The organism is Rhodococcus globerulus, from assembly GCF_019334125.1.
In the GTDB taxonomy this organism is placed as follows: Bacteria; Actinomycetota; Actinomycetes; order Mycobacteriales; family Mycobacteriaceae; genus Rhodococcus_F; species Rhodococcus_F globerula.
On record NZ_CP079698.1, the window covers coordinates 2,799,208 to 2,856,878 of the forward strand.

The 57,671-nt window shown below is 60.1% G+C and carries 54 protein-coding genes (2 of these 54 only partly in view); 30 read left to right on the plus strand and 24 right to left on the minus strand.

Annotated features, from left to right (window positions below):
- Positions 1-263 carry the beginning of a pentapeptide repeat-containing protein gene (locus KYT97_RS12665; RefSeq protein ID WP_219112430.1) on the minus strand. Its footprint begins 502 nt before the window's first position, so only the first 263 of its 765 coding nucleotides appear in the window; its start codon is at positions 261-263; its stop codon lies beyond the left edge, outside the window.
- A 375-nt stretch (positions 264-638) separates the two neighbouring features.
- On the opposite strand from KYT97_RS12665, the gene KYT97_RS12670 reads away from it, so the two are divergent.
- The 4 genes from KYT97_RS12670 to KYT97_RS12685 all read left to right on the plus strand — a co-directional run bounded on the left by KYT97_RS12670 (position 639) and on the right by KYT97_RS12685 (position 5,253).
- Complete coding sequence (locus tag KYT97_RS12670; protein WP_172936526.1) at positions 639-2,111, plus strand: MFS transporter; 1,473 nt, start codon at positions 639-641, stop codon at positions 2,109-2,111.
- Positions 2,112-2,245: 134 nt separating this feature from the next.
- A complete protein-coding gene (locus KYT97_RS12675) occupies positions 2,246-2,878 on the plus strand; it encodes a TetR/AcrR family transcriptional regulator (RefSeq protein ID WP_051730258.1) in 633 nt (210 codons plus the stop codon).
- A gap of 179 nt (positions 2,879-3,057) precedes the next feature.
- Positions 3,058-3,600, plus strand: coding sequence for an HtaA domain-containing protein (locus KYT97_RS12680; protein ID WP_280639085.1), 543 nt, complete (start codon positions 3,058-3,060; stop codon positions 3,598-3,600).
- An 813-nt stretch (positions 3,601-4,413) separates the two neighbouring features.
- Complete coding sequence (locus KYT97_RS12685) at positions 4,414-5,253, plus strand: MaoC/PaaZ C-terminal domain-containing protein (protein ID WP_095886949.1); 840 nt, start codon at positions 4,414-4,416, stop codon at positions 5,251-5,253.
- A 202-nt stretch (positions 5,254-5,455) separates the two neighbouring features.
- Here KYT97_RS12685 and KYT97_RS12690 read toward each other — a convergent pair whose 3' ends face one another.
- On the minus strand, positions 5,456-5,659 hold the full coding sequence (locus tag KYT97_RS12690) for a hypothetical protein (protein WP_045064406.1): 204 nt from the start codon (positions 5,657-5,659) through the stop codon (positions 5,456-5,458).
- A 39-nt stretch (positions 5,660-5,698) separates the two neighbouring features.
- Between KYT97_RS12690 and KYT97_RS12695 the strand changes: the two genes are divergently transcribed.
- Positions 5,699-6,988: an MFS transporter gene (locus KYT97_RS12695; RefSeq protein WP_095886950.1), complete on the plus strand. Its 1,290-nt coding sequence runs from the start codon at positions 5,699-5,701 to the stop codon at positions 6,986-6,988.
- A gap of 290 nt (positions 6,989-7,278) precedes the next feature.
- Here KYT97_RS12695 and KYT97_RS12700 read toward each other — a convergent pair whose 3' ends face one another.
- From KYT97_RS12700 to KYT97_RS12710, 3 genes are all read right to left on the minus strand, one after another.
- Complete coding sequence (locus KYT97_RS12700; RefSeq protein ID WP_219112434.1) at positions 7,279-8,907, minus strand: MFS transporter; 1,629 nt, start codon at positions 8,905-8,907, stop codon at positions 7,279-7,281.
- Between the two features lie 98 nt (positions 8,908-9,005).
- Positions 9,006-9,995 carry a linear amide C-N hydrolase gene (locus KYT97_RS12705; protein ID WP_172936527.1) on the minus strand — a complete coding sequence of 330 codons (990 nt, stop codon included), beginning with the start codon at positions 9,993-9,995 and terminating at the stop codon, positions 9,006-9,008.
- Positions 9,996-10,120: 125 nt separating this feature from the next.
- The gene (locus KYT97_RS12710; RefSeq protein WP_230589995.1) at positions 10,121-10,288 is read right to left on the minus strand and encodes a LapA family protein; all 168 of its coding nucleotides are present in this window, start codon (positions 10,286-10,288) and stop codon (positions 10,121-10,123) included.
- A gap of 875 nt (positions 10,289-11,163) precedes the next feature.
- Here KYT97_RS12710 and KYT97_RS12715 point away from each other — a divergent pair.
- Positions 11,164-12,153 carry a linear amide C-N hydrolase gene (locus tag KYT97_RS12715; RefSeq protein ID WP_141484993.1) on the plus strand — a complete coding sequence of 330 codons (990 nt, stop codon included), beginning with the start codon at positions 11,164-11,166 and terminating at the stop codon, positions 12,151-12,153.
- A 165-nt stretch (positions 12,154-12,318) separates the two neighbouring features.
- On the opposite strand, the gene KYT97_RS12720 is transcribed toward KYT97_RS12715, so the two are convergent.
- Positions 12,319-12,960, minus strand: a complete 642-nt coding sequence (locus KYT97_RS12720; RefSeq protein ID WP_219112436.1) for a hypothetical protein — start codon at positions 12,958-12,960, stop codon at positions 12,319-12,321.
- A gap of 177 nt (positions 12,961-13,137) precedes the next feature.
- On the opposite strand from KYT97_RS12720, the gene KYT97_RS12725 reads away from it, so the two are divergent.
- From KYT97_RS12725 to gad, 4 genes are all read left to right on the plus strand, one after another.
- Positions 13,138-14,418, plus strand: a complete 1,281-nt coding sequence (locus KYT97_RS12725) for a metal-dependent hydrolase family protein (protein ID WP_219112438.1) — start codon at positions 13,138-13,140, stop codon at positions 14,416-14,418.
- Between the two features lie 100 nt (positions 14,419-14,518).
- Complete coding sequence (locus KYT97_RS12730) at positions 14,519-15,256, plus strand: hypothetical protein (RefSeq protein ID WP_239654612.1); 738 nt, start codon at positions 14,519-14,521, stop codon at positions 15,254-15,256.
- Positions 15,257-15,259: 3 nt separating this feature from the next.
- Positions 15,260-17,245: a YhgE/Pip domain-containing protein gene (locus KYT97_RS12735; RefSeq protein WP_095886953.1), complete on the plus strand. Its 1,986-nt coding sequence runs from the start codon at positions 15,260-15,262 to the stop codon at positions 17,243-17,245.
- Positions 17,246-17,329: 84 nt separating this feature from the next.
- Positions 17,330-18,709, plus strand: a complete 1,380-nt coding sequence (gene gad, locus KYT97_RS12740) for a glutamate decarboxylase (RefSeq protein ID WP_033231603.1) — start codon at positions 17,330-17,332, stop codon at positions 18,707-18,709.
- Positions 18,710-18,773: 64 nt separating this feature from the next.
- Here gad and KYT97_RS12745 read toward each other — a convergent pair whose 3' ends face one another.
- A complete protein-coding gene (locus KYT97_RS12745; protein WP_219112440.1) occupies positions 18,774-19,772 on the minus strand; it encodes a DoxX family protein in 999 nt (332 codons plus the stop codon).
- 442 nt (positions 19,773-20,214) lie between these two features.
- On the opposite strand from KYT97_RS12745, the gene KYT97_RS12750 reads away from it, so the two are divergent.
- The 4 genes from KYT97_RS12750 (at position 20,215) to KYT97_RS12765 (ending at position 23,758) form a co-directional block, all read left to right on the plus strand.
- Entirely contained in the window at positions 20,215-20,706 is a 492-nt protein-coding gene (locus tag KYT97_RS12750; protein WP_045064420.1) for an SRPBCC family protein, read from the plus strand.
- Positions 20,707-20,927: 221 nt separating this feature from the next.
- Positions 20,928-21,287 carry an STAS domain-containing protein gene (locus tag KYT97_RS12755; RefSeq protein WP_033231605.1) on the plus strand — a complete coding sequence of 120 codons (360 nt, stop codon included), beginning with the start codon at positions 20,928-20,930 and terminating at the stop codon, positions 21,285-21,287.
- On the plus strand, positions 21,284-22,774 hold the full coding sequence (locus KYT97_RS12760) for an alpha,alpha-trehalose-phosphate synthase (UDP-forming) (RefSeq protein ID WP_219112442.1): 1,491 nt from the start codon (positions 21,284-21,286) through the stop codon (positions 22,772-22,774). Before KYT97_RS12755 ends, KYT97_RS12760 begins: the two co-directional genes overlap by 4 nt.
- Before the next feature lie 87 nt (positions 22,775-22,861).
- Complete coding sequence (locus tag KYT97_RS12765) at positions 22,862-23,758, plus strand: glucose 1-dehydrogenase (protein WP_045064425.1); 897 nt, start codon at positions 22,862-22,864, stop codon at positions 23,756-23,758.
- Between the two features lie 507 nt (positions 23,759-24,265).
- On the opposite strand, the gene KYT97_RS12770 is transcribed toward KYT97_RS12765, so the two are convergent.
- On the minus strand, positions 24,266-25,264 hold the full coding sequence (locus tag KYT97_RS12770; RefSeq protein WP_219112444.1) for a GlxA family transcriptional regulator: 999 nt from the start codon (positions 25,262-25,264) through the stop codon (positions 24,266-24,268).
- A gap of 145 nt (positions 25,265-25,409) precedes the next feature.
- On the opposite strand from KYT97_RS12770, the gene KYT97_RS12775 reads away from it, so the two are divergent.
- Complete coding sequence (locus KYT97_RS12775) at positions 25,410-26,045, plus strand: isochorismatase family protein (RefSeq protein ID WP_219112446.1); 636 nt, start codon at positions 25,410-25,412, stop codon at positions 26,043-26,045.
- A gap of 147 nt (positions 26,046-26,192) precedes the next feature.
- Here the strand turns inward: KYT97_RS12775 and KYT97_RS12780 are convergent, their stop codons facing one another.
- The gene (locus tag KYT97_RS12780; protein ID WP_219112448.1) at positions 26,193-27,413 is read right to left on the minus strand and encodes a DUF6461 domain-containing protein; all 1,221 of its coding nucleotides are present in this window, start codon (positions 27,411-27,413) and stop codon (positions 26,193-26,195) included.
- 96 nt (positions 27,414-27,509) lie between these two features.
- Between KYT97_RS12780 and KYT97_RS12785 the strand changes: the two genes are divergently transcribed.
- On the plus strand, positions 27,510-28,013 hold the full coding sequence (locus KYT97_RS12785) for a hypothetical protein (protein WP_219112450.1): 504 nt from the start codon (positions 27,510-27,512) through the stop codon (positions 28,011-28,013).
- Between the two features lie 124 nt (positions 28,014-28,137).
- On the opposite strand, the gene KYT97_RS12790 is transcribed toward KYT97_RS12785, so the two are convergent.
- Together KYT97_RS12790 and KYT97_RS12795 are read right to left on the minus strand one after the other, a co-directional pair.
- Complete coding sequence (locus KYT97_RS12790) at positions 28,138-29,004, minus strand: peptidoglycan DD-metalloendopeptidase family protein (protein WP_245006100.1); 867 nt, start codon at positions 29,002-29,004, stop codon at positions 28,138-28,140.
- 1,474 nt (positions 29,005-30,478) lie between these two features.
- A complete protein-coding gene (locus tag KYT97_RS12795; protein WP_410055746.1) occupies positions 30,479-30,910 on the minus strand; it encodes a MerR family transcriptional regulator in 432 nt (143 codons plus the stop codon).
- A gap of 264 nt (positions 30,911-31,174) precedes the next feature.
- Here KYT97_RS12795 and KYT97_RS12800 point away from each other — a divergent pair, with 264 nt between their 5' ends.
- On the plus strand, positions 31,175-31,405 hold the full coding sequence (locus KYT97_RS12800) for a hypothetical protein (RefSeq protein ID WP_219112452.1): 231 nt from the start codon (positions 31,175-31,177) through the stop codon (positions 31,403-31,405).
- 433 nt (positions 31,406-31,838) lie between these two features.
- Here the strand turns inward: KYT97_RS12800 and KYT97_RS12805 are convergent, their stop codons facing one another.
- On the minus strand, positions 31,839-32,033 hold the full coding sequence (locus tag KYT97_RS12805; RefSeq protein ID WP_141485563.1) for a CsbD family protein: 195 nt from the start codon (positions 32,031-32,033) through the stop codon (positions 31,839-31,841).
- 364 nt (positions 32,034-32,397) lie between these two features.
- Here KYT97_RS12805 and KYT97_RS12810 point away from each other — a divergent pair, with 364 nt between their 5' ends.
- Positions 32,398-32,604 carry a hypothetical protein gene (locus tag KYT97_RS12810; protein ID WP_219112454.1) on the plus strand — a complete coding sequence of 69 codons (207 nt, stop codon included), beginning with the start codon at positions 32,398-32,400 and terminating at the stop codon, positions 32,602-32,604.
- Between the two features lie 279 nt (positions 32,605-32,883).
- On the opposite strand, the gene KYT97_RS12815 is transcribed toward KYT97_RS12810, so the two are convergent.
- The 4 genes from KYT97_RS12815 to KYT97_RS12830 all read right to left on the minus strand — a co-directional run bounded on the left by KYT97_RS12815 (position 32,884) and on the right by KYT97_RS12830 (position 37,333).
- Positions 32,884-33,066, minus strand: a complete 183-nt coding sequence (locus KYT97_RS12815; protein ID WP_141485000.1) for a hypothetical protein — start codon at positions 33,064-33,066, stop codon at positions 32,884-32,886.
- 211 nt (positions 33,067-33,277) lie between these two features.
- A complete protein-coding gene (locus tag KYT97_RS12820) occupies positions 33,278-33,730 on the minus strand; it encodes an SPW repeat protein (protein WP_172936529.1) in 453 nt (150 codons plus the stop codon).
- 325 nt (positions 33,731-34,055) lie between these two features.
- On the minus strand, positions 34,056-35,753 hold the full coding sequence (locus tag KYT97_RS12825; protein WP_033231617.1) for a 3-ketosteroid-delta-1-dehydrogenase: 1,698 nt from the start codon (positions 35,751-35,753) through the stop codon (positions 34,056-34,058).
- Positions 35,754-35,896: 143 nt separating this feature from the next.
- Positions 35,897-37,333, minus strand: coding sequence for an MFS transporter (locus KYT97_RS12830; protein WP_106939699.1), 1,437 nt, complete (start codon positions 37,331-37,333; stop codon positions 35,897-35,899).
- Positions 37,334-37,596: 263 nt separating this feature from the next.
- Between KYT97_RS12830 and KYT97_RS12835 the strand changes: the two genes are divergently transcribed.
- Positions 37,597-37,851 (plus strand): hypothetical protein, encoded by a 255-nt coding sequence (locus KYT97_RS12835; protein ID WP_106939700.1) that lies wholly within the window; start codon positions 37,597-37,599, stop codon positions 37,849-37,851.
- A gap of 62 nt (positions 37,852-37,913) precedes the next feature.
- Here the strand turns inward: KYT97_RS12835 and KYT97_RS12840 are convergent, their stop codons facing one another.
- Positions 37,914-39,872 carry an ABC1 kinase family protein gene (locus KYT97_RS12840; protein WP_245006101.1) on the minus strand — a complete coding sequence of 653 codons (1,959 nt, stop codon included), beginning with the start codon at positions 39,870-39,872 and terminating at the stop codon, positions 37,914-37,916.
- 167 nt (positions 39,873-40,039) lie between these two features.
- Here KYT97_RS12840 and KYT97_RS12845 point away from each other — a divergent pair, with 167 nt between their 5' ends.
- Complete coding sequence (locus tag KYT97_RS12845) at positions 40,040-40,498, plus strand: hypothetical protein (protein ID WP_052683332.1); 459 nt, start codon at positions 40,040-40,042, stop codon at positions 40,496-40,498.
- Positions 40,499-40,530: 32 nt separating this feature from the next.
- Here KYT97_RS12845 and KYT97_RS12850 read toward each other — a convergent pair whose 3' ends face one another.
- Positions 40,531-41,439 carry a hypothetical protein gene (locus KYT97_RS12850; RefSeq protein ID WP_141485002.1) on the minus strand — a complete coding sequence of 303 codons (909 nt, stop codon included), beginning with the start codon at positions 41,437-41,439 and terminating at the stop codon, positions 40,531-40,533.
- Between the two features lie 354 nt (positions 41,440-41,793).
- Here KYT97_RS12850 and KYT97_RS12855 point away from each other — a divergent pair, with 354 nt between their 5' ends.
- The 6 genes from KYT97_RS12855 (at position 41,794) to KYT97_RS12880 (ending at position 49,092) form a co-directional block, all read left to right on the plus strand.
- The gene (locus KYT97_RS12855; RefSeq protein ID WP_239654614.1) at positions 41,794-42,354 is read left to right on the plus strand and encodes a hypothetical protein; all 561 of its coding nucleotides are present in this window, start codon (positions 41,794-41,796) and stop codon (positions 42,352-42,354) included.
- Positions 42,351-43,547 (plus strand): PrsW family intramembrane metalloprotease, encoded by a 1,197-nt coding sequence (locus KYT97_RS12860; RefSeq protein WP_219112456.1) that lies wholly within the window; start codon positions 42,351-42,353, stop codon positions 43,545-43,547. Before KYT97_RS12855 ends, KYT97_RS12860 begins: the two co-directional genes overlap by 4 nt.
- A 357-nt stretch (positions 43,548-43,904) precedes the next feature.
- Positions 43,905-44,390 (plus strand): nuclear transport factor 2 family protein, encoded by a 486-nt coding sequence (locus KYT97_RS12865; protein ID WP_033231622.1) that lies wholly within the window; start codon positions 43,905-43,907, stop codon positions 44,388-44,390.
- 36 nt (positions 44,391-44,426) lie between these two features.
- The gene (locus KYT97_RS12870; RefSeq protein ID WP_245006102.1) at positions 44,427-45,347 is read left to right on the plus strand and encodes a DUF6226 family protein; all 921 of its coding nucleotides are present in this window, start codon (positions 44,427-44,429) and stop codon (positions 45,345-45,347) included.
- 370 nt (positions 45,348-45,717) lie between these two features.
- Complete coding sequence (locus tag KYT97_RS12875) at positions 45,718-48,075, plus strand: arylsulfatase (RefSeq protein WP_045064446.1); 2,358 nt, start codon at positions 45,718-45,720, stop codon at positions 48,073-48,075.
- Positions 48,076-48,117: 42 nt separating this feature from the next.
- Positions 48,118-49,092 (plus strand): HAD family hydrolase, encoded by a 975-nt coding sequence (locus KYT97_RS12880; protein ID WP_219112457.1) that lies wholly within the window; start codon positions 48,118-48,120, stop codon positions 49,090-49,092.
- 25 nt (positions 49,093-49,117) lie between these two features.
- On the opposite strand, the gene KYT97_RS12885 is transcribed toward KYT97_RS12880, so the two are convergent.
- Positions 49,118-49,798, minus strand: a complete 681-nt coding sequence (locus tag KYT97_RS12885) for an SDR family NAD(P)-dependent oxidoreductase (RefSeq protein WP_219112459.1) — start codon at positions 49,796-49,798, stop codon at positions 49,118-49,120.
- Positions 49,799-49,900: 102 nt separating this feature from the next.
- Between KYT97_RS12885 and KYT97_RS12890 the strand changes: the two genes are divergently transcribed.
- The 4 genes from KYT97_RS12890 (at position 49,901) to KYT97_RS12905 (ending at position 53,492) form a co-directional block, all read left to right on the plus strand.
- Positions 49,901-50,740 (plus strand): helix-turn-helix domain-containing protein, encoded by an 840-nt coding sequence (locus KYT97_RS12890; protein WP_045064449.1) that lies wholly within the window; start codon positions 49,901-49,903, stop codon positions 50,738-50,740.
- A 166-nt stretch (positions 50,741-50,906) separates the two neighbouring features.
- Positions 50,907-51,230, plus strand: coding sequence for a DUF1330 domain-containing protein (locus KYT97_RS12895; protein WP_033231625.1), 324 nt, complete (start codon positions 50,907-50,909; stop codon positions 51,228-51,230).
- Positions 51,231-51,367: 137 nt separating this feature from the next.
- A complete protein-coding gene (locus KYT97_RS12900) occupies positions 51,368-52,738 on the plus strand; it encodes an HNH endonuclease signature motif containing protein (protein WP_141485003.1) in 1,371 nt (456 codons plus the stop codon).
- Between the two features lie 136 nt (positions 52,739-52,874).
- Positions 52,875-53,492 (plus strand): maleylpyruvate isomerase family mycothiol-dependent enzyme, encoded by a 618-nt coding sequence (locus tag KYT97_RS12905; RefSeq protein ID WP_033231627.1) that lies wholly within the window; start codon positions 52,875-52,877, stop codon positions 53,490-53,492.
- Positions 53,493-53,517: 25 nt separating this feature from the next.
- Here the strand turns inward: KYT97_RS12905 and KYT97_RS12910 are convergent, their stop codons facing one another.
- From KYT97_RS12910 to KYT97_RS12930, 5 genes are all read right to left on the minus strand, one after another.
- Entirely contained in the window at positions 53,518-54,192 is a 675-nt protein-coding gene (locus tag KYT97_RS12910; RefSeq protein ID WP_245006103.1) for a dihydrofolate reductase family protein, read from the minus strand.
- Between the two features lie 33 nt (positions 54,193-54,225).
- Positions 54,226-54,681, minus strand: a complete 456-nt coding sequence (locus KYT97_RS12915) for a hypothetical protein (protein ID WP_095886960.1) — start codon at positions 54,679-54,681, stop codon at positions 54,226-54,228.
- Between the two features lie 56 nt (positions 54,682-54,737).
- On the minus strand, positions 54,738-55,934 hold the full coding sequence (locus KYT97_RS12920; protein WP_095886961.1) for a DUF6745 domain-containing protein: 1,197 nt from the start codon (positions 55,932-55,934) through the stop codon (positions 54,738-54,740).
- Positions 55,935-56,019: 85 nt separating this feature from the next.
- On the minus strand, positions 56,020-56,529 hold the full coding sequence (locus KYT97_RS12925; RefSeq protein ID WP_033231629.1) for a putative immunity protein: 510 nt from the start codon (positions 56,527-56,529) through the stop codon (positions 56,020-56,022).
- A gap of 122 nt (positions 56,530-56,651) precedes the next feature.
- Positions 56,652-57,671 carry the 3' portion of an APC family permease gene (locus KYT97_RS12930; protein ID WP_095886962.1) on the minus strand. 480 nt of this gene lie beyond the right edge of the window, so only the last 1,020 of its 1,500 coding nucleotides appear in the window; its start codon lies beyond the right edge, outside the window; it ends in the stop codon at positions 56,652-56,654.

Consider the following 57,671-nt stretch of genomic DNA (forward strand, 5'->3'; position numbering starts at 1 on the left):
AATTCGGCTTCGAACGCCGTGAGCGCACCGCGCACGAAACTCAGATCGATACGTTCCAGCGTGACGAATCTGATGTCCAATCCATAGCGACCCACCGTCAGACCACACAAATCCAGCAGCTCATTCTCGGTCGCGGGCCACGGGGAGGTGAGCGTGTGAGGCGGCTTGGTGATTCGCGACTGATCGAGCAGCTGCGCCCGTAGATCTTCGACGTCCTCTACTGACCAACGGCGGCGCAGAGCGCTGATCTCCGACCTCTTCACAGCCCCGATCGTATCGCTTACATCGGCAGAAACTGGCGGTGGCTGCCGAAGACCCGATTGGAAATGCGATTGCAGTCAGCTGCGCAGAACTCCACCGGTTCGGATTCGAGATCAACGGTCCGCAGCCCCCGCCTTCGAAGCGGCAGGCAACTTGACAATGTAGGACGTGGACGTTGGGCCGCAACCGGTTTCGTCCGACGGCGGCAATCCTCCAGCAAAGAAATGTGACCCTTGACACAGTTATTCGTCACTCCATACAGTTCAGCGGACGATAGTCGTCTCTTATTCGGTCGACCCGTAACCCTTGACGAGAAGGACACGAGAACCCATGCCTGACAACTCAACTCATGATGAATATTCCAACGGGGCGTGCCAGTGACCGAACCAAGCATTCAGTCAAATCTTGCGATGTCTCCACATCAAGCCGGAGGACTCGCAGCCGTTGGATTCCTGGCTTTTTCCGAAGTCATCAGCGGAATGCTGCAGTCGTGGTACATCCCGCTCTTACCGCACATTGGACAGCAGCTCAGTGTCAACCCGGCACAACTCAACTGGGTGTTGGCTTCCTACCTCCTCTCGACCGTAATTTGCGTGCCTTTGCTGGCCAAACTGGGAGACAAATACGGCCACCGTCGCATGGTATTGATTGTGCTTGGCACCGTAACCGTCGGAACGGTCCTTACCGCGATGGCACCCTCATTCGGGATCTTCTTGTTGGGCAGAATCATCCAAGGAACGCTGGGCGCGCTTCTCCCTCTCGAGTTGGCAATTCTCCGAGAACGAGCTGGCGCTGACGCAGGACGCGCAATCGGAATACTTGTAGGGTGCCTTGGCGCCGGAGGCGCGGCGGGGACACTTTTGGTCGGGATACTCGGAACTACAGTCGACCTGACTCTCGCCCTCTTCATTCCCGCCGCACTCACACTGACAAGCCTTGTTTGCATTGCATATTTCGTGCCCGAAACCTCCACTCGTGCAACAGGGTCCATCGACTGGACGGGTGCTGCACTGCTGGGCACCGGCCTCGGGGCCTTTCTCATCGGGATAAGCAATGGAAGCAACCTAGGGTGGATTTCTACTACAACCCTGATGACAGTTGGCGGCGGCGTGGCATTACTTGTCGCCTTTGTCATGATGGAAAAAAGAATCAGCACCCCCCTAGTCGACTTCAACTTGTTGACGAAGGGAGGAGTCGGATTCTTGTTAGTTTTGACATTAGTATTCGGATTGCAGTTTTACGGAGCCGTTACAGTTTCTACACTGTATTATTCATCCAAACCTGAAATCGTCGGATACGGATTTGGTCTCGATTCGATGGGCATCGCGTTTGCGATAACCCCAGTACCCATTGCCCTCATGATTTCGGCGGCGCTCGCCGACAGATTCGCGCGACGATTCGGTACACGAACGGCACTGCAGATTTCTGCTGCATTGATTTCCACTTGGTTTGGTGGGTTAATTGCATTTCGACACACACTGTCCGCCTTCATTTCAATGGGATTCGTTGGCGGCACCGGAATTGGTCTATTCGTCGCAATCCTTCCCGCACTCGTGATTTCTCGCGCACGTCCGGAAGACTCCGCAATCGCGGGCGCTCTATATAACACCGCGCGAACGGTGGCTGGGGCAACCGCTGGAGCGATATGCGCCGCGATCATGTCCGGGATGTTGATCAGTGGGTCGAAAATACCAAACGAAGGTGCATTCATCACAGTTTGGTCCGGCTGTATCGGAGCGGGAGTTCTAATTTTCATGCTCGTCCCGTTCCTTAACAAGCTAGGCGGAAAGGCCTACCAACCCGAGTCGCCGGAGCAAGTGATCAATCATCCGGTCCGAGAATCATCGTGAGACTGCGTACGAGATCTTTCGAACACCAGTTTTGAGCAGTGAGCGGGCCGTACCTCGCTACTGCATCGGGCTTGACCAGAAACTGACGAGATGCCCTGAAGAAAGTGCCGGATGGCGCGTGGCATGATGGGCCAATGTCACGCGCCATCCAGCAACCATCCGGCCGCGGGCGCCCGATCGATCCAGACATAGAAGCACGTCTTCTGTCCACTACGCTGGAATTGTACGGAGATCTGGGGTGGGCAAGACTGAATCTCGATCTCATTGCGCGACACGCCAAGGTTGGAAAAGCGGCCCTCTACCGGCGATGGCAAACGAAAGAACAGATAATGTCAGCCGCGTTGCGATCCCACCAAGGTCCCCAGGTCGACTTCGATACCGGAACGTTTCGTGGCGACCTTCTTACTCTTGGCCGAGCGACGGCAGATTGGCTACTAGGCGATTATGGCTTAGTGCGAATGCGAGCCATGATTGATGCAAAGATTTATCCCGAACTATTCGAGGGCGAAATAGCCGATTTGCGCAGTGAAACTATTGCCAACGGTCGTGGAATTATCTTTCGCGCAATCGAACGCGGTGAAATCATAGAGGGTACGTCGCCAGCCCTGGTACTCGATGCTGTCACAGGAACAATCGAGCACCATTATTTGATGACCCCGATGTCGAAACTCAAAGAGTTCGAATCCGGGGCCGAGAAATACATCGAATCAGTCGTCGACCTCGTTCTCGCGGGCCTCAACTGCCACAGTAATTCTGCCGACAAGTAATCACGAGTATCACCTGTCGACCAACCGGGAATCAAGCGCTCAACTTCTGTTCTCGCGGTGCACCGGCAGGCTGAGCCATTGAACGACCGACTAGCCTGTTTAGGCGAAAGCTTCCTGATGCGCGTAGGTAGAGAAACGAGATCACTATGGAAATGCCATAGATCGGTACCTCCACCTCACTGAGATGGTCAGTGAAAGAGTCATTGCTGCAATACGTTCGAGCACTTGGCGAGATTTCATATGATTCTGCCATCGTCGAACAGGGCAACGAACTGGCCTGGCCACTCGTCACCGATCATCATGAGCCCGACGGAACTCGGATTGCCCAGTACCGTGGCCGGATCCATCTCCGGGCACACGACGGACTTCTGGATATCGTCATCGCCGATCCCCAGGTTCGTTTGACCGGGGTGCAGGGGCAATTGAGCGTAGCGGCATCCAATGAACGATCTGAACGCGTCGTTGTTGCAACCCTCGATGTCACAGACAACTCAGCATCAGGTGTGCGCGCCGAAGTACGGGTGACCACCGCCGGCTCTATGCTATTCGGATCCAATTGTCCTTCAGGAAAAAAGCTTTCGCCGTTGACCATCGGGTTGGCCCACAGGGACAGACACCGAGCGCTCTTTCCTGCATGCCGCCGTTCCCTCGTCAACCTCGACAAAAGTCACACCAAAGCGACGCTGGACGATTTTCTTGGTGACGTTCCAATTTCGTTGTGAGTACCGACCGGCTCGATCAACCGTCGGGCAGCGACGCGGAGCCGGTTCTCGACATAGGCACTGCCGAGCTAGCTTTGCCACTTCTCGCATGTGAATCCCTTCGTAGTTCCGCCGACGGGCGCCAGTTCCCCTGCCACCTACGAGGGATGCGTTCGAGCCTAAGACGCCTACACATGACGACGCAGCAGATGGCGCGGCTGAACAGGTCTGCAACAGCACGATATTCGACACCATCCGCAGTCCTCCTTCACATTCCCTGCTCCACTGCTCCACTGCGCGTCATCGGACCCGCAGAGCGGACAGATTGCGCGGGCAGAACAAACACTCGGTACCCACGGCCCAGAACCGAATGCGTAGCCCCTCTTCGCGTCGGGTGTTGTTTGTGGAACTAGGCCGGACGGGGTGCTCCTTTCTGACTACACAAACCAACCGTCTCGGCACACGAAAGACCTCGAACGTGGCTCACATCGGGTGAGTCCTGTCCGCTAAACCTGGATCATCGTCCAACAATCGGAACGTGTTACGCTTAGCTAGCGTGGACCTCACTCCACGTATTGTCAAGTCCCCCTCACTACTTCACCGGCCAGTGCGATCGAATCGCAATCTTTCGATCAGGCAAAGAAATGAAGCTCCTGTTGAAAATATTCACTCGATATGCTCAGGTATAAAGAGAACAGGATCCGATTAGGCAAACGGGTCTTCCCTGAACCTGTGGAGTGCTGCGCCCTACTGTCGGCGCCGCACGACACCCCAGGCAGCACGCCAGGTCGCGGACCGATACCGCTGACCTCTCGAGATAAGACGAGGTACTAGATGTTCGACGAGTCGTGGGTGGGTCGGCGAAGTGAGACGATCACACGCAGTTGGTCGTCCAAGGATGCGTTGCTGTATGCACTTGCAGTGGGTGCCGGGCAGGGCCACCCGTTGGAAGAACTAGAGTTCACCACCGAAAACAGCGAGGCAAAGCCGCAGAAGGTGTTGCCGACATTCGCGAATGTCGCCCTCTCCGGTGGCCTCATTCCGTTGCCAGACGGTGTGGACCTGTCGAAAATGCTCCACGCCGAGCAGGGATTCATCATCGACGACGCACTCCCCGTCGAGGGTGAGGTAACCACGTCCAGTGCCATCGCGGGCGTCTACGACAAGGGTTCCGGAACACTCGTCGAGGTCGAATCCGAAGCCCGCGACGATACGGGACGTCTGCTGAGCGTCGTTCGATCCGCTATGTTCTTCCGTGGATCCGGAGGGTGGGGTGGCAGCCGGGGACCGGCCTCGGAATGGGAGAAACCCGCTGGCAAACCCGATCATCAGGTCACCTACCGCACTCGCACGGACCAGGCACTTTTATACCGACTGACTGGTGACCGAAATCCTCTGCACACGGACCCTTCGTTCGCGTCCCGAGGCGGATTTCCACGACCAATCCTGCACGGTATGTGCGCGTACGGGTTCACCGGCCGTGCGCTGTTACATGCTGCTGCCAACTCGGAGCCGAAGCGATTCCGCGCGATGCAGGGTCGTTTCACGAAACCCATTCTCCCCGGCGAGAGCCTCACTGTCTCGATGTGGATCGACGGCACGGTCGTGCGATTCCAGACAACAGATGCAGCAGGTACACCCGTCATCGACCAGGGCACCGCCACCATCGTGTGACCGTAAGACACACATCATTTCCGAAACAATCAGGCGGACAACAACATCATGGGATCTCCCGCGAGCAGCGAAGCGATCTGCACGGGATCAGGGCGAAGTATCGGAGCAGCAGCTGTCAGCACGCTCTCTCCGACTTGGGAACTGAGACCAGAACCGCGGATACTGACCAAACTTTCCACTAGATAGCGAAGCTCGCTGTCACTCAGTCCGGCAACGCTATCTGTTTGTTGCGCTCACCACGGTTGACCACACCCGCGTCGGCCATCTCATATTTCCCTGCCTTACCAGCCATGTTGCCAGGAGTACCAATGAAGATATTGTCACGTTCGCGTCCGTTCGGCAGGGAGATACATTTCGGCGTCAGGTCGACGATTTCCGTTGCGGGAGAAAATAATCGCGTGGTCATCGGCAGTCGAGCAGTAGCCCAGCCGAAAGCGCTCTACCGATGACGCGCACCGTAAGTGATCCTGCGACAGAAGTCACCGAGAACGCTCGTGTGCCGTCAACCGTGTGGGTCCTCTCGTTTATCGCTGTCGCGTCCGGTCTCGGCTACGGAATGCTAGGGCCGGCACTGCCGGCACTGGCTGACCTTTACTCCGTCGGAGCAGCGAGCGTAAGTCTTGCCGTCAGTGGACTCGCGGCGGGCCGCCTGATCGCAAACGTCTCCCTGACGGGCTTGTTGAAAAAATTCCGTCTGCGGAACGTGCTCGTATTCGGACTCGCCATCCAAGGTGTATGCAGTGTCGTCGCCGGCTTATCGCCGAACTTTGAACTCTTTGTTGCATTTCGGTCGTTGAGCGGTATAGGCAGCGCCGGCTTCACCGTCGCAGGTACCGGATTGTTGCTCGTCGTCACGACTTCGGTGCAACGCGCCCGTTCGATGAGCATCTACTTCACAGCCACATCGTTGGGAATGATCTCAGGACCCGCGATCGGCGGTTTGGTGGCAACGATCGACCCACGCCTGCCGCTGATCATCTACGGCGTGCTTCTCGGCGTGGGTTCGCTTGTTGCTTTGGTCGCGCTGCGCAGCGCGCGAGGACTCCGCACTAGTGACGGCATTAGTCCCGAAGATGTTGTGCCCGTATCGACCTCGAGCCTCCTCCGAGAACTGTTTCGCAGCCGCACGTTCGTAGCGGTAATGCTGCTCCAGTTTGCGACGGGGTGGGTGTTGTACGGCGTGCGCACGGTGGTCATGCCGGTCCGGCTTGATGACCTCGGGTTCGGTGTTGGAGTGATTGGCATGTTGTTGACAGTCGCGGCCGTCGCCCAGATTGCCGCAAGCAGCTTGGGCGCTGTAACCGGACGGCTGAGTCTTCGAACGGTCACCGTCACTGCTCTCGCTCTAGCGCTGGTCGTGACCGCTCTATTTGGTGAGCTCAAGGCATTACAGCTGATCGTTGCTGCCTTCGTCGGACTCGGACTGGCTCACGGGCTGACTTCCACCACGGCACCATCGCTCCTCGGCGAGGTGCGTGGTGGCGCCAGCGGTCTAGCGGTGGCCGCCTTTTGGATCGCGTTCGACGTTGGAGCGATTCTGGGACCGTACACAACAGGTGCTCTCCTGGATACGGCCGGCGCCCCCGTAGCGTTCCTGTCGAGCGCCGGTGTCCTGGCGGCCGCCCTCATTGCTTGCCTGTTCGTACCCCGAAAACCGAAACTACCTTCCCCAATCGAGCCATCTCCCCAGGTCAGGACCGTAAATCCGCCCAAGACAGCTCACAGCAGCGACTGAGCACCTCCCGCAACAAGTCGAAGTTAGACCGAGAGTCGCACCCACGCCACCATGAGGCCGTTGTACCCATCCCTGACAATCGTCGGATCTGCGGTTGACGGTCTCATGGTTGTCGAAGCGATCCTCGATGAAGTGCGCTGTCTCAGTGAATAACTCGACTCGGCGCAGCCTGACGATTGTATTCACTGGTCTTCGACCAATTGCGTTGCCGAGCTGTTCTTCTGGTTCGTCGCGGGCATCGCTTCGTCAACGCTTGCTCTCGAAATCTCTCGACCGCAGAGTCGCGATCGTCACCCTTCCCGCCGGGATGGCAGGTGCCTGAACGTCACGATCGGGAGTAGCGCCGCCAACCCGAGCACGCAGAGGCTCGCACGCAGCGCAACCAACCTGGATTCGACGTTGATCTCCACCGCCCGGTCGAGCTGCGCCGAGGTCAACTCCATTCCCGCCAGGCGGCTTCGGAGGTCGTCGTTTTCGACGAAACTTACCGAACTGGTGGTCACTTCAATTCTGCTGTCCGACAGTAGATCCGATCCGTCGGCGACACGGACCGAGGCGGACTGCGCAAGCACGGACATCAGCACGGCCCCCGCGACGGCGGTACCCGTGCACAGGCCGAGAAAGTTCGCCATTCCCCGAGCGCTGCCGATCTCTCCGGAGAGAGACGGTGGGCTGGTCTCCATGAGCAATGCACTGCCCGCACTCAGTCCCACTCCGATACCGAGGCCCAAGGCGACCTCACTGATCAAAGTCCACGCACCTGACCATTGGTTGGAGATGGTCATTGCCAGCAGTATCACCGACGCGGCAGCCAGCACGTGGGCTGCTGTCAACAGCCAACGGCACGCTATCAGTCGCATCAGAACTGGTGTGGCAGCAGCGGAGGCGAGTGCGGCAAGGGAGATCGGTATCAGCATCAGTGCCGTCCCCAGCGGGCTCTTGCCCAGCACCATCTGCGTATAGAGCGGCAGCAGGTAGCTCACGCCGGCCATCAACAGGTTCACTGCGACCAGCCCACTCAGGCACGCACGGTTGAGCCCAGAGCCGAACACCTGAGGGGCAAGCAGGGGTGTCCTGTCAGCGTCGAGCAACTCGTGTTGGCGCGCGACAAACGTGTGGAGCACCAGGCCGCCGATCAATAACAACGCGAGCACGGGCGAAAGGCCGAGCACACTCACGGGGGCGTCATCGGCTGCGAGGAGAAGCCCCCACGATCCGATCTGATTGATGGCGGCGACCAACATCAGCACGCCCACAGCCGAAAGTGCGATACTCGTCTTGTCGATGACCCCTCGGAAAGCAGTCCGGGGTAGCCGTAGCCGAGACGCGATGACGCTCGTTCCCGCGATTACGACAAGCAGCAGCACAAAGGGCGCTCTCCAACCCCAGGCTTGCACGAGAAATCCGCCGACCAACAAAGCGAGCGCAGCACCGATTCCGGTTGTACCCGCCAGCACCGACACCGCAACGGTGCGCTGCGTACCGGAATATGTCTGACCGAGAATCGCCAGCGCGTTGGGCACAAGAAGAGCACCACCGAGTCCGGCGATCGCCTCACCAGCAATGAGCACCGAGACATTCTGTGCCAGAACGCAAGACAGCATTCCCACGGCGTAGATACTCAAGCCGAGCAGCTGAGTGTTTCTAGCACCCAGCACCCCGCTGACCTTGCCGCCCGTGATCGTGAAGGCTGCGACGAACACGCCGTACGCGACGATGGCCAACTGCACGTTTGAGATCGTGGTGTCCAGCCCGTCGACGATCCCACTGATCGCCATTGGCAACACAGTGGCGTTGAACACCGAGACCAAACCGGTGAAGCACACGAGCACGAGCGGCAACCAACTCGCGCTGACTTGAGCGTCGACCGCTCGCTCGGTTGCCACAGGGACGGAAGGCAGCTGATCCGCAGTATCCATATACGTACACCTCTCGGGGATCGGCGATGGTGCGGCGGCGAAAGTGACCACCGACGCAGGGTGGCCTCTCCCTCTCGCCGTGAGCCTGCTGCTGTCGATCAGGCCGGCAGAGTCAGAAATTGCATTGGCGGCGTTTCCTCGAAGCGGCGAGAGACGTTACCGGCGAGTCCGCCTTCGAGGGACGTGTCGCCCATCAGGTCGACCTTGCCCGCCGGCGCGCCCTCGTTGAAGTCCAGCTTGTCGAAGTCCACCCACACGACATTGGGTCGCGTGGTCGAGTCGAAGACGTACCGCTTGTTGGTCAAATCGGAGACGGTCTGCCAAATCGTCTGCGAGGCATAGGGTTTCTCGGGATCAGGAATCCTGAAGGGTTGCGCAGCATTGCGGATGACGCTGAACATTCCCGCCACCGCCTCGACCTCGCTCTTCGGCTCAGGCAGTCGGCCCACGTAATATGCTGCGCGAGCGAACCGGTCGGACGCAAGCGTGGTCCCCGGTAGCGGCTTGGTGCCACCGAACCCGTCGACCTCTTTGAGAAGTTCGATTTGCTTGTCGAAGGACGGGGAATTGGTCATCACACGGTAGTCACGGTCGTGCCAGACGGTCGCCTTGCCGTCGAGGTACTCGATGATCGCCGAATCGCCGGTCGCGTCGTCCAACGCAAGGTGAACGGCGGGCACCTCGCCAGTCGCCGGATCGCCCAGCGGTACAACCTGGACGTCGGAATCGACGATCCAGGCGGCGGCATCCGCAACAGTGGCAAAGTTGTCCAGGAAGTACTGCAGCCAGATCGCCATGCTCAGACTTGGCTTCGATGTGTCACGACTACCGTAATCCGATTCCGCGAGCCACAAGATATGGCCCGCCAGTCCAGCCTCGTTCATGCCGTCCACCGACATCATGTCGAATGCGCCAGCCACGACGCTGCCGTATTCGGCTGTCCAACTGAGGGAACCGCCGACGCCATCGTTGCGTTCAACCCCCTGGGGAAGCAACCACAGATTTGTCCCGGTGTCGCGGTGATAGTCCATGTTGCGGCCGACGAGAACAGACCCCGCGGCATCAGGCCAAATTACTCTGGTACACATCGTTTCACCTTCTGTAGATTTCGAGAGAACCAGTGTTTGCCGATATTCTTCTGCTACGCACCTGAACTATGAAGACCTTTCCGCGACAGCCGATCCCGGCCACCGACAGCTATTCGTTTGCGAATTCAGTTGGTTGGCTTTTTACGGCGGGTGAGAAGGCCGGCGATCCAGCCGAGTAGGAGGATCACGACGAGGGTGAGCCAGAGCGGTGACTGCACGGATACCCAGAACAGTTTGATCGTGGTTTCGCTCCGGTTCTGGAAGATGAAGATCAGGGTCAGAACCACCAACACCGCAGCGAGGATGTTACGTGGGTGAGTAACGATGGGGCGGAGTCGATCTGGGCGCCTGAACTCATGGGAGCTACCTTTCGTCGCCGCAGTCGGTGAGTAATCGGTCTGCGAGGATGCGTGCTTTCCGAGCGGGAAACTTCGCGTGCGTGAGACTGCCCGCGGTTACGGTTCGCCGACCATTGAGGAATTGATCCAGACATCCGTGTCTACGAGGACGGCTAGTCGGCACAGTCACAAAAAACTTGCCCGAGAAATCCGAGCCGGACTCGGCGGGCGCTACGACAAAGATTGGAACAATCGAAATCTAACACGTGAGACGCAGCGCGATGGTCGATTAGGGCGAATTCTTAGACTAACCACCCTCCTTGTCACTGCCTTTGTCCGGCCGGCCGATCGACCACTTGCTACATGCGGCAGGTGCCGTTCGCCTGACACATCATGCGTGTACATCACGCACTAAATCGCGAAATTCACCCACGATTTCACCCCTAGCCAATGTGCCGTATGCCCATGCAAACACGTGACTCGTGATACAAAACAAAGGAGAGTTGCCTGCACACATCTTCTTTCAGACCCTTTGTCAGACGGCAATTCTTGGAACGCGTTGATCCGCGACATACGTCGAAAACGGCAGCGAGGCGCCTGTACACGGAGGTGAAAAGCAGATACCTCATGAAGACCGGCGGGGTAATTCGCGCTGCTGGTCATTGGACTCGATTGTTCACAGCGACTACGGACTATCCACCGATAACGCAGATGAATCGTGCGCTCGCCTGCCGAGTTGCGGACCTCGTGCGCCATAATCGGAGGGCATTCCAATAACCATTGCCTGAGCAGTTGATTCGTCCCACATCTGATCCAGGAAAGGTGAAAGTATGTGCACTCGCGTCATCTGGAATGAACCCGGCGGAGCGGTTCTCGTCGGTCGAAACATGGACTACCACCGGGATACCGCCACGAACCTGTGGGTTATGCCTCGGGGGATCAAACGAGACGACGGCGTCGGCGGCCAACTGTCCTGGGTAGCCCGATACGGCAGCGTCGTGGCAGGCGCGTACGACATGATGACCGTCGACGGGATGAACGAAGTCGGACTCGCCGGGCATATCCTCTGGCTCTCCGAATCAACGTACGGCGAGCACGACAAAAGCAAACCCGCCTTGAGCATGGCGGTCTGGATGCAGTACTTCCTCGACAACTTCGCAACCGTCGACGAAGCAGTGGCCTGGATCGAGGACACCAGTGTCCAAGTCGTCCCACTGGGAGACCCGAGCACCGGTGAAGTACCCGCGGTGCACCTCGCGTTGGACGATGGGAACGGCGACTCCGTAGTCATCGAGTACATCGACGGAAAGCCCAACGTGTGGCACAGCCGTGACTACCGCGTGATGACCAACTCCCCCACCTACGACAAGCAGATCGAACTATTGAAGCAGGTCCAAGGGTTCGGTGGAGACAGGCCACTTCCCGGAACCACAGTGGCCTCCGATAGGTTCGCGCGCGCAGCGTATTACGTCGGACGCCTTCCCGAACCCAAGACCGAACTCGAGGCAATCGCCGGCATGTTCAGCGTCATCCGTAACACCGCGCAACCGTTCCGCATCCCTGATCCCGACAAGCCGAACGCGTCGCAGACGATTTGGCAGACCGTCTCCGACCTCACCAACAAGCGATACGTCTTCGAGTCGACAACTCGACCCAATGTCGTCTGGGTCGAATTGAGTGAATTGAACTTCGAGGAGGGCTCTCCCGCCGGCAAGCTCGACCTGATCGGGGACACCGCTCTCGAAGGTGGGCTGGCCGGAAATGTCACCGGCCGCTTCGATGAGACCGCACCTTTGAAGTTCCTCGCCCTTCCGTCCTGATCGGTACCCGAATTATCGGTGGTTATATGCGCTTGCAAGATATGGGCAGCGCACATAACCGCCGGTATTCGCGCGATCATATCGCGCGATAAACATTGCTCGATCGTGTCTCACGATTCCTCACGTACGCACCGCTGTTTCCTCACGATGATGAAACTGGTGCACTCAGACCGCTTCTGCCATTGCCGACACTGGCCGGGTGCTTTTTCCCAGGAATACCGCGGAGGCGAACAGGAAGAACAACGCACCGACGAAGGTGCCGATATTGGCCATATTGGGATCAAGTGTATTTCCGTCACGGAGTATGAACGATCCGACGGCAGATACGCCGAAAGCAATGGATCCGAATGTGTTGAGCCAGACGCTTTGCCATTCCGTCGATCGCGGCGCCCAGTACGTCTTCGCGCGCCACAGGATAAGCACAGCAAGACCGCTCGAAACGAGGAATGCGATAGAGCCCTCCGCGTTGGGATTCCAGACGAGGTGCATTTCTCCTTGCACGTTGAGGTCGTGCAGAGCTGAACCGGTACTGATGTTGAACAGTATCGTGCCGAGAAGCTGCACTGCTGCCGATAACCACACGGCACGGATTGCAGGCTTACCGGAGTCGGAAGTAGAGGCCGATCCACTGAGTATCAACTGGATAAACGCGGCGCCGGTGAAAAACCAGGACCCGGCGAAAAAGAAAACGTTCGCGAGGGCGGCACCGAAGAGCGACGAAAGGAAGGGTGCCGAACCGAGCGCGAAGAGAGTCGATCCGATCACGAAGCCCCAGGACTGCATCCGTAATGTCGGGTGAATCAGCATGCGCCGCAGTGTAGTTCAACTCCGACATATTATTTCGAGGATCCGAGATTTTGCGCATACCCCCGTCTACGACGGCATCTTCGGATCGGTTCGCCAGGTCTGATCGTTACCGAATCAATAGGGTGATTTTTCGTTATTTGCCCTCAATGTCCGAATTTCACTGTTAGCGTGCGAGCTATGACAGCCCCTTCAAAAGCTGGACATCGTTTACTGTTCCGCAATGTTCGTATCTTCGACGGCGTCTCTGCGACAGTAGTTTCGGGTGACGTGCTGATTGACGGAGAGACGATTGCGGGAGTCTCGCAATCCCCGATCGGAGACGACCCGAGCCGGGAAACCACCGTCATCGACGGTGGAAATCGAGTCTTGATGCCGGGTATGAGCGACGCTCACGTGCATCTGGTCGGCAACGCCAATTCATACATGGATATGGTGATGGGCAGCGAAGCGCATATCGCGCTCAATGGCCTCGCCGAGGCAAAGAACATGCTCCACCGCGGGTTCACCACGGTCCGGGACATGGCCGGCGACACCAGCAGCATCAAATCGGTGATCGACCGGGGACTGTTCGAGGGGCCTCGAATCTATCCCTCCCAGGCCGCTATTTCGCAGACCAGCGGGCACGGCGACTTCGGATTCGTCTACGAATGCCCCACCGCTTTGGGCGGAAAGCAAAGTCGGGCCGAAGAAATCGGCTTCATGCGCGTCGCAGACGGTCCGGAGCGGGTATTGGCCGCAGTTCGCGAACAACTCAAAAAGGGTGCCTCACAAATCAAGATGATGGTCGGCGGCGGCGCAGCGTCGATGTACGACCCTCTCTACACAGTCCAGTTCACCGATCCCGAACTTCGTGCAGCGGTGAATGCCGCCACCGACTACGGAACCTACGTCGCTACCCATGTCTACAACGTCACCGGCATTCGCCGCGCGATCGATGCCGGCGTGAAGTCCATCGAACACGGCCATCTCGCCGACGAGGCGACGATCGCTCTGATGGCCGAGAAGGACATTTGGCTTTCGATGCAGCCCTTCGCCTTGGGCGATCATCACTACCCCGACCCTAGCCGTGCAGAAAAGGACCGCGAGATCTGCACCGGTACCGATGACGTATACAGCTGGGCCCGCAAACACGGCGTCAAAACAGCCTGGGGCACAGATCTTTTGCTCGAACCGCAGATCGCGCCCCGGCAGAGCGAGATGGCCGCCCGACTCGGCGACCATTACAGCAATGTCGACGCCCTTCGGATGCTCACCTCCGGAAATGCCGAACTCTTCCGGCTCGCCGGCGAGCGGGATCCCTACAGGCAGGCACCACTCGGAGTGATCACCGAGGGCGCGTGGGCGGATGTCCTACTCGTCGACGGAAATCCACTCGAGGACCTCAACCTGCTCGCAGATCCAGGCAAGAGCCTAAGGGTCATCGTCAAGAACGGCCAGGTAGTGAAAGACACTTTGTGACATCTCTCGTCGATGCGTGATCCTCCACGAGAAGAACCCACCGGGGACCTCTCGCGTAGCTCCGCGCCGCCGTGCCGCACCAAGGTCGGGAGGCCTCAAATTGGTTGAAACCAGTTCAGAGAGTTGGCAATTACCCGCCGAAGCAGCGGCGGGGACATTGGTCTCCGCTCGGGGCATCGAGTTACACGGACCGTGGGGCCACGTGTTCGGTCCACTCGATATGGATATCGACGCAGGCGGTGTGACGGTGCTGGCTGCGCAGGCCGGCGCCGCGCGAACCGCCTTGCTGATGACACTGTGCGGACGAATGCGATTGTCCGCGGGGACATTAGCCGTACTCGGCTACGACAATCCGACAAGAATCTTGGCCATCTCGGCGATCGCATGTCTGAACGAACTCGACGACGTCCGACCGTCGGTGACCGTACGTGACATGGTGACCGAACAACTCCGATGGGATTCGCCGTGGTACAAATTCGTTCCCCGCGCGAGCGAGGTGGAAGTCTCGAACATGTGCGCAGAGACGTTCGGTGACATCGAATTACCCCCGCTCAATGCCTTCGTCGACGACCTTCCCGAAATCCAACAATTGTTGTTGCGGATCGCCGTCGCGAACACCAAACGCCCGCCATTGCTCGTTGTCGGGCGCATCGACAAAATCGCCGACGACCTCGAGAGAGCCGCCTTGCTGCAACGGCTTGTTGCACTCGGCGAGCACCAGTCGGTGATCACTGCAGATGTCAACGCCCTCCCGCCTGATACCGGCGTCCACGCCGTGGTGAACATGCACGGATTGCTCGGAGCCGGCGATATCGGCGTTATGACCGAAGGAAGGTGACTGATGCTCGCAGGTATATCTCTGGGCAGTGATGTCAAACGCTATTCCCGCGGCACCCTGCCACGAATCGCGATCGTCACCATCATCTTGTTGCCGCTGCTGTACGGCGCGATGTACTTGTGGGCCTTCTGGAACCCCTTCGGCGAGGTGAACAAAATCCCCGCAGCGATTGTCAACAACGACTCGGGACGAACATCGACAGGACAACAAGTCGACGCCGGCGATCAAGTCGTCAAATCGCTCATCGCCTCCGGACAACTTGATTTGGCGGAGGTCTCGGATCAAGAAGCCCAAGCCGGGCTCTCCAGCGGCAAGTACTATTTCACGATCACATTGCCCGAGAACTTCAGCGACGCTGTCGAATCACCCAACGGCGACAACCCCGAGAAGGCCGATCTCACCTTCACCTTCAACGACGCCAATAATTATCTGGCCACCATCATCGGTCAAGACGCCTCCGAACAGGTCATCAACCAGGTCAACTCGACCATCGGCGCCCAAGGCGTCGGCCAGGTCCTGACAGGTCTGCAGACCGCCGGTTCGGGCCTGGGCCAGGCTGCCGACGGAGCAAAGACCCTCGCGAACGGTATCGACACAGCCAAGGCCGGAGCGGATCAACTCAGCTCCGGTGCCGATGAGCTCTCCACGAACATGGTCACCGCACGCGATGGGTCTGCGCAGCTCGCAGCAGGCGCCGGGCAACTCGCCACGGCGATCGACGGTGTCGCGGATCCATTGCTCAACGCCCTCGACTCCAGCAACGTGCCCGACCTCGGAGCCCAAGCGGCACAGCTGAGGCAGTCCCTCACTGCTCTCGGCGATCGCCTCCCCCAGCCGCCGCAAGTGACCATCTCCCCCGTGCTGCAGCGAGTTGTCGACCTTCTCGGGCCCAGCAGCGACCCTCTCGCCCAACAGGCCGTTGCAGCACTCACCCCATTCACCGCAGCACAACCCCAAAGTGACACTGCCGCACTACAAGCGGAAATCAGTCGGCTCAGCGAAGACGCACGCGCACTCGAATACCAGTTGACGGATCCAACCAGTCCCCTGCAATCCGGACTCGCACTCCTGCAAAACGGTGGACTGGCTTCAGACGTGCGGCAACTACGCGACGGCGCCGACCAGCTCAGTTCCGGAGCCACGACTCTGAACTCCGGACTGATCCAGTTGACCGATGGCAGTATCGCGCTCGCGAGCGGAGCCGATCAGCTCGCTTCGGGAATGGTGGAACTGCAATCGGGCTCGGATGAACTGGCCGACGCACTCGCAAAGGGTGCCGGGCAGGTACCGAGTTGGACTGACGATCAACGCACAGCTACCGCGGACACCCTGTCCACTCCAGTCGCACTCAAGCAGGACTACACGAACGAGGCGCCAACGTTCGGTACGGGATTCGCACCGTTCTTCCTGTCGTTGGCCTTGTTCGTCGGCTGCATTATCACCTGGATGTTGTTGACCCCGTTGCAATCCCGCGCAACCATCAGCAATCTTGGCCTGTATCGAACAGTTCTGGCCTCGTACTGGCCGGCACTACTCATCGGCATCCTCCAAGTGATCACCATGTACGCAGTGGTACACATCGGAGTGGGCCTGGACGTCAAACACGTTCCCGGAACGATCCTGTTCCTGATGCTGGTCTCGGCGACCTATCTGGCGATGATTCAGATGTTCAATGCTCTCTTCGGAGTTGCAGTCGGCCGAGTGGTGACCTTGGCCTTCCTGATGCTGCAGTTGGTCTCCGCCGGCGGAATCTATCCGGTACCGACGACAGCTACGCCATTTCAATACATCCATCCGTTCGACCCGATGACGTATACCGTCAACGGACTCCGGCAACTCATCACCGCCGAACACGTCGATTCGCGACTCTGGACAGCAATCGCCGTCCTTTCCGGCATTCTGCTCGTATCGATGAGCATCAGCGCACTCTCGGTACGCCGCAATCGCCGCTACACGATGGAACGTCTGTACCCGTCGATCGAAGTGTAGAGCGCTGCGGCGCTGAAACTTCCGACTCGATTCTGGACTGTCCGACTGATCCGTAATCGCTCGTTCGACTATTGGAGGAGAAAGATGTCAGATATTTTTGCAGCTCCCACCGAAACCCTCGCACCTGCGTACACCGGCAGGCTCGGCACGGATCCGATTCCCGCGCTACGACTACCCAAAGCCGAATCCGATCCCGAAGCGGCATACCGGTTCATCCACGACGAGTTGATGCTCGACGGTAGTTCACGACTGAATCTCGCCACTTTTGTCACCACGTGGATGGACCCTCAGGCTGATCGTCTGATGGCCGAAACGTTCGACAAGAACATGATCGACAAGGACGAGTATCCAGCAACGGCGGAAATCGAAACTCGTTGCGTCAACATGGTTGCCGACCTCTTCCACGCAGAAGGACTGACATCCGACCCTGCCTCCGCGACCGGGGTCTCCACGGTCGGCTCCTCCGAGGCCGTCATGCTCGGTGGACTCGCCCTCAAGTGGCGGTGGCGCCAACGCCGCGAGCAGGAAGGCAAAGACGCTACGAAACCGAATCTCATCCTCGGTAGCAACGTCCAGGTCGTGTGGGAAAAATTCTGCCGCTACTTCGACGTCGAACCGAAATACCTGCCAATGGCCAAGGGCCGCTACGTGATCACCCCCGAACAGGTCCGCGACGCTGTCGACGAGAACACCATCGGTGTGGTCGCGATTCTCGGCACCACGTTTACCGGCGAACTCGAACCCGTTGCCGAGATCGCCGCAGCACTCGACGACATCGCGGCCAACGGCGGCCCAGACGTACCGCTGCATGTCGACGCGGCAAGTGGCGGCTTCGTGGTCCCGTTCCTGCACCCGGAACTGAAGTGGGACTTCAAGATTCCACGTGTTGTATCGATCAACGTCAGCGGCCACAAGTACGGCATGACCTATCCGGGCATCGGGTTCGTGGTCTGGCGCTCGAAGGAATATCTACCCGAAGATCTGGTGTTCCGCGTCAACTACCTTGGCGGAGACATGCCGACCTTCACCCTGAACTTCTCCCGATCAGGTAATCAGGTCGTCGGGCAGTATTACAACTTCATCCGCCTCGGAGTAGCTGGTTACACCCAGATCATGGAATCTCTACGCGATACCGCACTGATGCTGTCCGCGGCGATCTCGAAAATAGACAACATGCACATCATCACCGACGGCACCGCCATCCCGGTCTTGTCCTTCGAAGTCGTCGACGACCCGGGCTTCACCGTCTTCGACATCTCTCACGAACTGCGAGCACGCGGCTTCCAAGTTCCCGCGTACACGATGCCCGCAGATGCCGAAGATGTCGCCGTCCTGCGCATCGTGTTACGCGAAGGCTTCAGTCAAGACCTCGCATACAAACTGGTAACCGCGATCAACGAAGTCGTCCAACAACTCAGGAACAGCGCAGCCGACCGACCTGCGAGGAAGGCATTCGCACACTGACCGCCACATGCACCCTGAATAGGTCAGGCCGGCCGAAGGTGGCCTGACCTATTCTTCAACATATTCAGTGTGCCAATTCGTCCTTCTTGGCGCGAACCTTTTCGAGTGCTGCCTCCGCACGTTTACGTGCGCGCTTTCCCTGCACCTCGGTTTGTTCGGATACAACCTCGGCCCAGTCGTTGCTCTTCGCGCGTGCAAGTTCTGCGATCTCGGCACTGTGTTTGCGCGTCAACTCTGCCAGTTCAGCCCGACGCTCGCGCGCGGTCTCGGCGAGTTCGGTGCCACGCTCCAAAGCCGAATCGGCGAGTTCGGAGCCTCGCTCGCGCGCCATCTCTGCCAGTTCGGAGCCACGCTTCTGCGCGACCTCCAAGAGATCCGGCCCACGCTCCTTTGTAGCTTCGCCAAGTTCCGCTGCTCGTTTGCTTGCGATCTCCGCAATCCCCGAACCCCGTTCCTTGGCCAGTTCGATCCAATCCGTACCGTGCGCTTTGGCAGTGTCGCCGAGTTCGGAGCCACGCTCCGATGCCACAGCCATTGCATGTTCGACACGAGAACCAGCGTTATGGCCCTGCGCCGCGACCAGCGGAAGTGCGGCGGAAACCGATGCCCGCACTTTTTTTGCGGCGCGACGTCCGCGCCACCCCAGAGATGGTTTTCCTTCGGTGTCGACGGACGCGATTATCAACCCACCGAGCAAGCTGACATTCTTGAGAAACTGCGTACGCTGCATCGCGCGCACCGAGGGATCGGTCTCGTTCCAAAAATCGTGACCGACGAGCGTGGTGGGCACCAGGCTGCCAGCGAGGGCTATCGACGCAAGGCGGGGCGCTTTGCCGCTGGCCAGCAACACACCACCTCCGATCTGGATTGCAGAGTTGATCTTGACGAGCGTTTCCGGATCAGCAGGGATCTTCTGCTTGACCGCTTCGGGTAACGTCGCGACACATTTGTCGATCAATGGCGCCGCTTGAACTGCTCGCTGGGCAGGATCACGCAGCGCATCGATTCCTCCTGCGATGAAAAACGTAGAGAGCAACGGACGAGCGATTCTGCGTACCAACATGTTTCAAGCCTCCCGATATAGATTCGTAATTCACCACAGCGATCAACGAAAGAGTTCGATCCGACTACGTACTCGCCAGGCTCTCGTCGTCGACCGCTCGGTTCGTCGCGCACAGTAAATCTAACCGCCACAATACAGATTTTGTGCGAAGAAGTTGGGCAGTCGAGCCGTCACTGGGCGTTCCAGTCGACATTTTCCGCCCAGTTCGGCGTTCCGAGGCCAGTTCAGATGGTCATTTACGATCGCAGTATTGCCAATTATCTATGCGTGCTGGTATAGATTTTGGTAGTTGACAGACAGACAGAAAGACGACGCGTGCGGGTGGCGGGAAGCTGGAGGACACGACCGCGAAAAAATCGGCACCCACTTCACGAGGGAGCCGTACGCCTCGGCTGGCGATAGAGCACGAAAACCTTTGTCTATCAATGAAAGCGAGTCCCACATGCCCGACGAACTCATCGTCCGGCGCGTCATCGGCGCACCCACCTCGTCTATATTCGCCGCGCTGGCGAACCCCGAGGTACAGGCAACGATCGATGGCTCCGACATGCTCAGAGGAGCAATCGATCCGAAGCCGCTGAACGGTGTCGGCGACACGTTCACGATGCAGATGTATCAACCGGCACTCGGTGAGTACGTCATGGAGAACACCGTATTCGTATACCGAGTCAACGAAGAGATCGGCTGGATTCCGAACCGCCAAGGCATGGAGCCTCGCGGCACGCGTTGGTCTTGGCGGCTCGACGTCGTATCGGAAGGCAGTACCGGCCTCACCCAGGTATACGACTGGTCCGGCGTCAAGGACGCGGAGTTTCGCCAAGCGGCGCAATTCCCAAGGGTCACGGAGGAGCAGATTGCCGCAACGATGAACCGTCTAGCCGACCATCTCGGCGTTCCCGTCGAAGAATGGCAAGAGAAGAGTGAACAGAACTGAAGCGTCGATGCCACCGCAGGGGTGAAATGCACACGAATGCGGTGACACACTCTCACCTCGGGGGCAGCATGACAACCACAGACAATTCATCCGGACACGATGGCGGGCGCGACACCGCAAGCCGAGCCTCGGACGATCGAGCTGATGCTACGCATCGCCCAGAGCTGACAAGCCTTGCCGGTGCGCTTGGAAATTCACATGACCCGGCATACCCCTCTGACGTGTTGTTTGCCAGTTTGTCCGAGATCAACGGGGTCACCGCCCTCTGTGTTCGCGGCGAAATCGACGCAACGTCTCTGGCTTCGTTAGGCGCTCACCTGCAAGACATCAGCGATGAAGGACGCCCCTTTGTCATCGACTGCACCAACTGCCACTTTCGCAGCACTGCTGAACTGTCCATCCTGAGCGCTCTGGCAGCGCGCGTGAACAGACTCGGCATCACCTGGGCGCTCGCAACCGATCACAGGACCATACGGTTACTCGAACTGATGGAATTCGATACCAGGATCGATGTCTTCAGCTCCCTATCGGAAGCTGGAGCTTTCGTATCCGCTTCCGCAACGGAAAGAACCTCCTCATGAACAACATTCGCCAAAATGGCGAGGGCCACGCGGACTTCGTCGTGGTCGCCAACCGCCTACCTGTCGATTTGGAACGCCGTCCCGACGGCACCACATCATGGAGACGAAGTCCTGGCGGTTTGGTGACGGCTTTGGAACCGATTTTGCGAGCAAAAAGTGGTGCGTGGGTGGGCTGGCCCGGAGTGCCGGACGAACACGTCGAGCACTTCACGGAAGACGGCTTGGCGCTGTACCCAGTCTCGTTGTCGTCGCAGGAGGTTGCGGAATACTACGAAGGTTTCTCGAATGACACCCTTTGGCCTCTGTATCACGACGTGTTGGTACCGCCTACCTACGATCGAGACTGGTGGGGTTCGTACTCTGCAGTCAACCGCAGATTTGCCGAGGAAGCTGCACGATGCGCCGCTCCCGGAGCGACGGTCTGGATACAGGATTATCAGCTGCAACTCGTACCGAAGATACTGCGCGAATTGCGCCCCGATCTCGAGATCGGGTTCTTCCTGCACATCCCCTTTCCACCAGTCGAACTGTTCATGCAGCTGCCGTGGCGCCGAGAAATTATCGAAGGCATGCTCGGTGCCGACCTCATCGGTTTTCATCTACCCGGCGGCGCCAACAACTTCCTTTTTCTCGCACACCGACTTCTCGAATTGGAGACCACCCGAACGGAAGTAGGGAGCGTTCTGGGACAGGTCCACACAGACGATCGAATCGTCAATATAGGCGCCTTCCCCATCTCCGTGGATTCACACGAACTCGAAGCCGCAGCCAAGGAAGACACGATTGTTGCTCGCGCCATCGAGCTCCGGCGGGAACTCGGAAACCCCGACAAAATCCTTCTCGGCGTGGACCGGCTGGACTACACCAAAGGCATCGACCTTCGACTCGAAGCGATCAAAGAACTACTCGACGAAGGACGTCTCGATGCCGAGCACACGGTCATGGTGCAACTGGCCACCCCCAGTCGCGAACGCGTGCAACACTACATCGATCTCCGCGGTGTCATCGAGGAACACGTGGGGCATATCAACGGTGACCATGCTCAGATCGGTCACCCGATCGTGCACTATCTGTATCAACCGGTCTCACGAGACGAGCTGATCGCCCTGTTCGTGGCTGCCGACGTCATGCTTGTCACGCCGAAACGCGACGGAATGAACTTGGTTGCCAAGGAGTACGTAGCCTGCCGCGGCGACCTTGGCGGTGCACTCGTTTTGAGTGAGTTCACCGGCGCTGCAATGGAATTGCGACAATCCTACTTGGTAAACCCTCATGATCTCGACGGTGTGAAGAATATGATCATGACGGCGCTCCACCAAGATGCAGAATCAGGACGACGCCGCATGTCCGCCCTGCACCGTCAAGTCATGTCCCACGACGTCCACAGGTGGGCCCACTCATTTCTCACTACGCTCACAGATTCTGCGGCCAACGGCACCGTCCGCGATCTCACCGACACCGAACACGACCTCGCCGTCAATGCATGACGGGCGAACGACCATCCGACGACATCGACGAAAGGCAGGGCTCTCGATCCAGAGCCTGATTAACCGGAAAGCACGCGGAGGTTCACCATGCCTGACCAGTACGCAATGCAGGATCCCACCACTCAATATCCCGCGCCGATACGCGACCGGCAGCCGGAGATAACGCACCCCGGCCTCACGGCTGAGGTGGTCACTACCCCCGACCACGGCGAACACACCTACCGCGGTACCGGACGTCTCGAGGGGCGCCGCGCGATCATTACGGGCTCAGATTCCGGAATCGGGCGAGCAGTAGCGATCGCCTTCGCTCGTGAAGGTGCAGATGTGGTGCTGAGTTATCTCGACGAGGAAGAAGCAGATGCGCGGGAAACAGCCCACTGGGTCGAGCGGGCGGGCCGGAAAGCGGTGGGAGTCCCAGGCGATCTCCGATCCGAAGAGCACTGCGCTGCACTTGTGGAGACTGCCGTCCGCGAACTCGGCGGCCTCGATATCCTGGTGAACAATGCGGCCTTTCAGATGGTGCAGCTCGGCGGGATCGCCGACATCACCACCGAACAATTCGATCGCGTGATGAAAACGAACCTCTACGCACTCTTCTGGCTTTGCAAAAATGCGATTGCCGTGATGAAGCCAGGATCAACGATCGTCAATACATCATCCATCCAAGGCGCCGCTCCCTCGCCTGAGCTCCTTGACTACGCCACCACCAAAGCCGGCATCATCGACTTCACGAAAGGACTAGCCGGCGACGTCGCCAAGAAAGGGATCAGAGTCAATGCCGTTGCTCCAGGGCCGATCTGGACCCCGTTGATTCCGGCGACGATGCCCAAGGAGAAGTTCGAGACATTCGGGGACGACGTACCGCTCGGGCGAGCCGGCCAGCCTGCCGAACTCGCACCGGCCTACGTGTTCCTCGCGTCCGGCGAATCCAGTTACACCACAGGTGAAGTCATCGGAGTTACCGGCGGTAAGCCACTTACCTGACGACCGCCGTCGTTCGCACTCACCTGCCCCCTCTAGTCCCCGCAACGATTCGGCTGCTTGTCGTGATTCGCTGTACGGCGCAGTTCGGCGGCCGATTCCTCGAGATCGGTGTGGCTGATCGACCGACCTATCCAGAGCCCCACTAATGCTCCCAGGACGATCCAAACTACGACAATTCCGACAATCCACCACATAGCTGGAAGTGTGCCACAACCAACCCGAGTTGAAGACCTTGGTCCCGCATATGGGCCGAAAGCGTTCAGACATTCGAGCGAGCGGACTGCAGGGAACGTAGGCCAGTGCGCAACTCAGGAGGTCCGCCGACCTCAGGTGTGAACATCTCGTCGGCGGACCAAACCGTAACCGCCCCACCGTGCCTGAACGTAAACGCAGAGTGGTCTAGTTCACATCCGAGCGATGCGCCGACAGCGCCTACCAGGAACTGAAACTGTTTTACCGGCGCAGTTCCAGCCTGTCCGTGACGGCTGTCGTAATTGACCGCGACAGTTACTCATTTCGCCTAGCCGACGTCGAGAGTGCGTCGACACGACCATTGCCAGAGTGATCGGCGAACTGCTTCCGGTACGAGGAAGGAGTGGTTGCGAACGCGGATACGAAGTTCTGCCGCAAAGTGACAGCGCTCCCGAACCCACACGCGCCTGCAATGGCATCGATACTCCAGTCTGTCGTCTCCAGGAGAACTCGAGCCTCACCCAGTCGTTGTTCTTGAACCCACCGTGCCGGCGTCGTCCCTGTGGCAAGACGAAACTGACGGATGAAGTTTCGCCGACTCATCCGCGCCTGACCCGCGAGGCGTTCGACGGAAAGCGGCTCACCAAGCCGACCGAGCGCCCATTCCAGCACGTCTGCAACAGCTGTGTCGCCAGCGGATTCCGCAAGTGGTCGCTCGATGTACTGAGCCTGGCCACCCTCTCGATGCGGTGCAACAACAAGGTTTCGCGCCACGCGGGTGGCCGCTGCGGATCCGAGGTGTTTCCGCACAAGATGCAGGCATGCATCGACCGAGGACACCGTCCCAGCGGACGTCATCACGTCGCCATGATCGATGTAAAGCACCGATTCGTCCAAGCGGATGCTGGGGTGGCGTTCGGCAAGCGTGGGCATCATGTCCCAGTGTGTGACAGCCGAGCGACTGTCGAGGAGCCCGGCGTCAGCGAGAGCAAAAGCGCCGAGACACAGACCTACGATCGGCTTGCCGCGGGAGTGCGCTCGGGAAAGTTCGGCTCGCAAGAGCTTGCTGATCGGCGAAAGTGGTAGCGGCCATGAGGGAATGATCACGATGTCGGCCCAGTCGAGCGTCCGCGGTCCCGCTACCTCTCCGATCGAGTACCCCTCGGTGGTCCGAACCGCGCCCGCTCGGTCGGACCAAAGCCGGGTTTCCCAGCCGTGTGCAAGTCCGAGGCGACCCACCTCACCGAACACCATCATCGGTGCCGCAAGGTGAAACATCGTGACATCGTCAAACGCGTACACCGCGATTCGCATGGATCTCCCAACGTTGGCGCAAAATCATCGAAAGTATGCACCCGTGCCACTCACGGTGCATACGAACCTACCGAAGAATGGAAGACGAACAACACGGATAACCGATCCGGAACTGAAATCGACCCGCCTTCAGGAGTGATGAACCGTGCCTACACCCCGCCGTGCCCTTATTGTCGTCGACGTCCAGCAGGAGTACTTCGACGGGCCTCTGCAGATCCAGTACCCACCGCGTGAAGAATCGCTGGCCAACATCCTTCGCGCCGTCAAGATTGCCGGTGCGAACGACGTTCCCGTCGTCGTCGTTCAGCACAAGATGCCCGAAGGCGCCCCGGTCTTTGTCGAAGGTACGCCCGGATGGTCACTCCACCCGGAGCTCGAGGGCAATATCGATCCGGCAACCAAGCGAGTGCACAAGCAGTACGCGAGCGTATTCGCCGGCACAGATGTAGCGGAATGGCTGCGCGCGAAAGACATCGACACCATCACGATCGTCGGTTACATGACCAACAACTGCGACCTCGGCACCGCCGTGGAGGCTGAGGCTCTCGGGTTCTCCGCAGAGATTCTTTCCGACGCCAGCGGATCGATCCATCTGGCAAACGAGGCGGGGCAGGTGTCGGCCCAGTCACTGCACGAGACACTCATGGTTCTTTTGCAATCGAACTTCGCAGCGGTCACGACGACAACCGAGTGGGCCGACGCCGTACATTCCGGGACGAGTCTACCCAAGAGCAATCTTGTGGTCTCGGCGATCCAAGGGCGCGAGTCCGTGACAAGCTGACATCCCAATAGCACAGGGCGGCAATCGGATCGGTGTTTCGACTCCGCACCGGTGCCGACCGAAACCAGGTCGGCACCGGTTCAGTTGTTGATTGCTCGCCAGACACGGTATACGTCCCTCGCCCTCTATGCTCGCCAACTTATGCTGTCACGGACCGGTGAAAAAGCCGTCGCCCATGTCGATCCCGGTTTCCAGCTCCGATATCTCATGGGTGCACGTTTTATTTTTCCACCGCAACGGAATTCCGGTTTCCTCGTCGAACGCAACAGTGGAATCAAGACCCGCCCAGTCCGGCGGCATCTCGAACTCCCACGCGCGCCGCCCATTGACCTCTACTGCACGGCCGGCCGTATCCGGCGGAAGAAGGTCGGCGAATCGAGCGTCCGGCCAAGTCCTGTGTATCTGGAGAAGTTGCGTGATGTGAATATCGAGACTGTAACCACCGCTTCGTACTTCGAGCACACCGTCGGTGCGGAACCATGTCTGCTTCTGCCGGTTCTGCAGAAAGAGCACTCCTTCGTCGTCAGCCAGACGGATACAGGTGCGAGGTTTGAACCAGAATTCGAGTTCCGCGCTGGGGCGACCGCCAGGAGGCCTCTCCTTGAACATCATTCCGTGCAGCGGAATCCGCTCCGCAGCCTTGTAGTGTCGCGCTACCTCGCGCCACTGCGAGGGTGGGTTCTGTATCGGGGCAGCGCGACGATCCACCTGTAGGGTCCGCCCCTCGCCGGGTACAACTGCGACCGTAAATGGTCCTGCCTCAAACAATTCGGCGGTTACAGCCACACCGGTGATCCGCTCGGCCAAAGCAAAAGCGCCTTCCATGGCATGCTCGCCCGGTTCGTTGAGCGCATCGTCGTCGATTCCGATTCCACCGACTTCCCAGATCAGATCCACGACTCGCTCGTCCCCGATCACCGGGCCGGATCCGAACAGTTCGAACGCGGCCACACGTTCGCAGTTCGACCACCAGATGAACTGACTGTCGGCATTGACGCTGAGAGAGTGCGCTACCACCTCGCGATCGGGTAGCAGCGGCCGCATCAGCGCTTCGGTGACAGCGAAGGACCCGCCGTTGAGCTGGATCAACAACGTGTCATCGCCGTCTATCGCTGCAACCGCGATCACGTGTACACCACCGAACCCGACGGCGACGGCCTGGTCCGCGAGATCTAGTTCCACCTCGCCGACCTCGGCAACGCCAACTGCCTCCGATTGCATGTCCGAGTCCGATTCCGAACTCGCGGCACCAAGGAGACTCAGCACCTCCGCCGGAGAGCGACCGGGGATGACGGCAACGCAGTATCCGAAGGCGAATCGCTTGTCCAGGTATGGCTGAAGCCATAAATAGTCGTGATAAGTAGGCACAGTCACACGCTGCCACAACGCCCGTCAAACGACGTACGGTTTCGGCAACGTCACCAACCCGGGGCAGGCCTGAAGGGAGAAGGAATAATCCCCCGCATGAATTGGAATTACAGGCCCACAGAAACCGGGTGGTTCGTCAAAGTTGCCGAAGAAGACTCGACAATAACGATATTCGACCCCGCGGGGATCCTGCGCGGCGAGTTGTTTCCGACTCCCGTCGACGGAATCGAGCGCGACACGCTGACGCTCCGCAAAGGCCATCCCGCCGTACTCCGCTTGCCCGACGGCACGATCGGCACATTTCTCGATCAGAAGCCAAAGGCGATGCGCCGGAGAAACAAACGATGTGAAGTCGCGATCGCGGACCGGACGTATCTCTTCGCACACACATCAGGCCGAAAGGCAACGGCGCTGCGTGACGGAATCCCTTTGGCGCGCATGGAACGTGGACGCTGGTCCCGCAGAAACACCGTCACCCGAAAATCGCTCGCGGTAGTGGACGCTCTCGACGAGTGCGTACTGACGATTTTCGAAAAAGTCGTGACACCCGGGCGCACGGGTGCATTTGATCAAGTGATCTCCGATTTCAGCAATATCTGAACTGCGTTTCGCCGCCGAGCACGACAGCAGCCGGGCCGTAATGTACGGCCCGGCTGCAGCACTCACGCGTATCAACTGGAACTCTGAATTCGCCTAGCTGCTGAACCAGATGGACGCGATGAACTTACAGGTTGATTACGTCACCAACGAAGATCTGGTCAGGATCAACGATCTGTGGGTTCATGTCCCAGACCGCCTGCCAGGTGAGGCCTCGCTCTGCACCGATCTCGAACAAAGTATCGCCGGCTGCAACAACCACCGATTCGCCCGATACGGGAGCCTCTACCTCCGGAATGCTTTCTACCGGTGCGGGTTCGGATACCTCAGACTCGACAACCGGAGCCGGATCAGCGGCGGGCACGGGTTCCGGTGCAGGCGCGAGTTCCGGTGCAGGCGCGGCCGCGAGTTCCGGTTCCGGTTCTGGTGCGGGTGCAGGCGCAAGTTCAGGTTCGGGTGCAGGTGCAGGCGCACTGCTCAGGCCGGTGTCACACGCGCCGACCGAACTCAGGAAGGACATGGGATCGACGGCCCCGCCACTGTGAATGCGGAGATGCAAGTGTGGACCGGTGGAGCTACCGGTGTTGCCCGTTGCGCCGATCTGGTCGCCGACCGCAACGCGCTGTCCGACACCGACCCACGTTTCGGAGAGGTGACCCATCTGGATCTGCTCGCCCGAATCTGCTTCCAACTGGATGTACGTGCCGTATCCACCCGGATCGTTCGGTCCGGCAACAGAGATCGTGCCCGACGTAGGCGCATGGAGCACCGTGCCGACGTTAACGGCAAAGTCGACGCCGTCGTGCCCTCCGTGGTAGCCCTGCGAGAGCGAGCCATTTACCGGCCACTCCCAGTTACAGCTCGCCGACCAGCTTTGTGCACCGGCCATACTGGAATTCACTACTGCCCCGGCGCCCACGAGAGAGCCCACTCCTGCAGTTACGGCGATGAAACGAATTGTGGTGGAGGTCTTGCGTTTGTTGTGCTTACTCATATTTTCCTTGACTGATGTGGTCGGAGCAGGTGCATGCAGGCCGCACTCAGTGCGTGCTGAGCCGCGTGGCTTTCAGCACCAACCCCGTTGGGATGACTTTTGGAGACACGCCATGGCGAGAAGTGCACTTAGGACTCTCACGACCACGGACGCATGGGTATCAAGCGAACGTCCAACTGTTGCGCCGTGAAACCGCGCGGGAGGACGGTCGGTCCGAGACACTCGCTATCTGCTGGCGACAGCCCTGACCGAACTTGGATCCAGAGCGAAACGGCATTGGACCCGATCCTGCGTCGGGGGCTTCGAAGCTACCTCACCAAACCGATAGCTCTTCGAAGACTGCTCAACGGCGGGCGGGTGTCTACCCAAGTTGTCGGGAATCAGGGGGTGAAACATGCAGATCCTTGCGTTGCGGACGGAAGCACTCCATACGATGCCGCGTCCAGAAGCTGCGTGCGACGGCTGAATTACCCAGGCGCATACCTGACTTGGTGATTTCGACCCGACCGGTCGATATCGTGACTGGAGGCCCAATCGATGGGCGCTCATCTCCCTGAACTGGGCACGATTTCAAGGCAGATCGAGGTGATCGAGATCCACAGTGCCCGGGGGGTTTTACCAATGCTCCGGCCCACTGTGACATCAATTCGATAACCCAGGATCCGTCAGCCGGACTTGGCCACAAGACGACCCAAATCCAATGCATGACAAATGAATTCGAATGACATCGGCTGGCAGCCCCGGGGTGCAGATGCCACTCGCGGTGAGCAACGCATGCCCCTTGCAAGAATGCACTCACGAAGGAAGCGCGGCGAGTTCCCGAGTTCGGATATCAGCCAAGAACGCCGATAGAAACCTTCTGTTTGGTTTCGTTGCTGATTCAGCGAGGCAAGGGGGTAGCTACCCGTACCGGTTGAATTACCTGTTTCGGTACCCGTTTTCAGCTGCGTCGATGCGCGTCACACTGCTGTGTGAGAACCAGAGCGGACAATCGGGTTTTTCTCGAATAATGCCGTCAACTGCACTTATCTCTTTCGACTGGGATGCCGACGCGACGGTTCACGAGCGGTCTCCCCCTAAATGTCGTCTGCTACGCGGCGAACGCTGGACCATGCCCGCGATCGCTTACTCCTGTCCGCATCTATCGATTCCCAGAACTTCACGCCACCAGGACTCGCGTTCGTCGGATTCCGTCCAAACAACTGGATCCATGTCACTCCTATTATTCAACCCACCTTCCCCACTGTTACCCATCCCACAATTCCTGAAACCCTGCACCAACGTGACGGAATGCGTGGATGAACGTCAGAGGACGGGGACAAAGAACGAATCGACGGCAGCGCAACGCTCCCGACCTCGACACAAAAGCTGTAGCAGAGTGGGCGTGAACACATCCACGTGAGCGACCGGCAACCACGGCACGGCCAGATCTCGGACATCGCCGCGAGCTGACCGGCGGCAGTCCGGCGCGGTGTTATTCGGGCGCGGTGCCGGCGTCGTTCTCGGTGTGGCGGGCTTGCTGGAGTTCGGCATTGATACGACGCGCTTCGGCAAGTTGATCTTCGAGGATGATGATGCGGCACGCCGAGTCCAGAGCAGTGCCATTGGCGACAAGCTCGTGAGCGCGCGCAGCGATCCGGAGTTGGTAGCGAGAGTAACGGCGATGCCCTCCCTCGGACCGTTGCGGAGCGAGGAGCTTAGCGGCGTCGAGACTGCGTAGGAAAGCTTGCCTGACACCGAGGATATCTGCGGCCTGGCCCATGCTGTAGGCCGGATAGTCCTCGTCGTCGAACTTGTCGGACAGCGCACTGTCAGGGAGCTCAGCCGGAATGAGTGGCCTCTTTCTGTTAACGGACGGGACCCCCGGCGCCGTAGTGGCCGCCGGGGGTCGGGGTTGAACTTCCATTACACAACTGCACTCTTTCGAGCTCCCGGACCCAAACATGCTGTCCGGTAGCCGCTCTCAAGGGGCTGCCGAGGTCGTACACACTGACAACACAACCAACGGCCTCGACGCGACCCTGCCCTGCGGTACCGCTTGCGGGTAGTTCATTTCTCCCGCACTTCTTGGTTCTTTCTTTCTTGCAAGAGAAAACTTACAACGACTTGAACCAAATGTCTACCCTCGTCGCTACAGAAATTTTCCAGTGGCGTCTGGAACAATGCTCCTATGCGAAATACCCCGAAATCCGACTCCTTGCTCCGCACCCAGTTGGACAGGGAGGAGTTCGAAGCGTCTCAGGAGGGTCTCGACCGCGACGTATCGCGGTCGGATGAGGACTTCACGGGGCCAGGATCGCGAAGTCGCGGCACTACGGTGCGTACCGCACGGGCGGATCTGTCGACGCATGCGCGCGGGGTGGAGAACATGAACGAGGCCTTGCACCCACGACAGGATTGATGTCCGGTATCGCTTTGCAGCAGGGGTGTTGGCATCGGCGATCACCTCCGCCCATGGATCTCGAACATCACCCTTTTCCATCGGCGCGAACCGCCGCGACCAACCCCGCAACAATGAGTGCCAGCAAGAGGACGACGAGCAGCACTGGCCCGAGGAGGAGCGCAAGGACAAGCAGGACGATGAGAGTGACTTTCGTTTTTTGCGCTCAGTCCGCGCCGCAACGGATGTGCATCTCTCCGTTGCACATGTCGCGTTTGTCGCGAGACCGCACCGCTGAACGAGGAGGTGCGTCACGTGTTGCACTGGTGGCGATTCGGCTGCTCGTATTCTGCTGCCCACTCATGCTTTTCGCCCACTCACAGGTACTCGCACCAGTCGCCTCACCTTCGCACCACTGATGTACCCCGGTAGCAAACTTCGAAAGAGGGGTGGGTCAATGTTTGAAGGCGTCCCTGAACTTTCGTCCCGCCTGTTTGAGCTTGTCGCCGGTTTGTTTTGCCTGGCCTTTGGCCTGTTCAGACCTCCCCTTGGCCTCCATCTTTTCGTTTCCCAAGCTCTTGCCGACGGTCTTCTTGATGACCCCCTCGGCGGTTTCTGCCTTGTGCCTGATTCTCTTCACGATGCTCATGGCGGTTCCTTCTTCTCGATGATCGTCGGTCGAACGGGTTTCGCCAGGCGCCTCCGCCGGAACGTACATGAAGACGATGATCATGTTGGCCTCCCGGCCATAGAGTAATGCCCAGTCAACGCGGCATTCCGTTGCGCGTCAACACCGTAGATCGAAGCAATCAACCGAGAACGGTGGACCATAGGTGAGAAGCTCACGACACGAGCGAATGACGACGGCCCGACCGCTCGAAGGTGCGCGCTTACATACGCGATCGAGGTGACTTCGCGGCGAGATCGTGTCCAATCCAGTTGGCTGACAAAAGAACCTGCGGCGACAGTGCGTCCAGGTCCGGAAAAGCGGAGACTGGAGACAGGAGGTCATCATGCGTGTGCTCCGTGGTTTGTTCGACGCGCTCCTAGGGATCGTCATGGCTGTGCTCGGCACAGTGCTCGGAATCCTTGCGGCTGTGGTGTGGCTTGTCGGTGCCGTACTGTGCGTGACGGTTATCCTGATCCCTCTGGGAATCCCCGTCATCAGGCTCGGTCGCCGACTCTTCACTCTTGCGAGGCAGCTGATGCACCTTCCGTAGGCTTGCCCACACGATTTCCACAATTGTGTTCATCCTGTGCGATCCCGGCGATCATCACCGAATCATCTCGGCAACAGGCAACCACCGCATGAAGTTGTCGGTTTCAGAGGGGCGTGGAAAATTGAGAAAGGGTCTGGATTCATGCCTACTCCCACGTCCGTCGATGTCGACGGCACATAACCAGCGACCGCGAGACCAAATTACCCACCAATCAAACGGTGCACCAATAATATCCGACTTCCGGGGTGCAACGTACGGTCGTTCATCGCTATGGACAGCTTATGCCCGACTGAACAGCTCGATGCCCGACGCCAAGGCCGGCGAGAAGGTCAGATGGGCACTCGCGACGCCTGCCTGAACATCACATCCGGCCACCACATCGGTAGACGTGCTTGCCCGATCAACAGCAACGGCCCCTTGGCATTTCGACGTGTCGCTTGCCTCAACGCCCAGAGAGATCACTTCCGACACCTGGACGACCTACACCCGTACTCCCTTCGATCCTGCGCTCCCGACTCGGGTGACGACCATTACCCGAGCCGGCAACGTCAGTGATACGGACATTCCGAGCCTGTGGTGGGTGTGCGAAATAGACCCGAACCCGTGTTCGTCGTTCAACCAATCGACGACACCGCACTTCGTGACTTTCGCCCTGGAACAACCGTCTCGGTAGTCACTGCGGTTTCGGTTCGCGTCGCGCAGGACCGCGCCCCATTCCCAGTGCAGCTGTGGCGAGACCTAGAACGCAGACAAGCGCTCCCACAACCACATTGGACCAGATCATGGAAGTGCTGGTATCGACACCCGCAACGATCCAAGGCGAGACGATCAGCCAAATCCCGAGTAACGGTGCAACGAATGTCATGCCGTGGGTGCGGCCGTAAGCGGATCCGAAAGCCACCGCAAGCAACCCGATCGCAGCACCACAGATCAAGTTGGTGACACTGAGGTTGGTTTGAGCGGTGAAACCGATGATCCACGCGGACGCCGCTGCGTACAGTCCGGACAACAACATCAGCCCTTCGACAACTTGGGCGGTTGGTTGTTCGGCGGCCTGATCGTAGCGCTCGCGCAGTGCAATGATGTCAGGGTGAGTGTGCATCGGTGCGTGGGTAGATGATGACATGTGATTCATCTCCTCGACCGGAGCGGAGGGCAAAGGTTGCCCTTCCGATCCGTATGTATGTATGGCAGGGGTACAGACGCTTTCCGATTCGGTCGTCACCGGATTGCCTGGCGAATTCGAGCATTGTCGGTGCCGCCGAGATCGGTGAGTGCACTGGACCACCACATACGTACCCAATCGGGCGTCTGCCAAGCAACAATCGAATCAAATCATCGAGAAGATGACGGTGCTCGGAGCCTTGCACGCCGAACGGGAGACCAGGGCACGTTCCGGCGTCGGAAACGTGCGCTGATCTCCCGTTCGGTGGTGCTATTGCTTGGCTGAACTACCGCTTCGCTGCGTGATGCGCTGCGATGTAGCCGTAAACCAGTCCCTGGCCGATCGTCGCGCCCGCGCCCGGGTAGGAGTGGCCGAACGCATTCGCAGCGGTGTTGCCGATCGCGTACAGCCCGTCGATGGAGCTGCCGTCCTCGCGGAGGACTCGAGCGTGGTCGTCGGCGCGCACGCCGCCGCACGTGCCGAGGTCACTCAATGTCATCTTCACCGCGTAGAGAGCGTTCTTGTCGAGCGGCCTCAGGTTCGGGTTCGGGGACACTGTCGGGTCGCCGTAGTACCGGTCGTATGCGCTTCCGCCGCGGCCGAATTCGCCGTCACTACCGGCTGCTGCGGCATCGTTGAACTTCTGGAACGCCTCAGCGAACGCATCTTCGGGCAGACCGGCCTTACGGGCGAGTTCGGTCGGGCTGCTCGCCTGATGCGCGATACCCTCCTCGAAGAACGACGGCGGAAGGGGCTGGCGCGGGAAGATGCCGCCGGCGAACACGTAGCTGTTGCGGTACTCCTGGTCGAAGACGATCCACATGGATTCTGCGGGGTCGCCCGCCTTCTCCCGGTCGAGCACACACTGACCGAACGTCATGTAGTCGGTGGCCTCGTTGACGAAGCGTCGACCGGTGTGGTCGACGATGAACGAGCCAGGCAGCGCACGCTCGGCGAGCATCACCATCGGTGGGCGTCCCTTGATGCTCGCGACCGCCGGGAACCACCACGACTGGTCCATCAAGCCGATGTCTGCGCCCAGTTCCTGCGCGACCTCGATAGCCTCGCCGGTGTTGCCCTCGGCGCCGAGGCTCTCGTGCTCACCGAGGCTCTCCGACTGGTACTTGTGGCGCCACTCCATGTTGTGATCGAAGCCGCCGGCGGCCAGCACGACACCGCGCCGGGCCGTCACAGTCACCTCACGTCCGTCTTGCACGACTACTGCACCGGTTACGCGGTCACCTTCGGTGATCAGCCGAACCAACGACGTTTCCGTCCACACCGGAATGCCTGCCTGAACCACACCGGCAAACAGGCCGGCGGCCAGCGCCTGACCGCCCGCAATGTATTCACGCTTGAGGACGTACTTACCGAAAACGCCCTGCGACAAGCGGCGGATAATGCGCGGGAAAGCCTTGGTGGGCTTCTTCGCCATCAGGTTCATCCACTTGTAGTCCGCACCGGTCACCGGCATCGGCAGCCCGGCTTCCATCAAACCGGGGCGCAGGCGGCCGCGTTCCTCTCCCAGCACCGAAGCGTCGAACGGCTGGCACTCGCAGGTGCGGCCTGCAGCGCTACCGCCCGGCAGTTCGGGGTGGTAGTCGGAGTATTCCTTGGCCCAGAAGAACTTCATGGGCGTCGTGCGGGAGAGCATGTCGATCGTGGCGCCACCATGGTCGACAAATGCCTCGCCACGTTCGGCTGGTGCCGTATCACCGACCACCGCACGCACATACGTCTTCGCGCGCTCAACGGTGTCGCCCGCATTGGCAGCTGCAAGTACCGGGTTGGCAGGCATCCAGAACGCCCCACCGGACCGCGCCGTCGAACCGCCCACGTACTGCGTCTTCTCCACGATCAGCGTGGACAAGCCGAGCTCGTTTGCGGTGAGGGCGGCAGCCATGCCGGTACCGGACCCGATTACCAGCAGGTCGACTGTGATGTCGTCGGCCCGTGTCGCGGGGGGTGCCTGATTCTTAGCCATTGAACAAATCCCTTCACGTGGTTTATCGAGGTAGAACGCTAGGGCAGGCGCAGCGCAAGATGGTCCGGATGCCCAGTCAGCGGGATTTTTTGCGCGGATTGTTAGTGCGTTGCGGCCGTCACAGCCGAATCATGACCTGCATGTCAGCGCTTTTCGTACCTGATCCCGAGAGCAAGAATGATCGTGACGACACACATAGCCACGAGCATCGCGCAGACAGCACCGAGCGCGGCAACTGTCGGTGTCGACGTTCCGGGAACCACGAGAGATGCGAGCAGAACTGTCGTAATCGACGTTCCGACGGCCATCGCTGCAGTTCGCACAACCGACTGACTACCGACGGTCTCGCTGGTGCTGTGTTCGGGAACGAATTCCACGAGGAGATTCGACAACGCCGTGTATGCAAAGGCCGTTGCGATCGAGACGACCACGATCAGCATTGTCATTCCGACTACTGAACCGTGGAACACGAGAAAACCGGAACATGCCCCGAGGAACAACGCGGTTCCGATCAGCAACGCGGTGCGGGCGCCGACCGACGCTGCCAATTTTCCGGCGAGCGGTGTGAACAACATGCCGACCATCGCGCCGATGAACGACAGGAGACCGGCGGTGGTGGGTGAAAGCCCGAGCCCGAACGGTGAGGTTTTCGGAGATTGCATGATGATCGGAATGAGCATGGTGACCACACCGATGGGACCGAGCCCGAGAGCGATCGTGCTGAGCATGGTCAAAGCAATGTTGCGTTCAGCAAGCAAGCGCAAGTTGACAATTGGGGATGCGCAGTTCAACTCCCACCTCACCCACCAGGCAAAGATGACGGCGCCGACGAGCAGGAGGCTGAGTACCCGAAGATCGTCCCAGCCCCACGACTTTCCTTGCGTGAGCCCCAACAAGATGGACGCCACTGCGACGGCTAGCGCCACTGCCCCAGCGAAATCAACGGGCTGTCGATGGTAAGTCCGACGGCGCCACGGCAATACAACTTCGACCAAGATGATGCAGACGACGGCGTAGGCGGCAGTGACGACAAAGATGTACCGCCAATCGCCGAGGTCGATGATCACACCCGCAACGACCAGCGATGCCGCACCGGCGGCGATAGCGGATCCGGCGATCAGCGCAACAGCCATCGCAACCTTCTCCACGGGCAGATGCTCGCGGGCCAAACCGATGCACAGCGGCAGAATCGCCCCCGCGACGCCCTGGATGGCACGCCCGATAATGATGCCCTCGAGCGTTCCGACCGCCATGCTCACAATCGAGCCGACTGTGGCGAATGCCAGTACGACCATCAGCACGCGTTCGCGCCCGTACATATCTCCGAGCCTGCCGCATACTGCAGCAGAGGATGCCGCGACCAGCAGGAACGCGGTGACGGACCATCCCACAGCCGAAGCGTCGGCGTCGAAGATCTCGGCGAAAGTCGGCAGCGCCGCATACATCATCGAAGTCTCGAATGCGCTGATCACCTCGACCGTGATCAGCACGGTCAGTATGAGCCAAACCGGTCGGGACCGTTCGTATCGACGTTCGGCGTAGCCTGCCAGCGGCCTAGTTGGTCTCACCGTTGTCCGCATTCATGCTCCTCTTGGGTCGATATCGCTCGAAAACGGTAACAATGTGACTCTTGATACAACTTTTCCATTCCGATCAGTGAGACTGCCTCGAAGGTGTATACGTCTCGTGCGCGAACGTACCCATTCTGCAGCGGAACAACCGCTCGGATGTGTCGAAGAGTTCGGTCGGCGGCATTACCCGATCCCTTCGCGCTAGCACCGACCAGCACCGATGCTCACGCGTCGTAGGAGTCGTAGAGTCGCGGGCAGAGATCAAGGAGGCGATGACGTTGAGCGCACAGTTCGATGACGAGACGACGACCAATCCCGACAACGAGTCACAGTCGCATAATCCCGCTGACGAACATTCATCCGGCGAGGTAATCACGCCCACCAAACGTGACCGTGAACTGTCCGAATTGGTGGACGGTCTCGAAGAACGTATCGCCGCCGAGCGCGAGGCGGCGGCGGTGCCCGGCAATGCCGCCGAACGGAAACGCACGACACGGACCGATCCCGACGACAAGGCACCGGACTGACTCCACCGCAACACATTCGCCCTGCGGGGAAATTGGGCAACGTTAACCCGGGAGGTGAGGTTTCACCGCCTGCCGTCGAGTGTGAACAAACGGAACACGGTCCGCATGCACAGAACGACTCCTACGAAGCCCAGTACCGCACTCACGAGTGCGTAGCCCGACAGCTGAGGTGTGAGTTGTGGTCCGCCAGGTACGAACAGCAGGATCGCCGCGACAATCAGCGCGGTAACTCCAGCCGCCATTCCCAGGGCGTTGTTCGCCGACCGTCGGAGCCATCGTCTGTCGTCGGGGTGTGCGACAGAACGGGTGCGGAGAGTGAAACTTCCCGACGCGAGGGAGGTTGCGATCTGGTCGAGCTGACCAGGAAGACGCCTGACCACCGCGGTTGTGACCGCCGTCGTCGACAGGATTGCCTGCGCGGCTGCAGTCGGGCTGGCGACCTGGGTCAACAGTCGGGGTACTTCGGCTCGAACAGCAGCGACGAGGTCGATCTGCGGATCCAGGAGCCGGAGGGCGCGCTCCAATGACGCGAGTGAACGGAATGCGGCGGCAACGTCTCCCGGCACTCCTATTCGATGATCTCGAAGCACGGTGAACATTCGCGCGAACGATGCCATGGAAACATTGGGTTGAACACTGAGCAGGGTGATCTCGCGGCCCACCTGGTGTCGCAGCGCTCCGCGTTCCACATCGGCCGGTACGTCGAATGCCATCAACATCGCGTCGACAGTTGCCACCGGATCACCTGCGAGGGCGGCGTTGAGGAGCACGGCGAACAAGATCCGTGTCTCGCCGTCCAGAACACCCACTGCGCCGAAGTCGAGGAGCCCGACCCGGCCGTCATCGAGGATCATGATGTTTCCGGGGTGCAGGTCCGCGTGGAACACCCCGTGGACAAAGATCCCGTCGAGTAGTGACGCAAGAAGTTCGTTGGCAATGCTGCTGCGGGTGTCGCGATCGAGGCCGGTGAGCGCGGCCTCACCGTCGGAAAGCGGTGTGCCGTGAAGACGTTCCATCACGAGCACCCGTCCGCTACTGAGGTCGAGGTAGACGTGCGGAACGACGATTTCCGGGCGGTTCGCCATGGTGGAGGCAATCGCGCCGGTATTCGCTGCCTCGGTACGGTAGTCGAGCTCTTCGAGCAGCGACGTGACGAGCCCGCCGGCGAGTCGGTGAACGCCGATATCGCGTGCCCAGGGAAAACGGGTCTCCGCGAGGGATGAAACGCGAAGGAAGATATCGCAATCCACGCTCACTTGTGCGCTCGCATCGGGGCGTTGAACCTTCACCACGACGTCGACGCCTTCAGTGGAGCGCGCGGAATGTACCTGTGCGACAGAGGCAGCGGCGAATGGTTCCACTTCGAACGACGCGAACACCGCTTCGGGGACGTCGCCGAGTTCCGATGCCAGCAGCCCTGCAATGCGGTCAGGATCGGCCGGCCGAGCCGAACTTTGGAGCGTCGAGAGAGCGCGAGCGAGCTCGGGTGGCACGAGGTCGTCTCGTGTGCCGAGGATCTGTCCCAACTTGACGAAAGTGACTCCGCATCGGTTGACGATCTCCACCAGCGCGTCCCCGAACTGAGGTGCGGACGGTCCGGCGCGGAGAGCCGACCCACCTCCCGCTCGCATGAAGATACCCACGATCTGGGCGTACCGCTTTGTTCGGCGCCACGATTTTCGGCTGCGCCGCAGTGCTTCTGGCACACCGGGTACGGACCCCGTAGGAATGACAACTTCAAGGAAGACCAACGCGGCCAGGCACGCCGCGAAAACCCAGAGCGCGGCGACTCCGAAGAAGGTGAGCGCAATTCCCTCGCTCACCAGTAGTTGACCGTCCGGGCTCGCAATTCCGTCGAGCGTTGCGACGTAGCTCGCCAGCGAAACACCCACCGAGAGCGCTATCACCGAGACCACCAGTGTTCGCGGCCACCCGACTTTCGCCCCCAGCGTTCGTCGCATGGCGACCGCGAGTGCTGCGGCAAGAATCGGCGTCGCGATAATCCAGACGATCAAGTCCATGGCGGTAGCGTAGAGGTTCACCACCTGCGTTTCATCCGGGAAAACCCCGAGTCCACCAAGTTCGAATTAAGGTGCCGGCGGCGTCGATTCCACCCGCGCCAATACCGGAAGGCTCGGGTACCGAATCGATCGGCCTCACTGCGACACGGGCACTTTAAGCTGATCTCGTGACGACACACTCCGGCTCCGCAATCGTTGACGAAACGCTCGGCACTTTTGTCCGCGGGCATCACATCTTGTCCGACGGCGTGCGATTGGACGACGACTACTTCAGTCTGACCCGCAACATCGACGGGCGGGACGTTGGATTCATCGCCCACTCCGTCGACTCCGACGCCGTACGCGGCATGCTCCCCCGCTTGCACCATGTCTTCGATCAACTCCAACGCCTCCATCGCCAGGCCGCCGAAGCGGTCGTCTACGAGTTCAGCGAGGACCCTACTTCCACGGAAGAACTCGACGACGCACTACGAGACCTGGCACTCGACGCAGTGGAGGTATTTCCCGACAACGAAGTCGTCCTTGATCTGGCAGATACGTGCGGTTCACACTTCATGGACGGATACTGGCCGGCGGTCCGATTCAACGGCGACGACAACGTCGTCAAGGTAACTGTCGAATCCTGAGGGCGACTCGGAACGTCGGAAAAAGTTGGCGTTCACTCGAAATAGGACGCATAGTCGCTGAAAGGAACCTGGCCGGTAGGGCTCGACGTTATCGCGTCGGCAACCGCCGAAGGAATGGGAGCCCACTGGGCAGGCATCGCAGCCGCCAGGGAGGGCTTCAATATGTAGAGCAGCGCAAAGTTCACTATCCAAAGCGGCGGCGCCATCGACATACCGACCTCTGAACTCGCACCTCCCTTGGTGTTGGTCACCAGTTGCGCTGTGCCCGACATCTGTTGCGATGCAAAGCCATAGACCGCTTGCACTGTGTACGCCGACTGATAGAGCGCAACCAGGGTTTGTGTTGCGCCGTTGTTCCTCATCCATGTGCCCACAAATCCGCCTGGAGCGATCAAGGAGTTCACCTGCCTCGTCGGCGCGTCCGCGTTGGCCGGACTCTCCAGCAGCCCAATGGAATTCACGTACAGCCCGTAGCTGGCCAGAACCGACGACGTGACGTTGCCGTCGTTTGTGGAATAGAGGGGACGCCCGTTTGTATTGGTGAGGATCCGGGCGCATTCGTCGATAATCTCGGCGGCCTCGCGACTGCCGCCGACCCCACCGCCCGTGACGAGGTCGCGATACTGCTGCTCCGACAACGCATCCTCGCTGTCGAGCCCGATCTGGGCGGCAATCTCGTCCGCCGCTTGCTGACCGAGTGGCTGGTTGAGCTGATCCGGGCTGGTCATCTGCGGCGGTGCCAGGTGCTCGTAGCCAGGGGCCCCGGAAAACGGGATCGCGAACCCGGTGTCGACGGTTCCTGCGGCCGGTTCGCTGCTGGCAGTCTGGGGAACTGCCAGAGAAACGAGGCAGGCTCCGACCAGTGCCAGCACCGAGACGCCCTTGCGGCGGGCTCGCACTCCGCATCGATGTCCCGAACTCGTCAAACCTATGCCATACATGCGGCGACCTCCCAGAACACTGTCGGGCGATTCAACACGAGCGCGCATCTCAGTCAAACGCCGTAACTGACGCTGTGTCAAGGACCACGTCGTCAAGGAGCACGTCGACTCACGCAAGATGCGCGATCGCATAACCCGGACTGCCCGCTGTGCCGCCGTTCTCGGTGGGCGGTAGGTGACGGCACGCACTCCGTTCCCGCCATTCGTCCCATTTCTGGGATAGTCAATACACATTCGGCACAATGGGAACGAGGAATTTTGAGCATTATCGGGAGTATCCCGTCGAAACACGAACACAGAACGCATCGACGACGGCCACCAGTCGATCACCGCTTCCTCGGGTTCGACACACGCGTGTTTCCGCACGCAGTCGCAATTCTGGCCGTGTGGCTGCTGTGGGTTGTGATCGTTCCGGCCATCGATTCCGCTGTGTCGTCGGAAGATCCGACAGTTGCCGGCGACCGCCTGGCTGTGACCGAGTCGGTGTCGTTCACTGTGCCCGCGGGCTGGAATATCAATAGCGGCTTCCTCATCGACCAACGCAGTGCGTCCGGTTCCGTGCCGAGGGTGGAATTGACCGGTGGCAGCGTGAGTTTCGTCGTCGACGCTGACGACTTCACCGGCACCGCCGACGAACTTCTCTCACAGGTCGACGCCGTAAGTCTTGCGACAAACGGAAGCTCTGTACTCGCCATCTCCAGCCCACCGCAGCCAGTCACCACCGATGGTGGCTTGACCGGCGTCCAGATTCGCTTCGATACGCCCCGCGCCGCGGGTTCGATGGCGACTTTTGTCGTCGGCGACAAGGGAATTCGGGTGCAAGTGGTCGGTCCGCCCGACCAGATTGCAAGTCACAGTCAAGAAATCGCCGATATGATCGCGTCATTCGGCACCACTGAGGGAGATACCAAGTGAGCGCCGACCTGCTCGAGACACGCTCCCAAGCACTAGAGGCGACGGCGTGGGGCGAGAAGTTCCGGTTTATCCAGCCGCGCAACGTCGTGTTCTGGATATACCTGTGGATGTGCGGCGTCGGCGTGGTCAAAGCCTGGCAGATGTTCGCGCCCTATTCGGGATACTTCGGGCAAGCACTCCTTGTCGCCGGCGTCGTCTCCGTAATCAGTGCTGCGGTGTGGACATGGTGGTTCCGGCACATCGACCGGTACGAACGCCAACCCGTGGGATTGGTACTCACCGGCTTCGTCTGGGGAGCCTCCGCGGCGACGTTCACCATCGCGATCTCCGGTAACTCCGCACTCGGTTCGCTCTACTCGAAGCTGTTCGGACAGGTTTGGGCGGAGGATTGGCAAGCCGGACTCTCGGCGCCGTTCGTGGAGGAAACCGCGAAAGGCATCGGCATTGTTGTCCTCCTCGCTCTTGCGCCGCGACTGGTCCGCACCGCAACCGACGGACTGCTACTCGGCGCGTTCATCGGCCTGGGATTTCAAACCAGCGAGGACTTCTTGTACTCGGTTGTCGGTGCGACACAAGGTTTCGGCGCGCACCAGACCGACGGGCTGATCGGTTCCATTGCGCTTCGCGCATACTCCGACATCGTTTCGCATCCTCTCTTCACCGCACTGTTCTGTGCCGGAGTCATTTATCTGATCGGCACCCCGGCACAACCTCGCAGAATCAGACGCGGGCTGGCGTTGATCGTGGCCCCGATTCTGATTCACGGCGTATGGGACTCGATGCTGGCACTCGCCGGCGGCAACTCATCCATCGTGTTGGTCGTCATGGTCGGCGACATCATCTTCGCCTTGACGGCATTGTGGATCGCATTTGTCTGGGCGCACCCACGCGAGTCCCATTTCGTCCGTGATGTTCTCGCTCCGGAAATCGAATCCGGAGTGTTGACCGACGACGAAGTTACTGCTGCCGGTGGGTGGCGACAACAGCGCGCTTACGTCAGAGCCGCACAGACCCGCCCCGAGCGACGCCAACGACGTCATATCGTTCGCGCTGCATTGGATCTGTGTGGGGACCTCGCTGTCAGCAAGGGTCTCGACAGTCCCGAAGTTGTCGAAGCACGCAACGAGATCACTCGCCTCCGACACGGAATTGCCGCAGGCTCGCAGTCCTCGGTGGGGACTAGCTCCGCGTAAGAACGGCGGGTTGTGCCGCAACAATCTGGGCGCCTGATCAATCACATTGATCAGGCGCCCAGCTCTATCCGCAGGCAGGACCACTGATGGTTCTCAATGATGTTCCCTACCAAGTGGATAGCTCTGACGTACACCGAACTCGGCGGCTCGGTAATACCTTGTCCATTCACCGGGACGTAGAAAGGCAAATACTCGTCGAGATAGGCCATCGACTCCGACCCCGTCCCGGTCTCCGACATCGACCACACAAGTCGAGCGCTGCCTTGCTACTGTCCGGACCGCAACATCGAATTCGCTGACACGCGTGCATGTACTACCCGAGGTCGGCCGCAACACTAACCACACCAAGGAGACCCGATGACCGATATCACCGCGCTGGTCCACTCACTCCTCGAACGAGTGCAAATACTCGAAGACGAGATTGCGATCCAGAAACTCGTGACGGCATACGGTCCCGCCGTCGACGCCGGAGAGGCGGACAAGGTCGGTGCGATGTGGACTGAGGATGCGGTGTACGACATCGATATTCGTACCCTGAACGGTCGCGCCGAGATCGCCGAGATGGTCCGCACCACACCACACCAGGACTACATCAACACCGGTTGCGGCCATATTCTCGCCCCGCTCAACATCGTCGTCGACGGAGACAAGGCTACTGCGACGGGCCATTCCCAATTGCTACGGCGCAACGAAGGCGAGGATTCCTTCCGCGTGTGGCGTGTCGCGGCGAACCGGTTCGATCTCGTCAAGACGGAGGGCGAGTGGAAGATCAAGCAGCGCACGACCCGGCTACTCGACGGAAGTTCTCCCGCGCGCGACCTGCTTGCCCGAGCCGGCAACTGATCAAAATTCTCGGCTGTCAAAGATAGCGTCGCCACAATGACTGGCACCGCGCTGAGCGGGCGCGTGAAAAGGCTGTCGACGGGTAATGTCCATGCGATGGCTACAGATCCGGCAAGGTCATGGTGGGAGCGATGCAACGACGGCGTCCGCAGCATGCACGAAACCGGCTGGGGCGAGAGCACTTCGGTGCTCTCGCGAGAGATCTGCGAACTACTCGACGATGTCGACGAGCAATTCGCCCTCACCGGCGCACACACTCCTGAGTGGCCGAACCCGTACAAGGATGGCCCCGATCGGGCCGAGGCAGACTACGAGCGTTCCACCAACCCGGAGAAGTACCTGATCGTGGTCGCGAGAGTGCAGGCGTGGACAACGGTTCTCCTCGACCGGGACTGGGCGCGAGAAGCATCACCTGTGCGGTGGGCGCTTCGCCCTTTCGATTCCGGCGGAGCCGACACCGTTCTCGAACCTACCGCCGACGGCGCCGTCCCACTGATTTTGACGACGCACACTCCGGTGGACTCCAACCATCCGTTCAACATCTCGATCAGCGCAGGCGATCCGGCGGTGTGCTTGGCATCGATTCCCGACTGTGCCTGCGACGGGTGTGACAGCGGGTCAGCCACACTGCTCGAGGAAATCGACACATGGGTGCTGTCTGTCGTCGACGGCTCGCTCCACGTCGACGTTGCCGGTAATTACTCCTCAGTTCGCACATCCTTTGGTACCCGAGGCAGCACGGTCCAGAATCTCGACGGACCTACAGAATTCACAGCCGCACCGTGGCCCGCGAACTGGACGGCACGCCCGCTGGCGTCCCAGATCAGGACTGCGCACCCCGATCCCCCATTCCCGCGAACGGTGTTCGGAACTGCTGCCCGGGAGGGCTTCCGTCGACTCTTACGCAAGCCTGGCGTTGCGGGTGCATCGCAAATCTACTGGCGCACAGACGAATAGAAACGGAAGATGACCCACCTCGAGTTCGGGGCTCTGGCCCCGGCCCGAATCAGGGTTATTGCATGCGCCCGGATATCGAACACTTCGGCCAGTCCACAGAAGCATGGTCCAATCGCGAACTTCACGCGCGCCTGGGAAGCCTGCGCGGCGCAGGTTTCATCGTCAGCCGAGAAAGCGAAACCAGCATCCCTAGTGGCTTGACCAATTCTCATGCAGCCCAGCATGAATCGCGGCTGACGAAGATCCGTCTCGCTCCACGCGACTCACGGCGGGCAGGCTGTTCAAGTAACGGGAGATTACAAGCCCTGTTCACGTCGGGGTGATGGTGGTGTAGTGGATAGGTGGGGGAACCCGACATGAGGAGCAGACAATGGCCAAGGCATTCAGGGGCGTGGTCAACCTCGACATACGAGACTCCGTCCCGGACTGGGGCCCGTACGAGCAGCCTAAAGCACCGCCAGGCTCACCGAACGTGCTGTACATCGTCCTCGACGACGTCGGATTCGGCGCGCTCGGCTGTTACGGAGGCCCGATTGAGACGCCGAAGATCGACAAGATCGCAGCACGCGGACTGCGCTACGGGCAGTGGCACACCACAGCCCTGTGCTCGCCGACTCGGTCCTGCCTACTGACGGGCCGTAATCACACAACCAACGGGATGGCCTGCATCAGTGAAGCGGCCATCGGATTTCCGAGCGCAAACGGGCACATTCCACCGCAGTGCGCCACCCTCGCCGAGGTCCTCGTCGAGCAGGGTTTCAGCACTGCAATGGTAGGCAAGTGGCACCTGTGCGCCGAGGACGAGATGAATCTCGCTTCCACCAAACATAATTGGCCGATCGGCCGCGGCTTCGACCGCTTCTACGGCTTCCTCGGCGCCGAGACCAACCAGTGGTATCCCGACCTGATCCACGACAACCACCCCGTCCAGCAACCGGCCACACCGGAGGAGGGCTACCACTTCAGCGTCGACATCACCGACAAAGCTATTCAGTACTTCGACGACGTCAAGGCAATCGCTCCCGAACGGCCGGTTTTCCTCTACTACGCCCCGGGGTGCGCGCACGCCCCGCACCAAGTACCGCGTGAGTGGGCCGACCGCTATCGGGGCCGGTTCGACGACGGCTACGAGGCGATGCGCGAGCAGATCCTGGCCCGGCAGAAGGAAATGGGCCTTGTCCCCGCCGACACCGAGCTACCGCCCCTCAATCCGATCGGCACTCCCGACTCGCGCACCGGCCCAGACGGACAGCCATTCCCACCACTGGATTTCACACGCCCCTGGGATACCCTCTCCGCCGACGAGAAGCGACTGTTCGCCCGGATGGCAGAGGTATATGCGGGTTTCTTGTCCCACTGCGACAACCAGATCGGCCGACTACTGGACTACCTCGAACAGGTCGAGCAACTCGACAACACCATCATCATGCTGGTCTCCGACAACGGCGCCAGTGGCGAGGGGGGTCCGAACGGCTCGGTAAACGAGAACAAAATCGCTAATGGCGTGCCGGACGATCTTGCTGAAAACCTCTCCATGCTGGACGAACTCGGGAGTACCAAGACCTACAACCACTACCCGAACGGGTGGGCGATGGGCTTCAATGCCCCGTTCAAGATGTGGAAGCGATACTCGTTCAACGGCGGAACCTGCGACCCGTGCATCATCTCGTGGCCGGCCGGGATTGCCGCCCGAGGGGAAACCCGTGATCAGTACCACCACGCCATCGATCTGGTTCCGACCGTGTTGGACTGCCTCGGACTCGAACTGCCCGACGCCGTGAAGGGTTACACCCAGCATCCGTTGCAGGGCGTGAGCATGCGCTACAGCTTCGACGCTGCCACCATCCCGACAGCCAAACACACTCAGTTCTACTCGATGCTCGGCACCCGAGGCATCTGGCACGACGGCTGGAAGGCCGTCACCACCCACCCGGCGATCAGTGGCTGGGGCCGGTTCCCCGAGGACACTTGGGAGCTCTACCACACCCAGATCGACAGATCCGAGCTGCACGACCTCGCCGCCGAGGAGCCCGGGAGGCTCGCCGAGCTGGTGGGCCTGTGGTTCCACGAAGCCGGCGCCAACCAGGCATTTCCGCTCGACGACCGCTCGGCTGTCGAGATCCTCACCACCCCTCGCCCGCAGCTTGCGGCTCCGCGTAACCGCTACATCTACCGGGCGGGTGGCGCCGAGGTCCCCGAGTCCGTTGCCGTCAACATTCGCAATCGCTCCTACTCGATCGGCGCGTTGGTCGATCTCCCGAACCCAGGGGCATCCGGGGTGCTCTTCTCGCACGGCAGCCGCTTCGGCGGCCACTCCCTCTATGTCAAGGACAACCGCCTGCACTACGTCTACAACTTCCTCGGCAGCGAACAGCAGCGGATTGTCGCCGGCGAGGATCTGCCGACCGGCGAGAACCTGATCCTGGCCGCCACCTTCGACAAAGACGGTGAGGATCCGCCCGGCACGGCCCACGGCACCCTCGGCCTGTTCTACGGTGACCGGAAGGTCGGCGAGGGCCGAATCCGAACTCAGCCAGGCAAGTTCAGCATCGCAGGCGAAGGTCTCAGCGCCGGTCGGGCCATCGGGGAACCCGTCACCGATGACTACCCGGGCACCGCACCGTGGGCGTTCACCGGCGGCTCCCTGAACCGGATCGTCGTAGACGTCAGTGGAGAACCCTACGTCGACCTCGAACGCGAAGCCGCGGCCATGCTTTCCCGCGAATAGCAGGACCGCTGCGGAGTGGCAACATCGAGGAGGAATCAGGTTATGCCCGAACACGTTCGATCCGATCTGGACACCGGCGGACAGATCGGTGATCCGCTCCCCAGTTGGCACGACGGTCCGAGTAAGCAAGCAATCCTTGAGTTCGTCGGCCGGGTGACAGATGCCGGCGGGCCAGGCGGCGTCTCCGCCGAAGAGCGAATCGCGGTGTTCGACAACGACGGAACGCTGTGGTGCGAGAAACCGATGCCCATTCAGCTCGACTTCATCCTGCGCCGTCTCGTGGCCATGACTGAGGAGGACCCAGCTCTAGGCACCCGCCAACCGTGGCTCGCGGCCGCCACCCGTGACTACGGCTGGTTCAGCGCTGTCATCGCCGATCACTACCGCGGCAACAATAGCGGGGTGAAGGTGTTCGCCAAAGGGGTGTTGATGGCGTACGCCGATATCACCGTGGAAAAGTTCGAGGCCCTGGCTGACCAATTCTTGTGCACGACAGACCATCCCACCCTAGGACGCACCTATCTGACGTGTGGCTACGTGCCGATGATCGAGTTGCTCCGGTACCTCGACGCGAACAAGTTCCACAATTACATCGTCTCCGGCGGTGGGCGTGACTTCATGCGACCGATCAGCCAGGGCATGTACGGGGTTCCCCGTCAGCGAGTCATCGGCAGCAGTGCGTCACTGGTATGGAAAGCCGACGGCCGCGGCGGCACGCTCGTCCATAAACCTGCATTGGACGTGTTGGTCGACGGCCCCGAGAAGCCGGTCCGAATCTGGAGCCGTGTCGGGAGACGGCCCATCCTCGCCGCCGGGAACAGCAACGGCGATATCCCGATGTTGCAGTTCTCGGAGCGAGCAGACCTCCCATCGTTGCAAATACTTGTACAGCACGATGATTCACGTCGCGAGTTCGACTATCGGGAGGGTGCCGAGCAGGCATTCGAACTCGCGGATGCCCGGGCTTGGACCACAGTAAGCATCGAAAACGACTGGAGTGCCGTGTTCCCGAGCTGACCGTAGGGCGCTCAACGGCAACAGTTCAGTAGTCGATATCGCCGTTGCGGTTGAAGAACTTTCCGGTGGGTCCACCGGTGCCTAGTTGGGCCAACATCACCGTCGCATCAGTGCCTTCGGTGATGGTCTGGTGTCCACGGTGGCCGTTGAAGTCGGTACTGGTGTAGCCCGGATCGCTGGCATTGATCCGAAATTCCGGCAGGTTCTTCGCGTATTGGAGAGTCAAAGCGATCACAGCCGCCTTCGAGCTCGCGTACGGCACGGCCCGCACAAAGTGCTCATCGGTACCGGGGGTGGCCAGCGAGCGGGCGAAGCCGACTCCGGATGCGACATTGACGATCACCGGATTCGACGAGCGTCGCAACAACGGAAGCGCGGCCTGCGTAAGACGCACGACACCAAGGACATTCGTGTCGAATACTTCCTGCATGGCGTCGACGTCGAGATCGTCGACGCTGAAAGACCTGCCAAGGACGCCGGCGTTATTTACCAGAACGTCGAGCTCGGGCAGCTGCGCGAGCGCCGCCTCGATGCTGCGCTGATCCGTGACGTCGAGTTGGACGGGGTGAGCGCCGAGGTTCTGCACCTCGGCAGCTGAAGCCAGGTCCCGCATCCCGGCGTAGACGGTGTGGCCGGCGTCGATGAGCCGTCGCGCGGTCTCCAGTCCGAGGCTGCGGTTGGCTCCTGAAATAAGTGTCGTAGTCATGTCCACAACGCTCGCTCAACTACGGTGCGCGCACCAGGCACCGATCGACGGTGGGACCAGCAGTACTACCCACTGCGCGCCCACAGCGAGCAGGATGAGGGCATGGACGAGTTCGCAAGTGTGCTGCGCGCCTGGCGTGACCGTGTGCAGCCTGAGCACGTCGGTCTGCCACCAGGTACAGGTCGGCGTGCCCGAGGGCTTCGCCGGGAAGAGCTCGCGATGCTCGCCGGAGTCAGCGTCGACTACATCGTGCGCCTCGAGCAAGGCCGGGCAACCAATCCCTCGGCGCAACTGCTCGGCGCGCTCGCGCGGGCATTGCGCCTGACCGACGAAGAGCGCGACCACCTGTATCGAGTCGCCGGAGTCGCTACTCCGACGCCTGCCTCATTGCCGCGCCACGTGGGTCCGAGCGTCCAGCGGATCGTGGACCGTCTCGGCGACGTGCCGGTCGGCGTCTTCAGCGCCGCGCATGACCTCCTGTTGTGGAATCCGCTCTGGGCAGCACTGCTCGGCGATCCCTCACTGTTGGCCGGGTTTCAGCACAATCTTGTCTGGCGGGTTTTCACCGAGGAGAACACACGTGTCACTCATACCGCCGTCGGAGAAGACGAATTCAGAGCGGATCTGGTCGCGGACTTGAGATCCGCAGTGGGGCGCTATCCCGACGACGCACCGCTCAGGGACCTCGTCGACCGCCTCCTTTCCGAATCCGACGAGTTTGCAGCGCATTGGGAGCAAGCACACGTAGCCCTGCACCGGTCCAGCCGAAAGACAGTGCATACCCGCACTGTTGGCGACATCACCGTTGACTGCGATGTTCTCAGCGCGCCCGGTAGCGGCGACCTGCGGATCGTCGTCTACACAGTCGCGCCCGGATCCGCCGACGCAGCCAAGCTTGATCTGCTTCGTGTCGCCGGATTGCAGGACCTGACGCATCACTGACGAACACGGCGACACACTCATACGTAGGACAGCACATTACCCCTGAGGTAATCGACGCGGCGCCGTTGCTCCTGCAACACTCGATTCCAGAGCGAATCTAGCTGAACGTTACTGAGAGACAAACGATTAGTTATACACGCGCTCCTCCGAGAGGCAGGAACCAGACATGACTGAAAGCTACGTAGTTGGCATCCTCAACAACGTCGCCATGGGAGACGACATCACCGAATACCTCCAACGCATCGACAGCACCCTCACACCGTTCGAGGGCCGCTTCATCATCCACGGAGGCTTGCCTGACGTCCGCGAGGGACAGTGGTCAGGCGATCTCATCATCCTCCGATTCCCCACGTCCGCTGCGGCCCAACACTGGTATACATCGGACGCCTACCAAGCTATCGCTCCGCTTCGAATCAATAACTCGACTGGCACCGTGGCCTTTTTCGAAGGCGTAAACCAAAACCACCGAGCAACCGACATCCTGATCTGACCGAATCTCAAACCTATTCCCCTGCAGACTTACTCGAGTTCCCCGAGCCGCACTCGATGCAAATCGAATGTGCCCGATATGCCTATTGATTCGAATAGACGTTCGAGTATAATTGGGTCAAGGGTGGGGAGGCCTTGATGACTACGGTGAACGATTTTGTTTCGGTGGAGGATGTTGTAGCCGGTTCCGCGACGGGTGTGCGTGGCAGGTTGTGGCGATTGCGACCGGCCGAGGTTCGCGACGTTGCTGTTTCCGTTTCTGCGGAAATTCTTCGACTGGAGGCGATTCGGGTTGCCGCAGTGGATGAGTTGGCGCTCAATCCGGACGAGCAGGTGCTCTGCTACCGCGGTGTGGGGCGGTGGTTGGCGGCGAACACGATGCTGCAGAACGCGGCCGGTAACAAGATCGCTGCCCTCGGTGCCGCGTTGCGGGCGTTCCCGGATATTGCTGCGCAGTTCGAGGCCGGTGATCTCTCGCTCGATCATGCGGCAATAATCGTCGCGTTCTGTGAATCTCCACCAAAAGGTATGCCGGACAGGGCGTTACCGTCCTGTATGAAGACTCTACTTGCTGCCGCATCCGGCGTGGAGGCGACCACCATCAAACTCCGCTATGCGATTGCAGTTCTGGAGCGGATATTCGAATCCGACGACACCCCGCCCGGTGAGGACGACGACCTCAACGTCTTGCGGATTTCGCCGACGCTCAACGGACGGGTCGCGATCAAGGGCGATTTCGACGCGTTGACAGGCGAAATGCTGTTATCGGCTCTCTCGGGTTTGTCGATGCCGAAACCAGCCGCGGACGGAACCCCGGATCAACGATCAGCTGCCAAACGAACCGCCGACGCGTTCACGGAGTTGATCCGCCGGTACCTCGACAACGCCGTCACCGGGGTTGACGGTGGTCAGCGTCCGCATGTGAACGTGCACATCACCGCGAAAGACCTTGCCGAGCATCGCGAATGCGCCACCATGCGCAGCGAAGGCGCATCGGATGATGGTGAGTTCTATGGCAGTGCGTTCGATGACGACGAGCCTGATGTCGAGGATCTCGATGTGGGATACATGCCCTGGATGGGACCACTCAGTGTGAGCCTGACCCGGATGCTCGCCTGCGACTGCATGCTCTCCACCGTCCTGATGGACGGCAACGGGGCACCGCTCGATGCGACGCCGCACAAACGCCTCGTCACACCGGAACAACGCACGGCGCTGATCGCCCGGGACAAAGGCTGCGCCTTCCCCAACTGCGATGCCGTACCCGCTTGGTGCGATGCCCACCATATAAAACCCTGGTCAGTGGGCGGTCCGACGGTGATGGACAACCTCACCCTCCTCTGCCGAAATCACCACCGATTGATCCACAGCACCAGTGGGTTCCGCGGAATCTGGGAAATCAAAATGGGCACCGATCACAAACCGTGGTTCATCCCACCAGCTGCGATTGACCCAAAACAACGACGCCGCCGCTCCACCACCCGCCAAGGCCCAGTGCATCGAGACTGAATCCGGCTCTGCCGGAACTGCATACCGTGTGAGAGCTTCGCATCACCAGCTAGCCGATGCGAAGCCCACACGCATGTCCCGCGCCAGAAACATGTCTTCGTCGCCATAATCCTAGAGATCGAGCTACCGTGCGGAGATGAACGTAAAGGCTCACATCCTCGCTGAACGTCGGGAGCTGGTCACACTACTCGAGACCCTGAGCCCTGATCAATGGTCAACGCCGTCACTCTGCGGACACTGGTCGGTGCGCGACGTTGCGATACATGTGTCGATGGATTCCGTTACGATGCCTCGCTATTTCCTTGCAGCGCTGCACAATCTATCCGCTAACCGTGTCAACGAACGCTACGTCACCGCGCAGAATGACGTGCCGACAGACATCCTCGTCGATCGTCTCGCAGCTTCCGCGACCACGAGTTGGTTCGCAAGATATGCCCCACGCCTCACCCTTTCCGACCATGTTGTGCACCAGCAGGACATCAGGCGACCGCTCGGGTTACCTCGAACGATCGATCCGGAGCGTCTACGACTTGTACTCGATCGACCCGATCCCTTTGCACAGCCGCGTCGATTCACCAAGGGCCTCCGGTTCACTGCTTCCGATCTCCCCTGGGAACGCGGCACCGGACCAGAAGTCCACGGGCGAGCGGAGGCGCTGGCCCTCGCAATGGTCGGGAGGGCATCGGTGCTCGACGATCTTGACGGCGATGGCGTTGATGTTCTCCGCGCCCGCATGTTTCACGACGGCAACTGACGCTTCAACACCAATGGAGCGTGCTTCAGTCGGCGATAGCGGTGGCATACTCCGGTCGCCCGGTGGCCCGGTAAACCTGAATTGTCACGCCCTTTGACGTGACTTGCGAGTCGACCAGGTCCAGTGCGATATCCGGTCCCGACTCGGGGAATAGCCGCGTGCCCTGGCCGATGATCATGGGATAGATGAGCAGGGTGATCTCGTCGACGAGCCGGTTGTCGAACAGCCAGCGAACGAGGTTGCCGCTGCCGTGTACCTGCAACTCACCCCCAGGCTTGGCTTTCAGCTCGCGGATAGCCGTCGCAAGGTCGCCGGAGAGTACGGTCGTATTCGCCCAACCCGGTTCGGTGAGCGTGGTCGATGCCACGTACTTGGGCCGCGTGTTCAATGCCGTTGCAATGGGGTTACCCGAATCTTCCATCACTCCCCAGTACCCGGCGAAGATCTCATAGGTTCGCCGTCCGAACAGGAAGGCGTCGGCGCGCTGGTAGACGTCATTGACGAACGTCGTACCCTCGATGTCTTTGCCGAACAGTGGCAGCGCCCATCCGCCACGCTCGAATCCGCCTCTGCGGTCTTCATCCGCCCCGCCGAGCCCCTGCATAACGCCGTCGAGGGAGACATTAGTGATGGTCGTCAGTTTCATGGCCGCAATTCCCTTCTCCACCATCGAGTGTTCACGGGCATCCTCGAATATCACTGACCTCAGCTTGCTCGGACGTGGTCCAGGGCGTCAATCTGCGACGAGTTGCATCCCGTTGATCGCCCGTCCGGCGCCCCGCTCTCGCTGCCGTCCGATGACATAGCGGCCTGGCGCGATTCCAGTGGCGCCATGCTCTGGGTGGATGAGATAAGCAGTCCCGTGGGCGTCGAGGATGCCCAGAGCAAGACCCCGGGAATCTCTCACCGGCGACGACCACGTGCACACACCTTCGTCGGCGACCAGGCTGTGCGGATTCCCGCCCGCCGCACTGCGTAGCAACTCCACTCCGGAGAGTGGTACGTTCACCGACCTCGTCCACGCTGCGGGCGTGACGATATCGGAGACAAGCGAATACGGGACCACGATGAGATCACCTTGTGCCTGCAAGCCGTCGACGACGGGTATGGATACTTCTCGGTCGAGATAGTCGAAGACATCGAGGCCCGTGATGGCAGTGAGCGCGGACAAAGTCATGGTCGAATTCATATGAGTCACCTGGGAGTTCATAGTTTGATGTTCGGAATTGAAGTTCAGGGGTTGGGTCAGGTCCGACGAACGAGTCGGGCGTAGTCGACGCCGGCTATGCCGTAGGTCCAGCCTGCAGCGTCCAGGGCTGACGAGAACCATCCGGGGACGTAGAGCCCGTAACGACGACGCCGTCCGTCGCGTTCAGGAGAGCCGTTGACTGCAAGCAGAATTCGACCACCACGTCCCCAGCCGTCGGGCGATGCATAGAGTTGTAGCGTGTGCCCGGCATTGCCGGGATCATCAGCTTGGTCCACTAGTGCGAGTCCAGCGGTATCGATGTAGGTGTCCCATCCGATGCGCTCGATCGCACAGCGACGGATCTCGATATTCCGTTCGGCTGCAATACGTTCGACCGTCGGATCGAGAACTACCCAGCTGGGAACAATTGTCCCATGCTGAACATAGACGCCGTGTCCGTCGCCGAATTCAATTGCTGCAGAGTCTGAATCATGCAATCGACGTTCGTTGTGCACTCGGCCCGGTATGGGTTCGACCCGCAGGACGGTAGGCCTTTCCGACATGACGCACACGGTGTCGAACGCCCACCACCATCCGGTTGCACCAGCCAGAGCGGTGTGAATGTCGAGTAGTTCGTCATCGTCGGAACGGAAAGAAGCAAGACCGCATCGACGGTATGCGTCGTAGTAGGCGATTCGATGAGCTTCCTGCTGTCCGTACCACGTCACGCTTCCCGGGACGGGAGTCGACATCGTCCGTATCGCAGCCGCAACCCCGTCGAATAGCGTGGTGTGCAACGAGTCCCAGACAGCTGCTCTCATGATCCGATCGGGGCTGATTCCCAGCCGAACCGCATCCTCGGGAGACTGAGTACGTGCAGTGTCGATCCCCCAGCGTTCGTTCGGCAAGTCTGATCTTCGACGCTCGATGTGCGCATCCATACGGCCGCGTAAGTCCGAAAACATGCTCGCAATGCGGGCGGAAGCGCAGCGAAGTCGGTTGCTGTCCAACGACATCGACAAGCCTTCGGCCACAATCAGATCTGATCCAGCTGGGGGCGACGGAACCCAGAGGAACTCCGGTTCCGGAAATCCTGATCGCCGATACAGTTGCGCGACAGCCCATTCTGCAGTGTCGCGGTCGGAGGGGCGTGCGCAGAGACCGTGTTCCAGCCACTCGTTCCGCACAGCATCAACGTTGCTGGTGAATGATGCTCGGTGTCGCGACACCGAGTACATCGGCGCGGCGCTCACGCGATGGTGGCGGTGTCGGCCTTTCGTGTAGTCATAGTTATCGAGGGTGACACGAGGAAGCGCGGAACGCAAGGCCGGTACCTCATCAGCCGAACACCGACCAGCAGATGTCATTCCGTAGCCGCTGGTCATCAAGTACCAACTCACGAATCGATACCGGGAGCTGGTCGCGCTGCCACTGGCACTCGAGTCGGCCCGCAGCCTCCTCGTCTTCCGTCGCAACAGCACGTGCGGCCTTGATCGCGTAGGCGGCAGCACCAAGTTCGTGCGCGGCGACGTGTGCGACGGCTCCGGCCTGTCCGGCAGCGTACGCAGCATGCCGCGCCGGCCCACGCAGGTCCCGAGCCGCGCCCATTGCATGACCGCCCGCAGCGCGAGCTTGCATCATCGTGACCTCACCCCGCACCCAGGCTCGCGCACCCTCGATCGCTTCACGCGGCCGCGGATCCTGCGGCTGAACCGACTCGAAAAGGTGAAGGACGTGCTCGGCGCACGATGCCGCCCAGAGAGCGAGGAGGTGGTGATCGGAATCTGTGAGGGTCCCACCACGACGGATCGTCACGAAGCGCGGATCCCGGACCTTCGGGAGGATCATGGTTCGTACGCTCCATCTGCTCGCGGCGGCCAAACACTGCTTCCTGGGGAACTCGGTAGAGACTTTGCCGCCCTTGACAATTACTCGGAGACAATTGCTCGGAGACAATTGCTCGGACGGCTCTACGTTACTTGACCAGGCGAGGTGGAAGAATTGCTCACGCCGTCAGACTCCGTCGACGGTTCGGCGTCGACGTCAGTGGTACCCAGCCTCGAGAGTTGCGCCGGGTCGCGTCGTGAAAGCCGGATACCGAGAAGCCAACCGACAGCCAGGCTCACAGGCGTGACGGCCACGAGCACCACGTTCACTGCGGTTCCAGCGGCAGTAATCAACTCCATCTGGTCCACGATCAAATACGTTGCGTAGGTCAACATCAGAAGAGCGGATACGGGAGCTACAACCACCCTCCAGACCGAATGCCCGCGACGATCGTTCCAGAAGAATGCGATAACTGCCGCGGCTGCCATGACCTGAAGCACGACGATGCCGACGATACCGGGCGAGTTCACCCACAATAGGAGTTCGAGGTAGGGGTCGGCGCCGACCACTACGAACACGACGATTACCACCATCGCCAGGAGACTCTGTACCGCGCTGGCCACATAGGGGGACTTGTAGACCGGGTGTAGTTTGCCCAGGAACTGGGGCAATACACGTTCGCGCGAAAGCGCAAAGACGTAGCGGGTGATTGCGTTGTGGAACGCGAGCAGGCTGGCGAGAATGCTCGTGATGATCAACAGCTCCATGAGGGTGCTCGCCCAACCTCCGACGTAGTGCTCGATGGCGTTGAAGTACATACCGGCGGGATCGTTAGCCGCTAGCTCGAGAGCCTGATCCGGTCCGTACGCCTGGATGATGATCCACACCATGAATGCGTAGAAGAGACCCAGGAATGCCACCGCGATGTAGGTCGCCCGCGGAACCGTCCGAGCGGGATCTTTTGCTTCTTCCCGGTACAGGGCAGTCGCTTCGAATCCGATGAACGCAGCAAAGGCCAGGGTCAGCACCCCACCGAGACCGGGGCTGAACACGTTAGACGGCGCAAAGGAGTCGAGATCAATTCCCCCGGCACCGCCTTGAAAAAGAACGGCGGCTGCGAGCAGCACCAGAATCCCCGTCTCCGCGGTCAGCAACAGGATCAG

Bases quoted from the DNA above. Each gene is read 5' to 3' on its own strand.
- gad (WP_033231603.1), top strand. From the start codon at position 17,330: ATGTCAGATATTTTTGCAGCTCCCACCGAAACCCTCGCACCTGCGTAC.
- KYT97_RS12810 (WP_219112454.1), top strand. From the start codon at position 32,398: ATGCGTGTGCTCCGTGGTTTGTTCGACGCGCTCCTAGGGATCGTCATG.
- KYT97_RS12735 (WP_095886953.1), top strand. From the start codon at position 15,260: ATGCTCGCAGGTATATCTCTGGGCAGTGATGTCAAACGCTATTCCCGC.
- KYT97_RS12865 (WP_033231622.1), top strand. From the start codon at position 43,905: ATGACCGATATCACCGCGCTGGTCCACTCACTCCTCGAACGAGTGCAA.
- KYT97_RS12745 (WP_219112440.1), bottom strand. From the start codon at position 19,772: ATGTTGGTACGCAGAATCGCTCGTCCGTTGCTCTCTACGTTTTTCATC.
- KYT97_RS12785 (WP_219112450.1), top strand. From the start codon at position 27,510: ATGAATTGGAATTACAGGCCCACAGAAACCGGGTGGTTCGTCAAAGTT.
- KYT97_RS12880 (WP_219112457.1), top strand. From the start codon at position 48,118: ATGCCCGAACACGTTCGATCCGATCTGGACACCGGCGGACAGATCGGT.
- KYT97_RS12695 (WP_095886950.1), top strand. From the start codon at position 5,699: ATGACGCGCACCGTAAGTGATCCTGCGACAGAAGTCACCGAGAACGCT.
- KYT97_RS12895 (WP_033231625.1), top strand. From the start codon at position 50,907: ATGACTGAAAGCTACGTAGTTGGCATCCTCAACAACGTCGCCATGGGA.
- KYT97_RS12905 (WP_033231627.1), top strand. From the start codon at position 52,875: ATGAACGTAAAGGCTCACATCCTCGCTGAACGTCGGGAGCTGGTCACA.
- KYT97_RS12705 (WP_172936527.1), bottom strand. From the start codon at position 9,995: ATGTGTACCAGAGTAATTTGGCCTGATGCCGCGGGGTCTGTTCTCGTC.
- KYT97_RS12685 (WP_095886949.1), top strand. From the start codon at position 4,414: ATGTTCGACGAGTCGTGGGTGGGTCGGCGAAGTGAGACGATCACACGC.
- KYT97_RS12790 (WP_245006100.1), bottom strand. From the start codon at position 29,004: ATGAGTAAGCACAACAAACGCAAGACCTCCACCACAATTCGTTTCATC.
- KYT97_RS12750 (WP_045064420.1), top strand. From the start codon at position 20,215: ATGCCCGACGAACTCATCGTCCGGCGCGTCATCGGCGCACCCACCTCG.
- KYT97_RS12715 (WP_141484993.1), top strand. From the start codon at position 11,164: ATGTGCACTCGCGTCATCTGGAATGAACCCGGCGGAGCGGTTCTCGTC.
- KYT97_RS12915 (WP_095886960.1), bottom strand. From the start codon at position 54,681: ATGAATTCGACCATGACTTTGTCCGCGCTCACTGCCATCACGGGCCTC.
- KYT97_RS12870 (WP_245006102.1), top strand. From the start codon at position 44,427: ATGACTGGCACCGCGCTGAGCGGGCGCGTGAAAAGGCTGTCGACGGGT.
- KYT97_RS12725 (WP_219112438.1), top strand. From the start codon at position 13,138: ATGACAGCCCCTTCAAAAGCTGGACATCGTTTACTGTTCCGCAATGTT.
- KYT97_RS12805 (WP_141485563.1), bottom strand. From the start codon at position 32,033: ATGAGCATCGTGAAGAGAATCAGGCACAAGGCAGAAACCGCCGAGGGG.
- KYT97_RS12825 (WP_033231617.1), bottom strand. From the start codon at position 35,753: ATGGCTAAGAATCAGGCACCCCCCGCGACACGGGCCGACGACATCACA.
- KYT97_RS12835 (WP_106939700.1), top strand. From the start codon at position 37,597: ATGACGTTGAGCGCACAGTTCGATGACGAGACGACGACCAATCCCGAC.
- KYT97_RS12840 (WP_245006101.1), bottom strand. From the start codon at position 39,872: ATGGACTTGATCGTCTGGATTATCGCGACGCCGATTCTTGCCGCAGCA.
- KYT97_RS12830 (WP_106939699.1), bottom strand. From the start codon at position 37,333: ATGCGGACAACGGTGAGACCAACTAGGCCGCTGGCAGGCTACGCCGAA.
- KYT97_RS12850 (WP_141485002.1), bottom strand. From the start codon at position 41,439: ATGTATGGCATAGGTTTGACGAGTTCGGGACATCGATGCGGAGTGCGA.
- KYT97_RS12770 (WP_219112444.1), bottom strand. From the start codon at position 25,264: ATGCGAATCGCGGTGTACGCGTTTGACGATGTCACGATGTTTCACCTT.
- KYT97_RS12720 (WP_219112436.1), bottom strand. From the start codon at position 12,960: ATGCTGATTCACCCGACATTACGGATGCAGTCCTGGGGCTTCGTGATC.
- KYT97_RS12900 (WP_141485003.1), top strand. From the start codon at position 51,368: ATGACTACGGTGAACGATTTTGTTTCGGTGGAGGATGTTGTAGCCGGT.
- KYT97_RS12820 (WP_172936529.1), bottom strand. From the start codon at position 33,730: ATGTCATCATCTACCCACGCACCGATGCACACTCACCCTGACATCATT.
- KYT97_RS12765 (WP_045064425.1), top strand. From the start codon at position 22,862: ATGCCTGACCAGTACGCAATGCAGGATCCCACCACTCAATATCCCGCG.
- KYT97_RS12690 (WP_045064406.1), bottom strand. From the start codon at position 5,659: ATGACCACGCGATTATTTTCTCCCGCAACGGAAATCGTCGACCTGACG.
- KYT97_RS12795 (WP_410055746.1), bottom strand. From the start codon at position 30,910: ATGGAAGTTCAACCCCGACCCCCGGCGGCCACTACGGCGCCGGGGGTC.
- KYT97_RS12885 (WP_219112459.1), bottom strand. From the start codon at position 49,798: ATGACTACGACACTTATTTCAGGAGCCAACCGCAGCCTCGGACTGGAG.
- KYT97_RS12700 (WP_219112434.1), bottom strand. From the start codon at position 8,907: ATGGATACTGCGGATCAGCTGCCTTCCGTCCCTGTGGCAACCGAGCGA.
- KYT97_RS12675 (WP_051730258.1), top strand. From the start codon at position 2,246: ATGTCACGCGCCATCCAGCAACCATCCGGCCGCGGGCGCCCGATCGAT.
- KYT97_RS12925 (WP_033231629.1), bottom strand. From the start codon at position 56,529: ATGATCCTCCCGAAGGTCCGGGATCCGCGCTTCGTGACGATCCGTCGT.
- KYT97_RS12875 (WP_045064446.1), top strand. From the start codon at position 45,718: ATGGCCAAGGCATTCAGGGGCGTGGTCAACCTCGACATACGAGACTCC.
- KYT97_RS12760 (WP_219112442.1), top strand. From the start codon at position 21,284: ATGAACAACATTCGCCAAAATGGCGAGGGCCACGCGGACTTCGTCGTG.
- KYT97_RS12800 (WP_219112452.1), top strand. From the start codon at position 31,175: ATGCGAAATACCCCGAAATCCGACTCCTTGCTCCGCACCCAGTTGGAC.
- KYT97_RS12890 (WP_045064449.1), top strand. From the start codon at position 49,901: ATGGACGAGTTCGCAAGTGTGCTGCGCGCCTGGCGTGACCGTGTGCAG.